This is a genomic window from Calothrix sp. UHCC 0171, from assembly GCF_034931845.1.
In the GTDB taxonomy this organism is placed as follows: domain Bacteria; phylum Cyanobacteriota; class Cyanobacteriia; order Cyanobacteriales; family Nostocaceae; genus Brunnivagina.
Map to the genome: position 1 here is coordinate 1 of NZ_JAYGHN010000007.1, position 52,372 is coordinate 52,372.

Here is a 52,372-nt window from a genome sequence, read left to right on the forward strand (position 1 = left end):
TTCCACTCTGCCAATTTCATTACGACTGAGAAATAATATCTCATCTAACATTTGTATCATCTGGTTAATGGCATTTTCGATGCGTTGAAAATATTGAAATTTCTTATCTTCAGTGATTTTTTCTTCGTGGTAGCGCAGTAAATCAAGTGAGCTCACAATCGTACTCATCGGTGTGCGAAATTCATGGGATACCATCGCCACAAAGCTGGATTTAAGTTCGTTTAATTCTTGCTCTTTGCGAAGTGCAGCACGAGTGCGTTCTTCACTTTCTTTTAACTGTACTAATATTTGCCCACGTTCCAATGCGTAACGAATAGAACGTAGTAATCTTTGAATTGTAACTGCATCTTTGACAAGATAATCTTGTGCCCCTTCTGCCATTGCCTGTAGTCCGGAATCTTCATCATCCAAACCAGTTAATACTACTACTGGTATATTGGGTTCTACATGACGAAATTCTCTGAGGGTATCGATTCCCGTGGAATCTGGTAAATGCAAGTCTAGCAAGATAATATCAAATGTTTGTTGTTTTTGGCTGGAAATATCCTCACCTGTAACATTTGATTCTCGACTACAAATTGCGATCGCTTCACTCAATCTATCTACATGTGTTATTTGCCATTCTTCTGAATTTGAACGCGCAAATCCCCTGAGTATAATATATGCATCTGTGAGACTATCTTCTACTAGTAAAATCCGAATTGTTCTTTTATTCATGAAAATTTTTTAGAAAGAGTTTACTATGATTTTTGAGTAGCAGAACAATAATCTCTATTCTCAAATCTTGGGGACTTAGAATATATTGAATCCTAGTACAGTGTGGTGTGAATAGGGCAAAGTAGACTGTGTCAGTTTCCGTTACGTCTAACTTTACGCTTCTTACTTCTGCCTTCTGGTACTAGTTTATGTAAAATTTGCAATGTTCGGAACCAAGTCGGTGAGATTAAATATTAAAATATCGTGGATATTCCTGTACTTTATACTCTGTAGATAGTCTGGATGAACTACTTACATAACTGCATACAGCCCTATTGATTATTGAGTTGGGTTAGCCACAGTCGTAAATTTTGGCGTTGCTGTCCTTTAATATATCGAGATGCTTCCGTTAAAACTGCGCGAGGGAAAATCTGTCGTAGTTGAGCCAGCATTTGCATATTTTCGCAATCGTTGATACATTCAACAACATAATGAATCGCTGCAAATGTTAGCCATTCTGGCGTTGCTTCGAGTTCGCAAATAGGGAGACGCGCATTTTCTGCTGGTATCATTACGACAATAAGCTTTGAATCTGTTAATCTGAAAGGAAAGAATAATGCTTAAAGAGATTATTTATACTGATATCAAATCTGGATAATTTAGTTATCATTAATTTCTCTCTGCGTTCCCGCTTCTCACAGTCTTCGCATCAACCTCAACGATAACTCTTTAAACGGATTTGATATAGCTTTCTATTAACATGATATCAATGCAAATTCTAGATGTGCAATTATATCGATTTTTAGAGGATACAATCAAATGCGATCGCCTTGATTAATGTTAGATTAATCTTGATTTATAAGTTAATGCATCGACTTTACTAAATCCGCAATGCGGGTGACTAACTCTATTGGCTCAACTGGTTTGGCAAGGTGTCCTTGAAAACCTGCATTAAGAGCTTGATTTTTATCTTCTTCGCCAGCAAATGCTGTTAATGCGAGGGCGGGTGTTTTTCCTCCCTGTTCTGATGATAGTGCCCTCACTTTACGAATGAGCATATACCCATCTTCTTGGGGCATGCCAATATCACTGATGAGAATATCTGGTTTACTTTGCTGAAGTGTATGCAGGGCTTGAGCAACATTTGCTGCAAGTATCACCTCTGCACCGGCTTCTTCAAGTACAGTGGCAATTAATTCTCGTGCATCGTTTTCATCTTCAACAAGGATGATTTTTAAGCCATCTAAAATACGTTGAGATTTAGTTGAGACTTCATGGGTAATTATGGCTTGTGGTGTAGAGTTGAAAATTTTTTGGCGGGTGGCTAAAACTGGTAATTCAACAGTAAATGTGGCTCCTTTACCTTCTCCGGGGCTAGTGGCGCTAACTGTTCCACCATGTAATTCCACAATGTGCCGCACTATTGCCAAGCCTAAACCTAATCCCCCAAAGGAACGGGTACTCGAACCATCTGCCTGACGAAATCGATCAAATACATAGGGTAAAAATTCTGGTTTTATACCTTGTCCTGTGTCGGCAATTTGGATTTGAATCTGGGAAGAAATTTTTTCGAGACTGATTTTTACTTGTCCATCTTTTGGGGTAAATTTAATGGCGTTGGAGATTAAATTCCAGATAACTTGTTGTAAACGATTTGCATCACCCCAAATTAATGCATCTGGTTGTAGTTGGGTAGTAATTTGAATTTGTTTAGCATCAACTGCTGGTTGAATTGTATCGATCGCAGACATGACTACAGATTTGACATTGACTTCTTCAACGTTGAGGCGAAATTTCCCACTAATGATTCTGGATACGTCTAAAATATCTTCAACTAGTTGCCCCAGTAATCGAGAATTGCGATCGATAGTTTCTAAGGCACGGGCTATTTTGGTGTCATCCAATTTGCGGGTTTGTAAAAGCTGTACCCAACCCAGGATTGCATTTAGAGGGGTTCGCAACTCGTGGGAAAGAGTGGCAAGAAATTCATCTTTGATCCGGTTAGCTTGTTGTAATTCCTCGGTGTGTTCTTGTAATTGACGCATGAGGCGATCGCGTTCCAGTGCGGTGGCGACTAAATCTGCTACTATTTGTAATAATGCTAATTCGTCTGATTGGAAACAGGTACGCGAACGGGTACAAAATGTTAATGTGCCAATTAATTGTTGTCCTGATAATAATGGATAACAAGCGTATGCTGTAACTCCCAAGTTCTTAACTAAGTCCGCTTTATTATCTGTTGATTCTTGAATTCTTTCGACAATGATTTGTTTTTTTTGTTGGGCAACTGTACCGCACAGTGCTTCTCCAACTTCGAGCCATTCGATTTTTTTTGCTGAGTCTTCACTAATACCAGCATATGCATGAAGTCGCAGGCGTTGATGATTATTTTCTCTGGTGTTCTCTAATAAATAATTAAAATAAATTTCAAGTTGTAATTGCTCAGAAAGTTGATTAAATATACTACTAATAAATTCCTTCGGCTGTGCTTGTACAAGTAAATTACTCGACATTTCATACAAAAAACTAAGTTGTCGATTACTTTTTTGTGTCGCATTGAAGGCATTAACTTGCGATCGCGCCATTGCGAATAAAATTAAACTCAGTGTCACCCCTGCTAACTGCATATAGGGTACGTAGCGACTGGTTAAATCTGTTTCTAATTCATGGCGAGAAGAAAAGACTATTGTCCAAGTTTTTCCGGCTACATTCAAATTTTTAGTAGTTTTAAATGTTGCTGTTTCCGGGGAAGTATGCCAATAATTATTCCAATAGTTATTTGCAAAGGAACTATGTAATAAGTTTTCGGGACTTATTTTTTGATCGTCATAGATATCTACATTAATTAAAGGGTTTTGCTGATGCTGCAAAATTCCTGCGAATAAATCATCTGCCCGGAATGGACTGTAAACAAAACCTAACAATGCATCTCTTCTTTCGGCAACAGTTTCTATCTTCTGATTTTGACGATATATCGGAACATAAATCAAAAAGCCAGCTTGTTTATGCTGTTCAATTTCTTGTAATAGGGTGACTCGCCCAGAAGCCGCAGGTAAACCACTATCCCGTGCGCGTTCCATTGCTGCACGACGAGTTGCTTCGCTAAACATATCGTAGCCGATCGCAGTTTGATTGCGTTGGTCTAAAGGCTCTAGATAAATAATCGTATGGTATTCATTTCGAGGTGTATTTGGGTGTAATGCAAAATTAGGAAATCCTTGTTTTTGCATCTCGTTGACTAATGACTGGACATCTTCAGGCTTGACTCGCATCGAAAAACCGATTCCTTGAACACCAGGATAGCTTTTCCGTAATTCTAAATGCTGAACATAAGCCTGAAAATCCTCGCGGGTGATTTGATGATTAGTTGCAAATAAACCGCTTGCACCATGCAATAAAGTTACATAGGTATGTAAACGATTTTGAATATCGCTTTGAGTCTGTTCCACTTCATTATTAAACCGCAACCTATCTTTTGTCCGAGATGCGATCGCCCCATAATATGAAAATAAACTGGTTAACAACAAGGTTCCGAGTAAAATTACATAAGGAAGCCAGCCACGTTTTGTTTGTGTAGGATTCAATGACAAAAGCAAATTTTTGTAAAGTTTATCCCCACGATTATTCATAATCTCAGAGTTCCATACTCGAAAATCTTTTGAGCTATAAATATAGGATAACAATTAATACATTACTTGTTAAAAATATCTGACGAAAATATAATTATTTTTTACTGAAAATGCAAAATCACATTCAATCAAATTAACTATACGGGTTTATTGATTCCCGGTTATATATCTAAGTTCTCTTTTCTGCTTAATTACTGGGTAATTAATCTACAAATTGCCATAATATGCGAGGAATATTTATTTGTACTGTAGCGCACAAGTTCCAATCCAGCTTGTTCTAATTCCTGGCGCAACTTGGGTATTTCAAACTTATGATGCCTCCAAATAGTAATATCATCGCCGGCGGCAAAATTAATACTTTTATCGATTCCCTGAATCCTAAAATCGATACTGTAATCATAGAGAAACTGGATATTTGCAACTACGCTATCTCTCCCAGAATCATACTTTCTTACCAGTTGGCAATCTGATGAGGAAATGCCAATTGCATCTTTAATCCATCGATATATATGCCCCGCATGATAATCGCAACCACCCCTAGCTTGACCATTCCATTGAGAGTTAGAACCGAGTTCATTCGTCAAAACTAAAATATCATTTGCCTGCATACTATTTTTAAAATTACTGAAAACCCTGGCGCGATGATGATGATTGCCGATAGTCACACCTAAATGTAAAATTATGTTTGTTATCTGATTATTTTCAGTTTGATCATCAGATTGATAACCTAGTAAATTTTGAGGAATACAACTATTTTCGATATCAATTATGCCGTTGAGATAATTAATTCTTGGGAACCACTTATGAAAGTTTTTCTGAGATACATCCAGTAATCCAGCACTGATATCTAAGGCAACATATTGATTCACTTTCCTTAACTTATCTAGCCGATGAATAAATCTTTTCACTGGATATGAATTTCCGGCACCAACATCAATAATATTAACCTTGTCAGCTATCTTACAAGCATCATTTAGATATTGAAAATTATCTTGTAAAAGCTCAATTTCTACATTGGAAGTTCGATACCATGTGGGAATAATATATTTTCGATAAAAATCATCCCAAATTTTCGCCCCTCTTCCCTTATAGGAAAACTTGAGAGGTATCTCTTGTCTGACTTTCAATGCATCAATAATCTCTAAAATTTCTACTTCTGAAAAAGTAGCATAAAAATCAGGACTTGGTGTCGCCCGGCGCGGAGAATTGGCAATATTCGCGGAAAATTTGACCATTTTCTGTTAATTTCTTTTTTGCCTGTGTGCCTCGTATAATATTAGTGCAGATGCGATCGCCACATTCAATGACTCAACTCCTGGGGCTAAAGGTATGCTGACAGATATATCTGCCATTGCCGCTAATTCTGCTGATAATCCTGCGCCTTCATTTCCCAGCAACAGCAAACTTGGTTGACACCAATCCACATCCCAATAAGTCAGGGTGGCGTTTGGCAAAGTTGCCGCAATTTGCATACCGGCATTTTTCGCCAGAAGGATTGTCGCTTTTAAATCTTCGCTTCTTGCCATTGGTAAACGAAACCATTGCCCAGCACTGGCTCGCAAAACTTTAGGATTGTCTAAATCGACACAACTCCCACTCACAACTAACCCCGATGCTCCCGCCGCCGCCGCCGTCCGAATCATTGTTCCTAAATTACCGGGGTCTTGAATTGTTTCCAATGCTAAGACTAAACCAGAAAATGGCACTGATTGGATACCGAGATTGTTTGCCTCTGGGGAGTGAATTCCTCGCCTTGCTGTTGCCACCACACCATCAGGCTGTACCGTGGTGGCGAGGGCATGTAAAACTTCTGTACTGACGATTTCCAGGCGATCGCATTTTTGAGTCAGTTGCTGCCATAATTGCAAATGCTTTGTTTGCCAATCTTGGGTACAAAACAACGTCTCCAAAGGATAATCTACTGCACAAGCTTCTTCCAGTAGATGTGTACCCTCCAATAAAAATAAATCCTGCTTGTGGCGTTCTTTAGCTGAATGCAGCTTGCGAACTTGCTTAACCAAAGGATTTTGTAAACTAGTCAGCATGACAAAGTTAGGAGTTGAAAATTGGGAGCTAGGAGTTAGCGGAGATATTTCCCACCCTTGACTCTTTGCTCCTAACTGAATTGTGAATGCGGAACCCGGGACTTGAACCCGGAAGCCTTGCGGCACATGAACCTGAATCATGCGCGTCTGCCAATTCCGCCAGTTCCGCTAGCGTTTTTTAAAATTGTCAATTACAATCAATCGATTACAATCAACAGTTTTTTATTGTTGCTAAATAATTTGTATTTGTCAAGGAAATAATCTATTGGCTATATTTTTGTGACAAAAGTGATGTATCTTTATGTTTTTACCCTTACTGTAACTTCTCACTACCTATTCTCCGAGATTGTGTAGTTCAAAATGTAGACAAATTCAGTCTTTACTGTAAAAATCAAAACCAACTTCCAACGCATAAATTTTTAATTGTTTTTTGGAGGGTAGGCTTATTAATCCTGTGAGCGGCTTACCAGATGTAAAGAATGCACCTGAAGCAGACTCCTCAGTCTTGCGGATATGGGGCGGTCATTCTCTGCGAGGTCATGTCAAGATAAGTGGGGCAAAAAATTCAGCATTAGTCCTTATGGCTGGTGCTTTACTTTGTTCTGAAGATTGTCGTATCCACAACGTGCCCATGCTCGCCGATGTGGAACGTATGGCTCAAGTTTTATCGGCTTTGGGTGTACGCATCGAACGTAATGGTGAGACTTTGGATATCAATGCCAAAGACTTTAGCACCTCGAAAGCTCCCTACGAACTTGTGACGCAGTTACGGGCAAGTTTTTTTGCGATCGGGGCGATATTAGCACGATTAGGAGTGGCGCAAATGCCTCTTCCTGGCGGTTGTGCTATTGGTGCAAGACCTGTAGATTTACATGTCCGAGGCTTGCAAGCAATGGGGGCAGAAGTTCAAATTGAGCATGGTATCTGTAATGCCTATGTTCCCGGTAGTAACCGTAGGCTCAAAGGCGCAAAAATCTATTTGGATTCCCCCAGTGTCGGTGCAACTGAAACCCTGATGATGGCGGCGACGCTAGCAGATGGTGAGACGGTGATTGAGAATGCAGCTCGTGAACCGGAAGTTGTTGATTTGGCAAATTTCTGCAACTCGATGGGAGCCAAAATCACGGGTGCAGGAACGAGTACCATTCATATTAAAGGGGTGAGTAAGCTACACTCAACCGATTATGAAGTAATTCCCGATCGCATTGAGGCTGGTACATTTTTAACCGCAGCTGCAATCACCCATTCGGAGTTATTATTATCTCCTGTAATTCCCGATCATTTACTCCCGGCAATTGCCAAACTGCAAGAAATGGGAGTGAATATCATTGAGGAAGCACCCAATTGCTTACGGGTAATGCCAGCAGAGGTTCTCAAGGCTGCGGACATTGAAACATTACCGCACCCAGGTTTCCCAACCGATATGCAAGCCCAATTCATGTCGCTATTAGCCATTGCTGACGGTGATAGTTTAATTAGCGAAACCGTATTTGAAAACCGCTTGCGCCATGCTTCAGAATTGAATCGCTTGGGGGCTGATATTCGTGTCAAAGGCAATATTGCTTTTGTGCGGGGAGTGCCGTTGTTATCTGGCGCACCAGTATTGGGAACCGACTTACGAGCGGCTGCGGCGTTGGTTGTGGCGGGATTAGCGGCGAGTGGCGAAACAACAATCAAAGGATTGCAGTTTTTAGATCGCGGTTACGATCGCCTTGATCTGAAGTTACAGCAACTTGGAGCTAAAATCGAACGCATTCGTGAAGTTGATGCTGATGCTGCGATCGCTAGTGCAGCCCATTAAACTCAGCAAATTAAGTCAAAATAGTTGATTTTGAGTAGAGATGTTACCTGTAACGTCTCTACATTTGTTTGATACATTCTGGAAATTGCCCACCTTTGGGAAATAGCAAGCGAGACGGTTGCACTAAGATGTTGCGTATTTAATTTGTATATGAGACGCGGGCAAGATGCCCGCACTACAATTATTTTGGGTTTTTGACTTATATGATTTAGCTGCACATCAGCTTACTTATTTTTACATGATTGCTAAGTGCTAAAGAAATCAGAACACTCTTTTTCAAATTGGTATTAGCTATACTAAATACTTAGTTAGATCAAAACGTAAGTTGCAAACCCCTTCCCCATGTCCTTTTTTAAGACTCAACTAATTGGTCTCAAAGCCGACTCGTTTCGCCATCCCCTCGATCTCGAAGCAACCCAGGCTTTAAAACAGATACCAGGTCTGGATATGGTGGTGCGAAACCTCCTGGGACCCGTTGCAGAACAAGTTTTTTATGTGGAAAATATTGCATCGAGCATATTGGTAGGAGAAAACCAATTACCAGAATTGCACAATTTGTTGCTCGAAGCTTGCAAAATCTTGGATATAGAACCTCCACAGCTTTACCTGCGCCAACATCCAGCACCTAATGCTTACACTTTTGCCATGCGGGGGAAACAGCCTTTTATTGTCGTGCATACTTCCCTGATTGAGATGCTCACACCTGAAGAAATTCAGGCTGTAATTGCCCACGAACTCGGACATCTCAAATGTGATCATAGCGTTTATCTAACCCCTGTTAATCTCCTAATCCTCGCGGCAGCGGCTGTCCCGACAATTGGTACTGTTCTTGCCCAATCAATTCAAGCACAGCTTTTAGAATGGGTACGGTGTGCCGAATTTACATGCGATCGCGCGGCATTACTTGCTACCCAAAACCCCAAAGCTGTTATGTCTGTATTAATGAAACTTGCTGGTGGTTCTCCTACCCTTGCCCCGAAACTCAACCTCGATGCTTTCATTGCTCAAGCCCGTGCTTATGACGATATCAGCAAAACCGAACTTGGCGAAACCGTCAAAGCCGCACGCACCGCACAACTAACTCACCCAGTCCCCGTACTCCGGGCACGGGAAATCGATCATTGGGCTTCCAGCACCGAATATCAAAAACTATTGCAAAAATATCCAAAGGTAGGTTATAATAGTGAAGTTGCACCCAAGGGCGGGTGGCGAAATTGGTAGACGCAGCAGACTCAAAATCTGCCACCGAAAGGTATGAGAGTTCGATTCTCTCCTCGCCCACTCAACTAAATTCATCAAAAACTAACAAGTTAAAATATCAACCTTACCTGCGGGTAGAGATGTAATAATGCTACCTCCCCATAACTGGAAATTACAGCACCTTGCCAGTAAATGAACTACATTCTCTAGGCTTAAAAACCACAAGATCAAGCCTTTTGACTTATCATTGCTCCTCCTTTTGTTTGTGTCTCGCAAATTCACATTAAGTTGACGTGAGTTCGATGAGTTATAAAGCCTGAAACCCTTACCCAATATTGTTTATGATAACCAATAGTTTCTAAAAACCTCTGAGCTTATTGAGAATAAAATCATTAACTTTGGATATTTCAATTATTGACTTTGTTCTCAACTAATGATTGAGGTGATTTTGAGGCTTGGCTTCCAAACCCTTTGATTCACAATGATTATAGTGTTTGAAATCCGTCGAACTGACGTTAAGTTGTAGTTCAGCAAGGAATAGGAAAGAGATAAAACCGCAAATGGGAGAGCAAAAACTGAATTATTGAGTGACTACTTGACTATTGTATTACGCTAAACTACAATAAGTAAGTGACTCCATAAACACAATACTAATTATGAGACTCAAAAGGTGGGAATCTCCTCGCAAAGAAGGGAGAAACGACAAAGGTAGAGGCGGCTCTGCAAGACAGCGACAATTGAAGAAGCAACGACAAATGTTACGCAAACGACTTCAAGAAGAAAGTAAAGCAGACAATCTCAATCAAACTAAAAACCAAAATAAGCAAAAGCAAAATAAAAATAACCAGCAAGGGGGAGAAGATTTTTCTTCCCCTTATTTTTTGCTTCAATTAGATTGTTTCCCCATTTCCCCGTCTCCGCGTCGATTTTATCACAGGTATTTAGGCGAACTTACTATGACTCAGCACTCCCAAATCCTCCACCCCCAGGAGTTTCAATAATAAAAACATCCCCAGCTTGCATTGTCACCGTTGCCGTACTGCCTAGACTCTCTTCACTACCATCGCGACGCTGAATATAGTTACGTCCAACTTTTCCCGGCTTTCCAGAATTTAATCCAAAAGGTGCGATCGCGCGATTTTCTGATAGGATATTAGCTGTCATCGTTTCTAAAAACTTAATCCGACGAACCACTCCATTCCCGCCACAAAATTTCCCTTTTCCCCCGCTATTAGGGCGCAAACTAAAACTTTCTACCATTACAGGATAACGAGTTTCTAAAACTTCAGGGTCGGTTAAGCGGGAATTTGTCATGTGAGTTTGCACCGCATCCGTACCATCAAAGTCAACTCCAGCACCAGAACCACCACAAATAGTCTCATAATATTGATATTTCTCATTGCCAAAGGTGAAATTATTCATGGTTCCCTGAGATGCAGCCATCACACCCAACGCACCATATAAAGCATCAACTATAGTTTGAGAGGTTTCCACATTACCTGCAACTACTGCTGCTGGAAAGGTTGGATTCAGCATACAACCAGGGGGAAGAATAATTTCTAAAGGTTTTAAACATCCCGCATTCAAAGGAATATTATCATTCACTAAAGTCCGAAATACATATAAAACAGCAGCTTGGGTGACTGCTTTCGGGGCATTAAAATTACTATTTAATTGCTGAGAAGTCCCTGTGAAATCAATAATAGCGCTACGTTTTTCACGATTAATTTTTACATTGACATGAATACTTCCACCGCTATCCATCTCATAAATAAAAGAGCCATTCTTTAAAACATCAATTGCTTTCCTCACTGCTTCTTCAGCATTATTCTGGACAAACTTCATGTAGGTTTGAACTGTTTGCAATCCATATTGAGTCACCATTCTCCGCAGTTCTTGAACACCTCTTTCATTGGCGGCAATTTGAGCTTTAAAATCAGCAATATTCTGGCTGGAATTACGTGCAGGATAGGGATGATTTGAGAGATGTTGCTGAACGGATTGTTCGAGAATATTTCCTGCTGCAACTAACAAAAAATTATCAAAAAGTATTCCTTCCTCTTCAATATTAGTGCTGTTGGGAGGCATAGAACCAGGGGTAATGCCGCCAATATCAGCTTGATGTCCGCGAGAAGCCACGTAAAAAATTGGAGATTTTTGAGATGCGAATTGATTATCTAAAAAAACAGGGGTAATGGCAGTAACATCAGGAAGGTGAGTGCCGCCGTTATAAGGGTTATTTGATAAATAGACATTTCCCGGTTCAATACTGTCACCTTTATCATTAATTAAACTCCGAACACTTTCACTCATCGAGCCTAAATGTACGGGAATATGTGGAGCATTGGCAACTAATAAACCGGAAGCATCAAAAATCGCACAGGAGAAATCTAGTCTTTCTTTAATATTTACGGAAGCTGCCGTATTTTGGAGAACAATTCCCATTTGTTCGGCAATAAATTGATAAAGATTTTTAAATATTTCTAAACGAACTGGATCAGGTTGAGATATTGTCTGCATATTAATTGAATATTTGTAATAATTAATGGTTTTTAATTCGTGATTTTTGAGATATTTATCAACTACAATAATGCAGCAATATCCATTATTGGTACTTGAAGCTAGCAAAATTATTCTACCTTGATTTCGTAGCACTAATCCTGACAAAAGTTATCAAAGTTTATACCAAAAACAGCAACCCCCTTCCCAAGGATTAATGGCTGACTGCATTGGATAATCTTGAACATCAGAAAACAAAGATTATTGACTCTCCAGAGGTAAATATTTAAGCTGTAAAGTATTTGGTACTAACAGATGCAGCCCCTTCATAGTTGTAAAATTGCTCTCGCTAGCATTAGGTAAATAAAAACTCCCAAAACATCGACAACAGAGGTAATAAAAGGAGCTGACATCAAGGCTGGGTCTAAACCGATCGCACCAAATAAAAAAGGTAAACCCGAACCAGAAATAGCTGCTAAAATTGTGATCGACAACAAACTGATGCCCACAGTAATCGCGATTGGCAAACTACCTTCCAAGAAATAAGCCCAGAAAATTACAGCGATGCCTAACATCACTCCTAATAATGCCCCTGTAATAGTTTCCCGCGTCACTACTTGCAAAGCTTTTTTGATACCAACTTCCTTGAGATTGAGACCTCGAATCACCACCGTTGAAGACTGCGCTCCCACATTTCCCCCAGCATCGATTAACAAGGGAATAAAGGCGGCTAAGGCAACAACTTGTTCTAAAACATTCTCCTGAGAACTGATTACAGCAGTCGTGCCAGTATTAGCAATTAAGAGAACAAAGAGCCAGACGACCCGTTTACGAGCTGCTGTCAAGACGTTACTTTGGAAATAGTTATCACCTCCAGATTCCACCCCACCTAGTTTATAAATATCTTCCGTAGTTTCTTGCTCTAAAACGTCCAGCACATCATCTACAGTCACAATCCCAACTAGACGCTGTTCTGTATCGACAACAGGTACAGCTACGAGGTCATAGCGTTGGATAATTTGCGCTACTTCTTCTTGGTCAGTACCTGTGTAAACAAATACTACTTCGCGGGTCATAATCTCACCCAGTCTTTGCTCTGGCTGGGCAATTACTAAATCTCTAAAGGAAAGAGTTCCCGTGAGGATGCGTTCTCTATCAGTCACGTAAAGGTAGTAAATGATTTCCGTGGTACTGGCAAAAAGGCGAATCCGCTCGATCGCTTGGCTAACTGTTACATCTTCCTTTACAGAAAGATATTCTGTAGTCATGAGCCGCCCAGCAGTACCCTCTTTGTAACCAAGAATTAGGGCTGTGGCTTCCCGTTCTGTTGGACTTAGTTGTTGTAATAGCTGTTGGACAACAACTGCGGGTAACTCGTCAAATAATCGCGCTCTGTCATCCGGCGACATCTTATCGACAATATCGAGAATTTCTTGATCTCTTAATTCTGCAATTAGCGATTGCTGAACATAGGAATCGAGATATTCATAGACTTCAATTGCTTCCTGTTTCGAGAGTAAGCGAAAAGCTATAGCCTGCACTGCTTTTGGCAAACCCTCAATCGCTTGAGCAATATCCGCAGGTTGCACAGGTGACAATAGGACTTTGGCTCCCTGGAAGTTCTCTTGTTGTAGCAGTGCCTCCAGTTGCGATCGCACTAATTCCACAAGTTCCTGTCGGGATACACCCAATTGCCATGATGAAGGTGGATTATCAGTCAAAAGACACCTCCTAGATGAAGATTTGCAGATCAGAATTACTAAAATACGCAGATACAACTATCTCTGCCCTATTCTCGTCAAAAAATGTGAGCAGAAAGTGACGGCAGCTATTAGGAATTAGATGAAAATAAGTAGTGCAAGCGTCTCGCTTGCTAAGTGGTAGTTGAAAATAAATGTTACATTTTTAAAATCCCAAACCATTGCAAATACTACACTCTGCCCATAATCGTCATGTGTAATTAATTTTCAATACCCACTTATTTCCCAAACGTGAGCGCAGATCGACTGAGCGCTGTACATCCGTCACAGTTATACATTTCCTGGGATGGAATCGCACTGATTACCTTTTATATCGGCGACATGTACATTATCTATCGTAATTGAAAGATATTCTCAGCCTGAGATATCATGCAGACCAGGTTTCCCGGAAATCAGCGTATAGTGTTAGCCCACCGTCAATAAACAGGGTTTGTCCAGTGATATATGCAGCTTCATCCGATGCTAAAAAAGCTACTGCTGCCGCCATTTCTTCCGCAGTCCCCGCACGACCCATGGGGATGTGACTTTCGACAACTGCTTTTTGTTGTGGGTCGTTTACCCAAGCTTCGTTGATGGGGGTGATAGTTGCTCCAGGGGCGATCGCATTCACGCGAATACCTCGGTTCGCGTATTCTAGTGCCAGAGTTTTGGTCATATTTTCCATCCCGCCTTTGCTGATGGAGTAACTAATATACATCGGTCGGGGAATAGTTTCATGAACGCTGGACATATTAATGATGATTCCCGGTCGATTTTGAGAGAGCAATTGTTTAATTGTTTCACGGGCACATAGGTAAGCACCTCGTAAATTGACCCCGATTACTCGGTCAAAGTCTTCGGTTTTAACGTCGTGGGATGGGCATTCGGTTTGAATTCCGGCATTATTAACCAGAATATCCAAACAACCGAATGTATCAACTACTGTGTTGATCATTTGTACAATGTCTTCTTCCTTAGAGATGTCGCCCTGTATCACTAGAGACTTAACACCACAATTTTCGATATTACCACAGGCTTGTTGCATTGCCATGTCTTCAGTATTTTCCGCATCTTCGGAACTTTTGCGGTAATTAATGGCAATGTTGCAACCTTCTTCAGCCAGACGAATGGCGATCGCTTGCCCAATACCTGAACTCGCACCTGTAATTAGGGCGTTTTTCCCTTTCAATCCTCTCATTCTATTTTCCCTCTATGAATGAATATTTATAAATACACTCTCAGAATTCAAATATTTTTCACTGATATCATGTTCGACTAATCACTTACAATTAAGTTAAAATTTCTCCACGTCTCCGCATCTCTAAGTCTCCATATCAGTCTTAATTAGAAGTATTCAACCTGACATAATCTGATTACCGATAAATAATTTTATGAATTTGGCTTGCTTCCTCTAGAACTTTTTCCATTTGCGAATTAGTAATACCTTTAATGTAGTTAATTTTGATTTCTTCTAACATATCAATCAGTAAAGATTGAAACTCCTGAATATTATGATTTTTTTGTAGCTCTGTCTCTAAGATATCGCAGAAGTTTGTCAGCAGACGAGAAGTGATTTGGGCACCAACAGAGTCTGATAAGATGTTGGCTAGGTTTTGATAAGCTGATTGGGAGAGGTCATGGGCAAACTTTTGTGTGAGTTGATTAGGTAAGTGATTTAGAGCCGGTATACTCTGTATTTGTTGGTAAAAGGGAGACTGATTTAGCTGACTAATAATGCTGTGATGTATCCAGGCTTCTATGTCAGGTTGAATTTTTGGTAAAACATCATGAATACTGACATTGACTAAACGTGTGGCGATCGCTTTAACTTCATTAGTTCCATTGATTTGAATATAAGGTTTGCGTGTTTCTGGATGAAATAACCAACGTGCTAACTCCCCTTTGCCAATTGCATCTTGAATTTGATCAATCACTTGAATACCTACCATCTCCGTGATTTCACCAGCAAAAGTGATTGCAAAATCATGATTAATTTGCGATTGTAATGGCTGAAGGTTAAGTAAATCAGCTTGGTAAAGACGAATGGTTACTGGAATGACTCGCAGCCAACGCCAGCAGGGAAGTAACAGAAATAAATCATACCATCGCCGCAGCATCGCTTCTAACCAAGTTAAATCGGGATTGCGGCGACTGAGATAAAAAGTACGTGCCAAAAATTCCAGGGCAAAAATAAGTATGAAAGGTAAGTCAATCAGCCAGAAGCGATTGATAAAATTGCCAAATTTACCAATATCACGATAGTAGTTACTATCAATTAGAGGTTTAGCTTGAGAATTAAAAAAGTTGATTTCAGATTGCCACCCGGCTTGAGATAAGTAAGCTTGACTCCAGAAGTTATTAAAGGCATCTCTGGCAGATGGTTGATTTGTCCGCAGGCGGATTTGATTTTTTATTTTGGCTAAAGTAGCACTTTTATTGGCAACACCAAAGGGATTATCCCCAATCATACGATTACTTAATAAACGAAGTTCATCAAGTAAACTTTCTGCTGGTGGTGACTGTAAACCAGTCTGTAATACTTGTTCCTCTAGTTTTGTCACTTTGTTAAGGTAATTTTGTGTTTCTATGTGAGGTTAAATACCCTTAATTGTGTCATAAAGCTGAGTGATATTTGGCATGTTTTGAAAATAGAAATCACGCCCATTTACATAACTAAAATCAAATAAAATTAAACAAAAGTTCAGCAAAATAATAATGGCAATTACTCGTTCAAACCAATAATTGCGATGAGATTTTTTTTTGATGCCTATCTTTGATGTCATGATTGCAAATTTGATCTAATTTATTCCATCTCAAAACTAATTAATTCTAAATGGCGAGGATTTTTCATTAGTTCTTTTGCTACTAATAAACCAGCGATAGTCCAGATTTGTTTCTTCCTAGCTTCCTTACCAATTAATCGACCATTCTTACCATCGTAGTATTCTGGCCATTCATCCTTAACTAAACGATTTTCGGCAATTTCAATAGCTTTTTCGGCAATCTCTGGACGATTTGTTTTTTGGGCTGCTGCTGTTAGTAACCAAAGTAAAACTGGCCAATTCCCACCATTATGATAAGACCAAGGAATATTTTTTGGGTCACAACCCGTAACAATTTGCCACGAAACACCCTCAAGGGCAGGAAAACAGATTTTCATTGGCATATATCCAATTAAATCCTGCCAGCGTTGCTCAATTAAATTCATAATACTTTCAGCTTCTTCCTCACTGGCTAAAGAGGTAATAATAGACATTAAATTACCCAAAGTAAAAAAACGAAAATCCATCCGTCCAGGACCCAAATTACCTGCGAGATAACCACCAGTTTCTGGCAACCACTCTGTTAACCAAGTGGGAATAGAATCAGGATAAATATTAAATCTGTTCGCTACCTCTTTGCCAAATTCCTCACCTTTATAGCGATAAATCTCATTTAATCTATTTAAATCAATCCAGTAATATTCACGCAGATGATAGGTGAGAGGTGCTAAACGTTGGTTGAGATTCTGAATACAGAAAGCACTATGATTATTGGGCAATAGTAGTTCCTTTGCGGCTCGTAAAGCAGCATAAAATAGCACCTGAATTTCTAAAGGATGTTCATAGACACCCATACGACGATCAATCATAAAAGCGCCATCGGGAACCAACATAGTTGGATACATCGCAAACCGATGAGCAAGGCACATTTCTAAAATTAGTTTGATTCCCTGTTGAAATTCGGGTTGTTGGGCAAAGGAGATATCCCCTGTGGCTTTTACATAAGCTCGAAGTAAAATAATCCACCACAAGCAAGAATCAACAGGTGGAACTCTTGCGATCGCATGTTCCCCAAAATCAGCAGTTAAATATTCTTTATCATCCTCTACAACTACTTTAAAACTAGCTGGCATGAGTCCTGGTCCCGGTTTAAAGGAGTCCATTTGTGGTTCATGACTCTGCAAACTGAGAGTTCCGGTCAAAAAATTGCGGACAATCTCGGTTTTCCCGTTAATCAAAAAAGCCAGTGCTGATAAGACAAAATCACGAATAAAACATTGGTCATAATTAAGTGCTTGTGACTCTATATCTAAAGCTGCGACTGTACCAATCGGGCAACCATGATAATTAATAATCGACTGTTCAAGTAAGACCCAAGCTTCTGTGATGACATCGTTTTTTGTTCTCATAGCAATCCATAATTAAGTGGTGAGGTGGAACTAATTACACAATCGTCTAAGTCAATGATTTCATATCTATACAAAGTCCTGTGGAATCATTTTCCAAAACTAGTATAAATCGATGAAGTTTTACCCTGTATATTTGCTTCTTTTGGAATTGGACGATATTGTAACCAGGCAAATAAAACCGCAGTGCTGAGAAAAATTAATGTGATAGTTGCCACTAATTGAAGCATGATACTGTAACGCATATAAAGATAAACCAAATGTATATTTGATGTTTAGATAATGAAGATTTTATTTGTGAGCAAACATGAGAATTATTAATTTTATATTCCCAAAATGTACAGATAACAACACTACGAATCATGTATAAGCATATGATTAATAAACCTATAAATTAAAGTTAAACAAGATTGTAATGTTCCATGTGAACGTGAGTGACAGGTACTTCTAAATCATGTAAAGCTCTCTCTACCTGATCCATCATTTTTGGTACAGCACAGATGAAGTAATTTCTTGTTGCTGGACGCTTAGGAATGTAGCGCTTGAGTAATTCGCGATCAACATATCCAGTTTCCCCTGACCAATCCTCCGGTGCGTCCCTGAGAACATGGATAACTTGTAGGTCTAATTTGTCTTTTAAAGCTTCAATTTATTCTCGGTAAGTTACATCTTCCCAAGTCTTATTTGCATAAATTAACAGCAGGGGACGCTCATCTTGACGTTCTGCCAAGGTAAGCAGCATACTTAGAATTGGCGTAATCCCGATACCTCCTGTAATAAAGACAAAGCCAGCAGTATTTTCATAGCGGTCTGTGGTAAAAACTCCATAGGGACCATCAAGGAAAGCTTTAGTACCAGGTTTGACATCTTTGATGGTGTTAGTAAAGTCCCCTAAAGCCTTAATGCCAAATTCGATGCGATCGCCATTTTCTGCACTCGAAGCAAAAGAAAATGGATGTTCCCGCATTCTAAAGGGTGAGATTTCCAAAGTTAACCAAGCAAATTGCCCTGGTTGGAAGTGAATTCCTTCATGTCCTCTAGGACGTAAAACTAAATTCCAGACATTACCCCGTTGAGGGATGCTTGCTTCTACTAAGTAAGGTTTTTTCTGCATAAAATAGGGTTTGACCAAGCGGACGTAAATCAATAACCATAACGCTGCTAGGGCAATACCAGTCCAGATAATTCCCTTCCAGAATAGTCCCAGATAATTACCCACACCTAAAACATGTCCTAAAGCAAATGCAATAATCGCAACTGCTAAAATGCCATGAGCTATCCGCCAAAGCTCGTAGGGAATATGAAGCTGTTTACGCCAAATGGAGGTGATAATAATCGCCATCAGCGCCAAAGTCGCTATCACTGCCATTCTTGCTCGCCAGGGTGCTTGCAAAAAATTTAATAGTTGCAGTGTTTCTGGCTTATGAATGAACAAAACTATCGGGTGAGTAAGGATGAAAAAGAATGCAACTATTGAAGTGTAGCGGTGAAACTGAAGAATTAGGTCAACACCATAGGATGCTTCGATGCGGTTAATGCGGGCAGTCAGGGCAAATTGCATAGCCATCATGGCTAAACCAATAAAACCCAAAGCCGCAGAAAATTCTAACCAAAAACTACGTTCTTCATTTGGTGTAGGTGGGTATAAAAGTAGTATAAATAGGGGTAACAGAATAATCACAAGATATGCGCCTATCCAAGATGCCACTATGACTACAGGATTTTTCATCAATAAACTTCTCATAGGTGCATCCCTCCTAGCTTTGTGGTGGCGATATAACTTGTAATTTCTCTTTTGTTTTGATACTCAGTGTGACGATTCTGAGATATGAGGTAATTACCCATGATTGGACTATCTTAATTAGGTATATTCACAATCTCAAAATTAAGAACTGATATTTTGTCTTTATGAGTGTTTTCAAAGGGAATATTTAGGTTTTATGAAGTAAGCGGTGCTATGAGTCTCAAGAGAATAGAATTAATGATTGCCAAAGCAATTGAACCTATTGCAGCACTCCAAAAGCCGTACCTTAAGCTAAAGCCAGGGACAATCACAGCAGATAAACCAAAGATAATTGCATTTAAAACAAAAAAGAATAAGCCCAACGTTAGGATAATGAGTGGCAGGGTAAAAAAGCTTAAAACAGGAAGTAAAAGCGCATTCAAAATCCCAAAGACTGCGGCAGTGATTAAAGCTTTACCAAAGTTATCTATTTCCACGCCTATCGGTAGTCGAGAAATAATCAAAAAGCTGATAGCTGTAACTAACCAAGTAATTATCAACCCAACCATAAGAAAAAACTCCTTGCCAGTAACATTTCGACTTCGTTCAAGCAGGTCGATATTTTTAAGTATTTGTAATAAATGTGAAGAGAAAGTGACTAATTGACTATGTTGTCGCCTGGTTCAGCTTGACAAGATGCAAGAGCGATCGCATTATTTCTCTTAAGTGAGGGCAAATCAGGCGATCGCTCTCACATTAAAAAAACAACTCTCTTATCCCCTCGCTGCCGATTTCCACAGCCAAAGCCGCTAGTAAAAACCCTAAAAGCTGAGTAATAATCACTTCACCTTCCGCACCAATCCACTTATCGATATTGCTAGCCAAGCGCATGATTAACCAAGTTACAAACATCGCTCCTAAAAGACCCAAAATCACGCTTACATGAGGACTAGGAGACTCTGACATTAATAACATTACAGTAGTTAAAGTTCCGGGACCAGCCAGTAAAGGTAAAGCTAGCGGAGTAATGGCGACATCACGTTCTCGCTCAATCACGGGTGTATCTAAATCGCCCCGTAGCATTTGTAGCGCAATTAACAGCAGTAACAAACCACCAGCCACCCGCAAGGAAGCAAAGCTGATATCTAAATAATTCAAAATAAACTTCCCAGCAAAAGCAAACAGCAACAACACACCTATTGCCACCACAATAGCTTTATCAATTACTCTATTTCTTTCTTCTGGTTCCATGCCTTTCGTCAATACCAAAAGTATGGGGATATTACCCACTGCATCAGCAAGTACAAAAACGGCAACAAAGGTTTTGATTAAAATTGGTATATCCACAGCAAACCAGATTATCAGGGCTTGTTAACAAAGTAACTCGAATTTGGGAAAGGAGAAAGGAAAAAGGGAAAGGGGTAAATGACAACCTAGAAATTGCAGCCGCCAACAAATAACCATTAACAATTAATAAGTAACTAATTTATGACTTTTTCGAGCGATGATAGTAGTTTAATAACCACCCTGCGTTATTCGACTGTTTGTTATTGAATCTATGAAGTCTTATTTAGCCGCCGCTATTCAAATGACAAGTGTGCCTGATGTGTCAAAAAACTTGGCACAGGCAGAGGAATTTATTGATTTGGCTGTAAATCAAGGTGCCCAGTTGGTGGGTTTGCCGGAAAATTTTGCGTTTATGGGTGAAGAAAATGAGAAACTCGCCCAGGCAAATAGTATCGCCCAGGAAACTGAGAAATTCCTGAAAACTATGGCGCAACGCTATCAAGTAACAATTCTTGGCGGTGGCTTTCCGGTTCCGGCTGAATCTGGCAAGGTTTACAATACTGCTTTACTAATTGACGCTAACGGGCAGGAACTGAGCCGTTACCATAAAGTCCATTTATTTGATGTTAACGTTCCTGATGGCAATACTTACCGAGAATCTAGCACTGTTATGGCAGGCAAGGAACTCCCAGAAATCTGTGTGACGGAAAAACTCGGAAATATTGGACTTTCGGTTTGTTATGATGTCCGTTTTCCGGAACTTTACCGGCATTTATCCGAAAAGGGAGCAGATATTTTGTTTGTACCTGCTGCTTTTACAGCATTTACCGGAAAAGATCACTGGCAAGTTTTATTGCAAGCCCGTGCGATTGAAAATACCTGTTATGTCATTGCCCCAGCACAAACGGGAATTAACTATGCCCGTCGCCAAACCCATGGACATGCGATGATTATTGACCCTTGGGGAGTAATTTTAGCTGATGCCGGAGAAAAACCGGGAATTGCGATCGCAGAAATTAACCCCTCCCGACTGGAACAAGTCCGTCGGCAAATGCCCAGCCTCCAACATCGGATGTTTATTTAAGGGCAAGGGAAAAAGGGGAAAAGGAAAATTATTAATTTCTCTTCCCCATTCCCCATTCCCCATTCCCCTATTAACCATTAATAATCCAGCAAATAACAAATTATTGAAAATAAAGAAAAACTTTATCGACATCTGCAATTTTTCTATTCAAAATAGAAGCGTTAAATCTAAATTGATTGCAGAAGGTAAGCCCACTTGAAGACTCGACTCATAGTCTTTTTTCTAACTGCAACTCAGTGCTTTTTAGTAGGTTGTAATCTACGAAATCCACCTCAAAGACGAGAGCCTCAAGACCCTTTCACTACAGAATCAGAGCCTCTCCCGAATACCGATCGCCGCAATAATGATCGCAATAACGACCGTAATAACGATCGCAATGATGATCGCAATAACGACCGTAATAGCGATAGCGATCGTAATCGAGAAGACAATTTTGACCGCGATAGAAGAAACCAAGAACGCGGTAGTGATAGAGAAAGAGACAGAGAACGCGATCGAGAATTTGATCGAGATAGAGGAGGTGAAAGAAGATACGAAAAAAAGCACGGTGTTCCAGGTTCAGACATCAACAGAGTACATGTGACAGCACATGAAATGGCGTTTCGCATGTCGCGATCGAGTGTCTCACCTGGAAAAGTTGATTTTCTCGTGACGAATACCAGTACAGTTTCCCACGAAATGACTGTGATTAAGACTGACCTTCCTGTTAATCAACTACCAGTAACTAACAAAGGTCAACTTGATCAACAAAGGGCTGGTAAGCTAGTTGGTGAAATTAACGCTGCCGAACTGAAAACAGGTGCAACTAAGTTACTCAGTCTTGATTTAACTCCTGGTAACTACCTGATTATTTCTAATTTACCCGGACAGTTTCAAGCTGGCATGATAACTCAATTCACTGTGAAGTAACTTGCAATTTTGGTTACTAAAACTAGTGTTTGAATAAAAGCTCGGTTTCTGTAGATGAAGTCACGAGTATCTTCGTACTTTTCCTCAGAAACTGGGTTTCCCTAGTCATAAGGTATTAATTACAAAAGAGACCAAATTAGCAAAAAACCGAGGAACTCAAATACTCCCCGGTTTAGTCATATCTATAGTATAAAGATTTAGCGATTTAGCTATTTTGGGTACGTCCAAAGGACGTGCCCCTTTTATTCGTGATCTGAGACACCTACACTTACAGACTAACTGATGTTGCAGTGTCAGCTTGCTGTTTCAGGTAATTATTGTTGATTTAATTACACTTTGGCAGCAGCCTTTGTCAAAGCAGTGAGTTCACCCTTGGCATATTTAGCAGCAAAGTCATCAAGGCTCAATTGCTTGATTTTGCTTCCATTACCAGCAGTTTCAAATTGTTGGTAGCGTTCAGCACAAACTTTCTGCATGTATTTGATGGAAGGCTTGAGGAAGTGACGGGGGTCAAACTCCTTAGGATTAGAAGCTAAGGCTTCACGCACAGCCGCAGTGATTGCCAAGCGGTTGTCAGTGTCAATATTTACCTTACGGACACCACACTTAATACCTTTTTGAATTTCTTCTACAGGTACGCCGTAGGTTTCAGGAATTGCACCACCATACTGGTTGATTATTGCAATCAAATCTTCTGGCACTGAGGAAGAACCGTGCATTACCAAGTGGGTGTTAGGTAAACGACGGTGAATTTCTTCAATCCGGCTGATTGCTAAGATTTCACCAGTTGGTTTGCGGGTGAATTTGTAAGCACCGTGACTGGTTCCAATTGCAACCGCTAAAGCGTCTACTTGAGTTTGTTCTACAAACTGTACAGCTTCATCAGGATCGGTCAAAAGTTGAGAATGGTCAAGTTTACCTTCAAAGCCATGTCCGTCTTCGGCTTCGCCCATACCAGTTTCCAAGGAACCCAAGCAACCGAGTTCACCTTCAACACTAACGCCCAAGGAGTGAGCAACTTTTACTACTTCACGGGTAACATTAACGTTGTACTCAAAGCTAGCAGGGGTTTTTGCATCTGCTTGTAGCGAACCATCCATCATGACGCTGGTGAAGCCATTCTTCATTGCTGAATAGCAAGTTGCAGGCTCATTACCATGGTCTTGGTGCATGGCAATGGGAAGATGAGGATAAGTTTCTGCCGCAGCCAAAATTAAGTGGCGCAGGAAGTTCTCACCAGCATACTTACGAGCGCCACGGGAAGCTTGTAAAATCACGGGGCTATCTGTTTCATGGGCAGCCTGAACAATTGCTTGAATCTGCTCCAAGTTGTTAACGTTGAAAGCTGGGATGCCATAACCGTTCTCAGCAGCGTGATCCAATAATAGCCGCATTGGTACGAGCGCCATAGATAGTCCTCCTAATATCGTTGTTCAGCTAATCGGTTTTAGACAAGCGTGTTTTTATTTACGCTAATCTCAATCTTAAGGTTTTTTTCAACTTATAGGAAATTATAACTAGTGATTGGTGCTTATGTTGAAAAAGTTTCAGTTTTGGATACTGGTGGTATGCGATGATTAGTTCTTTACTTGTCCCCATGCCCTTTTGAGGTCAGCACTCCGGTTGACATGCCTTGAGCGTTTTGATATGAGGCAGATGTCAGTTATGCAAGTTAATGATTATCTATAGTTAACTCGAAGCACTAGTTATTAACCGTTTATTGTTAACATTTCTTAGTTTTTTCAGTGTGAAACTAGTTTTTTCAAGGTAGAAATTTAAATATGGGTCGCCCGGGACTCGAACCCGGAACTAATCGGTTAAAAGCCGAGTACTCTACCATTGAGTTAGCGACCCTTGCCTTGAGTTGTTTTCAGCTTATTTTATTTCTAAGCTACTTTTGGCTTTTTGTTTAAGTTTGGTTGTTTTGCAACTTCGTTATTCTACCACAACCATCTATAGATTTGTAAAGGGGGTAGACTAGAAATTTCCTAGAAAAAATTGGCACTCAGTTTAATGGCAGTCTGATAGTTGTCTCCAGGCGCAATCATTGTGATTTTTTCGCCTGTATTGATGGAGTTACGGGGAGCGCTCCAAGGTTCAATGCAATAGAATTCTTTGCCCTTGAGAGTCCAAAATACCAGGGTTGAGAAGACATCTTCATATTCGAGGCAGAGTTTCAGATTGCGATCGCGATCGGTCACTGTTGCCGATTTCCCACTGAGTTGCTTGAATGCGACATCAATCTCGTCTGCTCCAAAATCAAAGTTACCACTAAAGGATTTGGTTTCTTTAGTTTTATGATCGAAGTATTCCTGTGAGGGGATATCAAAACTCAGTTTGCTTTTATCTCGCACGAGGAAGTAGGGATGAAAGCCAAAGGAACAAGGCATCGCCACATCGGATTTGTTTTGGTAGGTTTGGGAGATGTCTAGGATGTTTCCTTGCAATTTGTAGGTAAATATGACTTCAAAATCAAATGGATAAACCTGCTTTGTGGATTCGCCGCTTGCCAATCTCAAAGTCAAAGTTGCTGAATTCGCATTCGCTTCTTGTCCTATCACTTCCCAAGGTAAATCGCGGGCAAATCCATGTTGCTTGAGGGTATATGGCTTGCCGTTGTGAGTGTAGCTATTATCGGGTAAATTACCACAGATGGGGAATAACACTGGATTACCACCGCGTACACTCAATTCTGGATTGGCAAAGCGTTCTGTATCGAGATACATGATATCGCGCCCATTTACCTGCCATTTCGTAATAATTCCACCACGTTCCGGTACAACTTCTAGTACAGAAGCGCTACTTTCATTCTTGAGTACGTAGGTTTTGTACTGTCTTTGTTCCAGGGATATAGAATACATAGATTTTTATGATTTTCAGGAATTGGGTATTAATCATGATTTCCCCTCATTCCCATGCAAGGCATGGGAAGAGTCAAGGAATCAAAGCAAAGTGGGGAGACAAGTCAATCAAACAAATCAATCAAACCAGTCAATAATTTTTTCCCTTTTCCCTTCTCCCACCAATTTTATTGCTCATCCTCAGCAAAAATATAGCGATATAATTCGCTGGGATTTGGTTCAGGGCTACTTTCGGCAAATACGACCGATTCTTCAACTTCGGTTTGAATTTTCCGATCAATTGCCTTGAGTTCTTCCTCGGTAGCCAAGTTTCTCTCAATTAATTGATTTCGCAACTTCTTAATTGGATCACGAGCAAACCAAAATTCTTTTTCTTCTTTACTCCGCAACTCATCGGGATCTGCCAGGGAGTGTCCTCGGAAGCGATAGGTTAGTGCTTCAATGAGGGTAGGACCTTCACCAGCACGGGCACGACGCACGGCTTCTTTGGCAACTTCATAAACCGCGAGAACATCCATCCCATCTACTTCTACACCAACCATGTTAAAAACACTGGCTTTTTTGTAGATTTCAGGATCAGATGTCGCCCGTTCATGTGCCATTCCAATAGCCCATTTATTATTCTCGACCACAAAAAGTATGGGCAACTTCCATAATGCTGCCATATTTAGTGTCTCGAAAAATTGACCGTTGTTTGTGGCTCCGTCTCCAAAAAAGCAGGCTGTGACTTGGTCGGATGTTTGATCACCCATCACTTCGCGCCGATACTTACTTTGGAAAGCGGCACCAGCTGCTACAGGAATACCTTCAGCAATAAACGCATATCCACCCAAGACGCGATGTTCGGCTGAGAACATGTGCATTGAGCCACCACGTCCTTTACTGCATCCCGTTTCCTTGCCAAATAGTTCTGCCATGACTTCGCGGGCGGGAACACCAGCGCTGAGGGCATGAACATGGTCGCGGTAAGTGCTGCTGACATAATCTTCACCCGGTCGCATGGCTTTGATTACCCCACTGGATACGGCTTCTTGACCGTTGTAGAGGTGGACAAAGCCGAACATTTTGCCTCGATAGTACATTTCGGCACACTTGTCTTCAAACATGCGTCCGAGTACCATGTCTTCGTAAAGCAGCAAGCCTTCTTGTTTAGTGATTTTTGCGGAAGCTGCGTCAAAGGTTGGTAACGTGCGTTCTTGAACCATTATCTTTTGAGTATCCCCGTAGTAACACTGAAAGTTACCATAGCTGTTAATTAAGGAAGAATAGCCAGCGCTGATAGTAATTCAGAATTCAGGAGTCAGGACTTAGGAGCCAGAATTGCTGAAAATTGCGCTATGTTTTTGGCTATATACTGGCTATAGACTATCAATTAGAATAACTTGCTTTCTGCATATTCATTAACAATTTCAATCAATTCCCTAAGAAGTCTTTCATCATTGCCAAATTGGTAATTCAGTACAGGTCGTTAACAGAAACTTATGGCTGCAACAACTATGATCTAGCTCTAGGTAATTGTAACGATATTAACCTCATGATATAATTCTTTCGCTATATGGTAGCGCTAATTAACTTTTGTAGTATATAATTTTTCGCACATCAGGGGAAAGACTTGATTTAACTGGGTCTGAACGATTAATGTCGCGATCAGTTAAGTGGCTTGAAGCTGAAAATAGTTAAAGTTACTGCAAGTACAAGTTAAGCCAGATGTAAGTTTATTTACTGATGTCTTAATGTTGCCTTAAGGTCGGGTATAGCAAAAATCCGGTTCTATGAGGCTGAATTTAAAGCCGATGAGGTTAGTTTGAAAAGACAAGCTCTGACGAACAACCTTTGGTTCCGGTTTCGGTAAACACATAATTAATGTTTATGTCTATCTCTATTGTTGAGATGGTCTGGGTAAAAGAGTAAGTGCAATTTTTAATATACGCGGCATGGGGAAGTAGACTGTGCGAATTCCGCTAGATTACTACCGAATTTTAGGATTACCGTTGGCGGCAAGTGAAGAACAATTGCGGCAAGCTTATAGCGATCGCATTGTCCAACTGCCACGACGGGAATATTCTCACGCGGCGGTGGCATCTCGAAAACAATTAATAGAAGAAGCTTACGTGGTTTTATCAGATACGAAAGAGCGCAAAGCTTACGATAAATTATATTTAGCACATGCCTATACTCCTGACGCTGGCAAAGATGTAGCCGTAGCAGTCGAAAACAGAGTTGCTGCTAATGCTGAAAAGATTGATACTCGTGCCTTAAGTATTGAAGTTAATCAAGATGAGTTGGTGGGGGCTTTACTAATTCTTCAGGAATTAGGCGAGTACGAACAGGTACTCAAGTTGGGTCGCCCCTACTTAGTTAACAAACAGAATTCCTCACACCACAAGCTTGACAATTCCACATCTAACTCCACATCCAACATAGAACTGGATACAGCTTTAGAACGTCCCGACGTTGTCTTAACAGTCTCCCTTGCTTGCCTAGAACTCGGTCGTGAGCAATGGCAACAAGGTCATTATGAAAATGCCGCAATTTCCCTGGAAACCGGCGAAGAACTTTTAGCCCGTGAAGGTATGTTCCCCAGTGTGAGGGTAGAAATTCAAGCCGATTTAAATCGATTGCGACCCTATCGTATTCTCGAATTACTGGCGCTGCCGGAAGACAAAACATCCGAAAGACGGCAAGGGTTGCAATTATTACAAGAAATTCTCGAAGAACGCGGTGGTATTGATGGTTCTGGAAACGATCAATCAGGGTTGAGCATTGATGACTTTTTGCGCTTTGTGCAGCAACTACGTCATTACCTCACTGTTAATGAACAGTACAAATTATTTGAGGCAGAAAGTAAACGACCTTCATCTGTCGCAACCTATTTAGCAGTTTATGCTTGCATTGCACGGGGCTTTACCCAGCGTCAACCTGCTTTGATTCGCCAAGCCAAGCAAATGCTAATTCGCTTGGGTAAGCGTCAAGATGTGCATCTAGAACAATCATTGTGTGCTTTATTATTGGGGCAAACCGAAGAAGCAACACGGGCGTTAGAACTTAGTCAAGAATACGAAGTATTAGCCTTTATTCGGGAAACATCCCAAGATTCCCCCGACCTTTTACCAGGTTTGTGTTTATATGGGGAACGTTGGTTACAAAATGAAGTATTTCCCCACTTTCGTGATTTAGTCTCGCAATCTGCCTCCCTCAAAGATTACTTTGCAAATCCACAAGTCCAATCATACTTAGAAGCTTTGCCCGCAGGCGGCGAAAATGCGAGTGATGAGGGGAATGGAATCGATCGCCCACCAGTTAACCACGCAGCCAGTAATATAAATCCGAGCGATCGCCGTTATCATCGCCCCAATCATCCCCATAATATTAACTATCGACCAAATTATAATAGCCACCCATCGGAACTAGAACCTTCCCCAAATCCACCCAATCAAAATCGACGCGAATATTCAAGTTTTTCCCCCGAACACAGAACTCCTAGCAATAGTGCATCTCGCAATGGCTATGGCGCACCATCTGTCAAGGGAGTTGATGGTTATGGTGCGAGCGATCGCCGGGAATATGCCAATACCAATACATCGGCAACAAGACTCAAGCAACGCCAACGTTCCGGAAATACCACCCAAACCCCAAATCATCGAGAAACAGTGCGATCGCGACGCAAAACTCGCTCTTCCTCCTTCCCCGCACAATTACTACTGAAATTATTTGCTTCTATTGCTGGTATCTTCTTATTGTGGCTAATCATCAGTAACGCTTTTGGATGGTTAAAAAATATACTGATGCCAGCTCCGCCCTTACAAGGAGAACAACTGGCAATACAGATTAACGAGCCACCTCTGAAGATTCCCGAACCAGGTACTCAGGAAGCGTTTTCCCAACCGACATTAACAAAAGAGACGGCAACAGAAATTGTCCAAACCTGGCTAACAGCAAAATCTGCGGCTTTAGGAGCAGAACATGATATTGATAGTCTCAATGAAATTTTAACTGGTTCCGCTCTATCTGACTGGCGGGGAATAGTTCTACAAGTGAAGGCAGACAACCGCCATCGCCAGTATGAACATGCCATAGAGGATGTATCAATTAGAACTGATGCGAGTAATCTCGAACGTGCCTCAATTGAAGCATCTGTCCAAGAAAGAACCACTTATTATCAAAATAATCTGCTGAAGACAAGCGGTAAAACAGAAAAAGTCAGAGTTAGGTACGAATTGGCTCGTGTGGAAGGAAAATGGCGTATTCGCAATATCTCGCTTTTAAATACACTGGCAACACAATAACCTATTCATCGGAGACTTTTCAATACGGTTCGGTTCAACAAAAATGGCTTTTAGCAGTTAGCTGTTAACTATTGGCTTTTAGAATTGCGTATAGATGATTAATTCTGATTTTTACCCTTTTCCTCCCTAACTGAATCGTATTGGGAGAATTTTTTGATTGAGTATTACCCTTGTGTTGGCTCAATTGTCTCTAATATGGTTAATATTTAATTATCAGGGTAAACGAAAAAGTATTCGCTAATACTTAAACCCTTTTATTTTTGTGTGTATTGACAAATACACAATATGATTGACTTCAGTATTAATCCAATAAAAATTAATCATTAAATAAATTCTGTCTGATGTTTCATGGGCGACACTTTATTTCAAGCTTATACACCTCTAATTGTCTGGACAGGATTAGGGTTAATCATATTTAGATTTGTGCCTAAGTGGTTTCCGAAAATATTAGGTCGTTGTCTATACTGGGTCGGAATTCCAATAGAACTAATTGCTTTAGCTCGTCAGGGTAGTTCTTCAGAATATCAGCAGGTAATTAGTACCCCTTTTTTAGCACCTGTGATTACTATTGGTGCATTAACAATCGGCTTAATTGTATCTCTGTTGTTTTTGTGGTTATGGAAAAATTCAATTTCGTCACCAGCACTTAATAGTAGTAGCGAAGGTAGTTTTCTTCTGGCTGCTATTTTGGGAAATACAGGTTTTGTGGGGTTGGCGATCGCACCTGCTTTGGTTGATGCAAATGCTTTAAATTTAGCAGTATTATTCAGTGTTATCCACAATATTGTTGGTCCTTTTGGTGTGGGTGTTGCGATCGCTAGCTACTTTAGTTATTCCCGACAACACAATAAATGGTGGAAAATATTACTTGATATATTAATGGTTCCAGCATTGTGGGCATTTATAATTGCTAATTTAACTAAGCAAATCCAATTACCGGAAGTTGTGGAATTTAGTCTTCAGCAGTCAGTGGGTTTTGTTATTGCTTGTGCCTTTTTACTCACGGGCATTAGACTGTCCCAACTCCAAGGATGGAAGAGTTTAAAATTAGCTTTCTTACCCGCTATTTTGCGAGTGGTTGTTATCCCTCTAATTGTAGGCATTGCCACTACATTTATTTTTAATTTGCCGAATTCTTCGCGCTTGGCAATGGTATTGATGTCGGGAATGCCTTCTGCATTTGTGGGTTTAATTTTGGCAGAAGAATATAATTTAGACCGAGATTTAATTGCTAGTAGTATTTTAGTCTCAACAATATTATTACTCTTCGTATTACCTCTGTGGGTTCTAATATTTGGATAAGAGAGTGGTTCTAGTTCAGATGTTAGAAGTATTATTTTACTCAATGAAGATATACGAGTAAATACTAGGTTGTGCGATCGGATTGATAATTTTTATCTTTCCAGTTCAGTCCATAAATATTAAGGAATGTGAATTAAATAAAGTGCAAAAGTAGGGTGTTGTTAGCGCAGCGTAACGCACCATTTCATATTCGTTCAGAATTGCAAGTTATTAAATTCCTGTTCCTAACCATAAACATTAAGTTCTCACCTCACTCAAAATTTGAAAAGCCTTAATTTTGCATCATTCTAGCCTGATATTTGCTTCCAACTTAAATTATGTCAAGAAAACATAACAAACTGGGACTCATAAACCATCCCTTGAGTCCCGTAAATGCCATATTTGTCATGAAAACTTGACATAACGCTCCCCAAAAAACAAGTAAATTCGTCAAACCCTTAAAAATATACCCTCTGGCTACTTGCCCTTTGATGGGGGGTCTTGGTTAATATTCATTTACAGAAGGTTGATTTCGATCCCAAAGAAAAACGGATCGGCTAAAACTGACAAAATAAGTAGTACGTAGACCAAAGATAAGAAAACTTTAAATTTGAAGTTTCAGTAAATCTATAGATAGACAGGACAGAAGTCATTCCACACAAATGGCATTTGAATTGATCAAACATGAACCAGGGGAAAAATCACTTGGAAAGTAACTGGAGTCTAAGCTCATGTCACAAGAACGTCCGCCACTAGAAGAAATGACACTGCGCCAATTACGTAGGGTAGCTAGTGCTTATGGAGTCTCTCGCTACAGTCGAATGCGTAAATCGCAATTACTCGCAGCTATTCAAGAAGTTGAGCGCAGCAAGCTTTCGTTAAATTCACCCAATCAATCTCATTTACTGGAGGCTCAAGAAGTCGTGGAAGCAGCAAAATTCGAGTTAGGGCAAGTCGATCGCAATGCCGGAAATCTCTCTGATGTAGATGAATTTTTGGCAGATTTACCAGGCGGTTATGGTGAGAGCCGCATTGTCTTAATGCCACGCGATCCACAATGGGCTTATACCTATTGGGACGTGCCCGTCGAACATAAAGAAGAATTGCGTCGCAATGGTGGACAGCAATTAGCGCTGCGGATTTACGATGTTACTGATATCAACCTTGAATACCAAAGCCCCCACAGCATTCAGGAATATCCCTCTGATGAAATGGCACGTGAATGGTATTTGCCAATTCCTGTAAGTGATAGAGATTACGTTATTGATATTGGTTATCGCTGTGGTGATGGTCGTTGGTTAGTCTTGGCTCGTTCTGCCCGCGTCCATATTCCTCCTGTTTACCCTAGTGACTGGATTGAAGATGTCTTCATCACAGTTAACTTTGAGGATGACCTACGTGGTCAAACTTTATACGAACTCGTTCCACCTGCGAAGAAATTTGCGGCGACTGGCTCTGCGAACGGAAATGCAATTTACGAACAAATTTTTGGCATGGCAGAATCAGCAGAAGCTATGCGCGTAGCTGGTTCGTTGTTTGGTTCAATGCAGCATGTTCCAGGTTCGATGGCTCCCGAACAAGCTATTAGCTCCTACGTCTTCCCCTCTGGTGTGGGCATGTGGGCAGTTCCTACCACATCTGGTTTAAATATGTCTGGTGTGGGAATGTCTGGTGCTGGTTTCTCTGGGGATGTACCCATGCGTCCACGCAAATTCTGGTTAATTGCGGATGCTGAGTTAATTGTTTATGGTGCAACTGAACCTGATGCCACTGTAACTATTGGTGGTCGTCCGATTAAACTAAATCCAGATGGTACATTCCGCTTCCAAATGTCCTTCCAAGATGGTTTGATTGATTACCCAATTATGGCAGTTGCCGCAGATGGCGAGCAAAACCGTTCCATTCACATGAAATTTACCCGCGAAACACCTTCTCGGAATACCAATACTAAGGATGAAGCTGTTTTAGAATGGCTTTCGTAATTTTAGCTTGATGAATGACTCGCATTCAAGCTGACATTTAAAGCCGACATTTAAATCAATAAGATTAATATCCTCGATTCTTAGAAATCGGGGATACTTTTTGATTTTTGATGATGTTTGAGTAGTATCGATACAAAAGACAGGGTTGAACTACCAATTCTTCAGTTTATCTCTACTCTACCCTACAGGAAAGAGACAAAATACTTTTAACTGGAGTGAGTATTCCGAATTATAAACGCTTCTCCTAGAGCTTCTACAACTGTTTTCATAGTCCTAATATCCGTCAGCATCCAGGGGTGAATTAGTGCTGGCACTATTACCTCGCGTCCAAATGACATTTGTGAGCTTGTCGCGGGAACTATCATTAAATCATAGGGTGTCCAAATCGAGGTAAAGTTTATCTGCCTCAAGATGTTGACATCAGCATTTAAATCCTTGAGAAACAAACTATCGGGACGCATTTGCACGCAACCAGGACGTTGGGATGCATAAGCCATGACTGTACCATAGTGGGGAGAGGAAATAGTAATAAATCTCTGTACCCGCTTAATTCCTCCGAGTCGCTGAATATAATAGCGACTGACTATTCCCCCCATACTAAAAGCAATAATATCGATCGCTTGTTCTTCTGGGAAGTTAATAGCAATGTACTTGCCAAGTTGCTGTGCTAGTTTATCTAGCCCTACATCACCATTATTGGGAACCAAATCCAACGTGTGTACTAACCATCCCTGATTTCTCAAGAAAGTCGCCATTTTGTCAAACACGGCTCCGGTATCATTTATTCCATGCACTAATACAAGTTGATTCTGATTTGTCTGATTATGAAGTTTAGGCTTTTCTATCTCCATGATTTTACGAATCAAATAATGTAAAATATTTTACTTGAGATAGTTGCGATCGCGTCATTCATCTCAATATTCATCTCGATTGAGAAAAATAGCAAAACTTGTCAGAGATAAAGCTGATTTTGACAATTTTTCGTTTCTCCTGTCCCCCTACGTTGGATTGCTGATTTCGCCACCATCATTGGAACTACAGGAGAGATTAAGTAAATTTTTGTAAACATATATGATACAAAACATTGCTTTAAACAGAGTAAAATCTCATAATATCTATATAGAGTGTCACATATCTTTAGATGCTACTTATCTGGTATATTTTGGGTATTGACTTTCTGAGTCAAGTGTCATTTTGTTGTTGGAGTGGAAACATCTAAAAATAAGTAGATTGTGAAAAGCATAACATAGAAACAAAAGTGATTAAATCTCGAAAAATAAGCAGAAAATAGGTCATTGACTTAATTTTTATGACCTAATTTTTATGGGGATAAAGACAAAATTATTTACATGAAATTTTGTCGTTTGTAAAGTGCTAGCTAAACTAAAATTTACAGCACTAGTTAACTATTCAAAAGGGTAAAATATTACCTATTTTGCCTAGGTTCCATTCAATCATTATTCAGAGCAAGGGAGAGATAGTAATCATGTTTGGATTTATCAAAAATTTAGCTAAAAAAAGCGACAATAATTTCTATTTAGAGCTTAAGGATAATGAAGAGAAGAAGCCTTCCCAGGAAGCAAAATCTGCTCCAGAGGAAAAACCTGCTCAACCCGTAGCTGTACAACCTACACCTGCGACAGTACCTACCGCCACTTCTAACGGTAAGCCCACCAAAAAAGAAGATGCAGCTCCAGCAAAATCTGCGAAAGTCAAAGCCGCAAAAGGTGCAAAAGGCGCAAAAGCTGCACAGGTAGAGAAAAAAGTGGAAGTTGTCAAACCGATGGATCCCGCAGAACTAGCAGCCGCAGCAGTAGCGAGAAAGCCAGAAAAATCTGGTGATAACAACTTTGCAACTAAGTATCTTCTTACTCCTAGCACGAATGGTCGCCGCCGTCCAGGTGCGAATATGAATGCGTTCTTGGAAATGGCGCGTACAGTGAAGACACCTGTTCAGAAGTAGCAGTATCTCAATACCCGACACCCTAATCACAATTTTTCGTCAATACTAATCCACTATATAAATGAAATGCTGGGTCCCAGTTACTTGCTTCTCTGCGAAACAGATGGGTGTGAGGTTGGATATGACTCAGCATTTCGTTTTGGTCTAATATTGTTTCGGCAAAGGATGTAAAATCAGACCAGATTTTCACCTGTGGTAGTTGTTGATTAAGCCAATGAGTTAAGTTATTCCAGTTAATCCTGAGAGTGTTGCTATTGGCTGTAGTTGTAAAGTCGATTCCTTGTTTGAATTGATAACTACTATCATGAAAGCGGAGGATACATTTACGTTTGGGTAGGTGTAAATCGCAAAATTGTGTATAGTCTTGTGTTTTGGTTTTGCGATCGATTTTGAGACGGTTACTGAGGTTGACTACTTCTTCAAAAATCGGTAACAATCCTTGAACACGTGCTTTGACTTCCGAAGGCGCAAATGTTAAAGAACCAAGTTGTTCAGATTGGTTGGTGCAAACTATGGTGATGGGTGAATCAATTTCTGGATTAATTTCTGGATTAATTTCTGGATTAATTTCTGGATTAATTTCTGGATTAATTTCTGGATTAATTTCTTGCAAATACTTAACTTGAAAAACTTGGATTTGTTGTATTGCAGTTAAAGTTGACCAAAAACAAGGTATTTTATTTTGCTGAAGTTGTTCACCGTAAAATTTCAGTTCTCCAATGGCACCAGTGCGGTATAAACGCCAGCCACGACTAGGTAGTAATAGTCTGGCATTATAAGGTTCAATCTGCATAATTTTAGCGAACTTTTGAGCCGCCTCAGTTTTAAGTTCGTTGCTAATAGCTTCTAAGATTAATATCCCCGGCTCATTGGCATTTTCATCGGATGTCGCTTGGGAAATAGCACGTTGGCGTTCTGCTTCCGTGATTTCCCGGAGTCTTTGTAATCCTTGTCTAGCTTGAGAGAGGATTTTGCTGTTAGTGGTGTTGCGTAACAATTTCCGATAGATTTTTTCGGCATCTTCCCATTTTCCCGATAGTTCTTGGATTTTGGCTGCATACAGCTTTACCATTGGGTCATCGGGTGTTTCTTTTAACAATTGCTTAAGTAATTTTTTGGCGGTTTTATAGTCTTTTTGTTCAAAGGCAGCAGCAACCTGTTCTAGCATAGGTGATTAGTTTATTTATTAAAAAGATAAGTCACGCAGAGGCGCAGAGAGATATATCTTTTATACTTCACATGCTGCGGAGATTAGGGACAATGCCACAATTGGGGCGGTAATGGCGCGGAGGATGCGTTTTCCCAGAGATACTGGTTGATATCCGCCTGTAATTGCTAGTTCAAGCTCTGCTTCTGTCCAACCTCCTTCGGGACCGATCGCTATTATTATTTGATCATTAGTTATTATTCCTGGCTTCTGTAAGTAACTCAGCAAGTGTGAATGATTGCCGCGTCCTTCGCAAATGTATTTTTGTGTGCTAGGAAATGATGATAATGCGCTGTAGAAGCTCATGGGTTCGAGAATTGTGGGAATCATGGTGCGTTCCGATTGTTCTGCGGCTTCTATGGCTATTTTGCGCCAGCGCTCTAATTTTTGTGGACTGGGTTTGAGAAGAGTGCGATCGCTCAACATTGGCACAATATTTGTTACTCCTAACTCAGTACAAGCCCGGATAACATCATCAAATCCATTTCCTTTGGGTAAGGCTAGTAATAAACTTACAGCTATAGGTAATTCGGTGTTGACATCAAGAAGTTCTATAACTATCCCAGATTCACCCTGTAATTGAGTTAACCACCAGTTTCCAGTACCATCAATTGCAATAAACTTATCTCCATCATGCGATCGTAATACTCGGACTAAATAATGTAACTGTTCGGGTGTGAGGGATATTTTCTGTTCTTGAAGTTGTTCGGGGGAAATGACAATGCGTTGCAATTGCGCCATTATAGTTCTTTATTTAGCTGAAACAGCCAGAAGCCTCTTTATTCCTTCTAGCTTGAAAGAGTCATTAGTCATTTATTATTCCCCGCGTCCCCGCGTCCCCGTCTCTCCGTGTCCGCCTTTGATGCTTGGCGATGAAATTTTTTCATTGGGACTGCCTTCTGCCTTCACGTACTAGCATTTTTTACTTATAACTAACGACTTGAATATTCAGCATGGCAAAATTAATAAAGCGCCAAAACCTTTATATAGCAAGGTCTGACGCTCTACAGAATTTATAGATGATTACTATCACTAGGGTATTTAACTTGCTTACCCCATCTTATTAATTTTATAATCTCTGATTTTTTAATCTAACAAATATTTTTTAATTATTTCTTTAGATTTAGTCTTCTCAAGGTTTACTAATCTTTGTTAATTCTTGTAAAGCGTTGTTTCTTGGGGTTGATTGTAGCTCCTAAAATCTCCGAAATCCAGACTTCAAAATTACGAATGGGGTGCGATCGCATTGCCACGTCAGTATGTACAATGGGTTCTACAAGGATTGTAAACATATCTAAGCGATTGCCAGCCAGGACATCAGTGAATAATCTGTCACCAACCATGCCAACTTGATTTGCTGGTAAATTCATTTGTTCCACAGCTGCACGGATTTTACGACGCGATGGTTTGGCGGCACCAAGGTAGTAGGGTAAATCCAAAGAACGAGCAATATTACCAATTCTGACTTCACTGATATTATTGCTAACCAGCCACAGGGAAACAACTTCGCGCATCTGCTTTACCCAGTCTTGGAGTTCGGATGAAGCATCAGCCGCATTAAAAGGCACTAACGTTTCATCAACATCCAGCACCAATCCTTTAAGTTCGTATTGTTGGACAATATCGGGAGTCAGATTCAATATCGAAGCTTCTAAAATCAAGTCGGGTTGTAAAAGTTCGTTCCAGTTCATAAATAATGGCGAATTGGGAATTAGATCAAGTATCAGATGTTGAAACTTGGCATAGATACTAGTACAGTACGGCGTAAATAAGGCAACCCTTAATTTGAAGGAAAAAGCTTATATCTCAACATTTTGAGCCTTCTACCTCCTGCCTTCTTACTTCTGCCTTCTTGTACTAGTTATTTGTGAGTAACGACTTCCACTACAAGTTGCTAGGGAAAGATAATATCAGGACAAAGCAGAAAATACCAATGCCCAATTTCACCATACCAGTCGGAAGCAGTGAAAATTACCAAAAATAAAGGCAGCAAGCTAACTAAAATAACTGCTGCCACCTTTTTTCTTTCATGACCTAATTGATAGTAGTTAGTGGTTAATAGGCATTGTAGAAGAAATTGAAAGCAGGAGCCTGGGAAACTTCTTCTTTTTCCCGTATTTCCCCATTCCTGTTTTCCTCCACCATATAACCATTAACTCATAATCTATTCCACCTCATTAAACAACTGTTCTTCTAGAAGTGGCTGGACTTTGCGAAACTCCTCTGGAGAAAGTAGTTCTGGTTGACCTGATTTGGTAAACCGTGCAAAGAAGAGTAAAGGGTCTAAAGGCGTATAAATTGCGTATTCTTGCTCCTCGTGATAGAAAGTTGCAAGCAATTGCAATTGTTCGGGTTCTAAATCTGCGTCTTCGTCTTCAATTTCTAAAGTGAAGAGTTCAGATTCTTCTACAGGTGGTAGTTCTCCTCCCACCGTCAGAGCGTATGCAGTATTTTTGAGCGCCAAATTTTGTTCTGAGAGTACAGCTTGTGCGGTGGGGAAAATTTCTTCGATGGTGGTGTCATCTTCTACCAAAATAGCTTCTTCTTCCTCATCGTCACCTTGCCAAGCAAAGATTTCCACTGGAGAATCTACAGGAAGAAGGAGAACGTACTCTTGCCCTTCCACCGAGAGTGAATGCTCTACATAACATTCAAGCGATCGCCCTTGGTCATCTGTTAAAGTGATGGAACCAGCTTGAGCTTTATCATTGTCTTCGGGAAATTGTGAGGAATACATAGCCGACATATACGAGTATATTAACTACCAGCAACTGCAAAAACTGCTTAACTGTTTTATTAACAGGCAATGTCAATTAAATCGAAGTCTAGCTGGCTATTAAACTTCAGAATATCATGCCAAGTCGGTTGGTGGTTATTGGTTATTGGTTATTGATGATTAGTTATTGTTTGCTGGGCATTGGCGATGTTCGAGCAAGTGTTGGTATTAATAATTACCTTCTTTTTTGCTCACTGCCTCTTTTGCATTCAGCATTAACCATTTACCGATTAACCCTTCTGGCATCAAGCCATTGCTGTAAAATCAATGCTGCTGCTTTACGATCAATCAATCCTTTATTACGTGATGGCGAACGATTCTCGCTAATTAACATTTGTTCTGCTTGAAATGAGGTTAACCGCTCATCAACATATTCGATTGGTAATTTGAGAATTTTGGCGATGCGGTTGGCAAATTTTTGTACGTGTTTGGCTTGAAAGCCCAACGAACCATCCATGTTGTAAGGTAAACCCACAACTAAGACACTTACCTCCCGTTCGTTGATCAATTGACGTAATTGCTCGATATCCTCCTCAAAGCGAGCGCGTTCAATTGTAGTTATACCAGTTGCAATTAATCCCGTGCGATCGCATCCGGCAACACCAATCCGCTTACGTCCAACATCCAAACCTAATGCGGAAATGTATTTAGATGGAGATTGGGAATAAAATGGGGTGACATGGGGAGAGGATGGGGTGAGTGAATACTCCGCCTTTTCTCCCTGCCTCTGTTTGTCCCTAATATCATCCACGTGGTTGCTCCTGATCAACATCAGATTCAACTTGACCTGATGCTTCTACGCTACCGTGATTACGGAAAAATGCAACGGAATCTTTAGAGGTATTATTTTTAACATTATTATGTAATCTTCTGTCGGGGAGCGATCGCTTTCCTTGTTGTCCCCAAGACATACCTCCAGGTATAGGTTTGCGTGCGGGTTGTAACCCTTGCAAAACTTCTGGAAGTTGAATCCCTTCTAAGGAAACAAACTTAGACTCGCGTACTTTATGCCACACCGAGCGCGACATAATCAAGGTATGCTCGATCCGACTTGCCCCTATTTGCTCTAAATATTCTTCCCCTTCTGGTAAATAATCGGCAGAAGCCAAACGTAAACTTTGCTGGGGAAAATCTTGGGCAATCCGGGCTAGCTGTGATAGCAATTCGGGATACAACCACGTATAAGCCGGATGAATCGTCAATGTTGCGACATGAGGCTCTTTCCCTTGGCGATCGAGTTTAATCTGAAAGTAACCAATGGCAGCTTTACGCTGTGGCTCAAATACATAACCGCTTACTACCTCGGTTTTATTCAGCCACTGTTTGACTGCATCTGCTAAACCCTCAAATAAACCTGTTTTAAAGTCGCAGGTTTGACGATCAAATACTTGTCTCACCAAAGGGGGCATCGATGCCGTATCTAATTGATATAACAATTGAGCATCAGCATTACTCACTGGCAACAAATTTGGCAAATCTGGCTCTGATTGTGCCAAATCTGCCAATAATTCCGGCATGATATCCCAGTAAGTAATTTCCGCAAGACGCTGGAATCCATTACGACGATACAAAGCCAGGGCATCAGTATCGTTAATATTAACTTCAAGTATCCAAGTGCGTGCTTCTAAAATTGACTCAAAGCAATGACGTAGTAACTGCGAACCAATTCCTAACCTGTCGCAACCGCGTTCTAGTAATACTTGATCTACACGCCAAGTGCTGCGAGTCCGGTTGAAAGGCGAAACTTGCACCATTCCTCGCAATACCCGTCCCTGTTCGGCTACGTAGGCAAAGAAACGATACTTTAAGGGGTTGGGGAACCAACTCAAAAATTTCAGCAATCCATACCAGCGTCGCAACCATTGCATCTGCTTCATCCCATCGCTCTCTCCCTGGGGAGTGAGGGCTGCGAATGATTCATTTGTTAAACGCTCAATACCGTCTAAATCGCGATATTGTGCAGGTCGAATAACCACGCTCAGATTTTGAGATATTAGTGAATTCATTTTCATTCGAGCCGCCATTCAGCTATTAGGTGACAGAGAATAGTGGACAGTGTTGCAATCATAATCTTAATTTAATAGCTGTTAACGTGATCTTCCTCCCTAAAAAATTGGCAAAGGAGACACGCCCAGCAACAGAACCAAAAAGGTAATTTTAATAACTCAAAAATAATCAAAAAGCAGACCAAACGTGAACAACTTTGTGTTGACCAGATTGGGTCTGCCCCCATTGTATTTTAAATTTCGTAAAATTTTATATATATCTCATAGCATCTGCCGAGAAATCTGCTTTTCCAAGGTTGCTTGCGTTTCTTGTAACAATTGTTCTCGACTATCGGCAATTGTTGGGTTCGTAGGTTTGAAGGATGGAACCAGATTGCGGGCTTGTAGTGTCATATGAAACTGTAGATGGGCAACATAGTCGCTAAAATCCTCACGTACAGCGTCTTTACCCTTATGGAAATTTGATTCCGTCGCCACTGTATTCTCCTTAATTAATTAATCTTTAGCAGTTGATTAACATCATCAAAACTTATCATACTGACTTGCTGATGTTCTGTTTTTGCAATGAACCGTAACGCTGAGGTGATTTTATTAATAATTCTTAACATTTTACTGAGAGATATCTATTGACAAATGAGCATCCGGTTGTATTTGAGTGATGATTTTCATTCACAATGAATGATTGAGAATGGTTTCAACTTCGGCGTTTAGCCATTGTTTAAACATATGATTGAGAATTTCTTGATAGCGTTGCGGAGTTAACTCTGCTGCAATTAGTTCCTCAACCCAAAATAAATGATATCCTTGCTCAGTTCTCAGTGGTCCAATTAATTGTTTGGGAGATGTATTAAACACTATGGACGCAATATCTGCCTCCAGTGCCCAACGGTAGATTGCACCTTCATAGCCGCATTTCTGCCTCCGCTTCTCGTCAATATCATAAGTATGTGCAGCAGCATAAAAGCTCACTTCGCCTTCTTCGATTTGAAAGTAAAGTTCTTGAGCAAGTTTGTCGTTGGCTAGAACCATTTGGTATAAGACAATTTGTTCAAATTCCAAACGATTTTGGATAAAAAATTTCTCTACTTCCTTGCCAAACATCTTCTCGGCAACCTTTTGCGCTAGCAAGCGATTGCGAATCCCAATTTCCCATTCTTCGGGAGTCGCTCTTTGTTCGTTAAGCCACAGTAGCGTATCGGCTGCTTTCTCCAGGCGTAATTCTCGACGCTGTCTATCTGCTTCTGCTTGAATTTCATCGGTACTAATAGTTATTTCTTGCTCTTGGGCGACACGTGCGATCGCTCGTTGCCATAAAATCGAATTGTATACTTCCTTGAGTCTCATTTCTTGCTTGAGGAAGCTAATAACCTCTTCGGATTCAATAACAATTTGAGGATCATCGTTCATTGTCACAATTTGATTATATTTACTGCACCCATGCTGCTTGTCTCAAAGAGAAGAGCAAAGATTACTTGTTACTACAGTAAATTATACATTCGGTTTTTGAGTAGTCCTTGTTACTTAAAAATCGACATAAAAAACTGGAAGCCATGAGAGTTTATAGCTTCCAGTCTTATTTAATGATTTCCAAGTCTAGAAAAATTTGTTCATCGAAGAATTTTCTAGGGGAAAATTATGATAGTTATAGGGTTAGAGAGAAACTCAATAATAGTTATTTTCACAAACACAAAATAGTTTCAGTATCGCTTTTTATTTTTACTTATTGAGTAAAAATAACCACCATTCGCGATGATATTTTGTTTTTTGCTTGGGAGCAATTTAACTATCCTTTCCTCTTTCTGACCCAATGATTAAATGATAACTGTTATTATTTCAATATATTAACTCCTCATTATTTATAAATTTGACACTCGCTTGCTTTCCTTACATACAATGTATAAAAAATAAATACTAATCGTTTGCCAATTTGGCACTTAATTTGCAAAGAAAAAATAAATTAATATTGCTAAGGATTATGGATTAAAGAAGGTGCAAAAGTCTGGTGCTGTTAGCTTAGCGTAACGCACCATTCTCGATTAAATCGGAAATGCAGGTTATTAAATTTAAATTCTCATTCCTAAGTAGAATATAACAGTCAGTTTTTTTCCAACTCTCTGCTGATAAATATCTGATTATTTAAGTGTGTCATATATCTCCAGCTGATTAGATAAGCCAGAGATATACAATAAACGCTCCTGAAATATCCTAATTGAAATCACACAATTTCACGCCAATATATTGATCAGATTCTGACTGTAAATCCGATTTTATCTGCTGAGTTTCACTAATTTGTGCTGATAACCATTCATCAAGATTGCCACCGTGAATCTCCCTTTTTTGTTTCCCAACTACCTCTAAATAAGCTAAATCTTTAATTTTGCTCAAACAACTAGGAGATAAATTCGCATCAGAACGCTTTTCATGAGCAGACTTATTCATACGAGAGTTATCATTACTCTGCTGCTGGGATTTGTCACCAGAAGAATTTTCTTTGAGGAGGCGATTATAAGTACGATAGGGAATATAATGTAAAGGATTATACCCAGCAAAACGTAACATTAATACACAAGCCCAAGAATATTTACCGGCTAAAATTGCCTCAACTACCCGATCTATTTGTTCGGGATTCATTGCTTTATCAAATTTGCTACTAATGCCGGAATTTTCTTTGTTCATGGTTCTATCAAGTTTAGGTGAAGTAATGAATGGATTAAATGCTATTGGTTGTTAGGAATTGAACATTGGTGATTAGAGATTGGACATTGGCTATTAGCCAAGTTATGTTTAATCCGATTCTGAATTGTGCTAATTGTGGTGCGAGTTTGGGTTAGCTGAATTTGTAGTTGTGTGATGTCTTTTGCTAATTGATGTACTTCTTGCTGGATTTCTTGCTGGATTTTTTGTTGCAGTTGTAAGTGAGTCAAACGATTTTGGGTCACTTTTGGCAATAAAATGTGCCATGTTTGATTAGTTTTATCGGTTTCTGGTGCTGTCGATGTCAAGGCTGATTTGACCTGTGTGAGCGATCGCGGAGTGTTGATTGCATCAGCTAGATTGGTTTGCAGCATCAATGCTTTAATTCGATTTAATTTGTTGTGAATCTCAGTCAAATGCTGGTTTTGAACGTCAATTTTCTGGGTTAGTTGGGAATAGTGGGGATGGGAATAACTATATTTAAGTTGTGCCTCTGTAATCTTGATGCTTTGTGGCATAACTCCTGTTTGCTGTACTTTTTCTGAGTCGATGGGTACAAGCTTTCCCCTAATTTGATTAATTTCTTCTATACTTCCATTCCACACCCAAGTAATAACCATGACTAGAAAAAGAATACTACTCAACAGTAACAAGTAAGCAACAGAGGAGGGGGCTTGATTGAGCATTATTTGCAATGATGCCGACAAGTTGTTGTTGGTATTAACAGTTGCAACTGAGTTATTTACTGACCTTGATGACATAACTACTGGTGTAACTATATTACCACCTTGAATGTCCATAGTTCCAGGCACTAACTCAGGATAGGTACTCAAATCCTTCAGGCTTATTCCTGAGTCTTCTACGCTAATATCGGTGACTGGAATCGACATGAATACGACACCTTTGAGTGTTTTGCCGGAGGTTTCAACTGCATTTGACCTGATGATTATTTTCATGAACTGACCCTTGTTAGGAAACCTAACTGTTTTCATCCAAGCTTTTGACGATGGAATCAGAATTTAGTAATTCTTCTAACCTTCACTTGGCTTGGTTGTACCTGCTATAAGCATTGCGTCCCTGTACCTTGCGTTCATTTCCTACTTATCGGTAGATGCAGTTTTCCCTCGTCAACTTCCTCCTCGATTCGTTAATTAAATTACTCTTCAAGAACAGATACTGTAAAAATTGATACGAATATTCTTTAAAAAACTAAGTGTTTATTCATTAATTTTTACTTAGTCAATCAAATATTCATTTCTCATTTTCGATACACAAATTGGTAATTTTACGTTTTTTGGTTTCGATTGTCATCTGCCAAATTGGCATTTCCATGAGTCAAATTTACTCAACTACTTGATGATTCACTTAAGTAATGTGCAACTTTTATTTTTGTCACCCTGTAATTATTAGCTAGGGGGTTTTACCCCTCATTAACATTGACTTTCAGTATTTTGTTCTAGTAGACTACCCCCAGAAAATTGTAGCACTTAATTCCTTTATAAATCATTGATAAAGAAATAATTTTTGGTAGGATTTTGATATTTTTATAGAAATATAAATATTGAGAATGCTTTTTAAATTTTGTGAATTTATTTTTGCTTTGCATAGACTTAATGCTTGCTACACAAGAGTTTTATGTTTTTACTGTCAATGCAAAATTCCGGTAAAACTATTATGCTTTTTGGATTAAATTTCATTAACTGCTGTAGATAAAAAGTTGTTTTCGATACTGTTTAACGGAATAAAAAATCTATTTAGAAAAGTATCGAAATAGTAATATGGCAACATGCAGTCCAATCAGAAAATGAAAAATTAAGTATCAGCTTTAGAGATACTTAACAGCAAGAAAATATAAAAAATATATGAATTTATTGTAGTTTCATGGGTATCAACAAATGCAAAAGAAGCATGAGTGAATTTGGTTGTTGTCATAATTACGAGATTGGGTGATGTTGCTGGATTAAATGTGAATATAGCTTGTTCTCGGCGATTAAATATTTATGAGTGCCTTGTGCAAGTATGATACCTCGGTCGAAAAGGAAAATCCGATCGCAATCTTGAAGCAGGTTGGCTCGATGGGTAACGATGAAAGTAGTTGCAGTCAGCCGCGACAGGTGTTGTTGAATTTGGCTTTCAGTATCCACATCCAGGTGACTTGTGGCTTCATCCAAGATGAGAATTGGGGGATGGCGAATTAAGGCACGAGCGATCGCAATTTGCTGTTTTTGTCCCCCTGAGAGCATTCTTCCTCTAGCACCAATGGGAGTGCTGTAACCTAGTGGTAGCGCCTGAATAAAGTTATCTGCGGCTGCGAGTTTTGCAGATGCGATCGCATTTTCTAGGGAAAATTCCGAATTGAATAGGGTGATATTTTCCCAAATTGTTCCGGAAAACAAAAAGCTTTCCTGCGGTACTATTCCTAGTTGTGCCCGTAGAGACTGGGGTGAAACCTCAGCAATATCGTAGCCATCGATGTAAATCTTTCCGGAAGTGGGCTGATATAAACCAGCAAGTAAATTCACCAGTGTTGTTTTTCCAGCACCACTAGTACCGACAATGCCAATTGTTTGTCCAGATGGAATACGGAAGGAAATATTTTGCAATGTGTCTCGTTTGTCGGAGCCATAGCAGAAAGTCACATTTTCAAACTGGACTTCACCGCGAATCTTCGGCAATACCTCTAACTGTTGCTGGAGGTTACTTTCGGGTGGGGTTTCCAAGACATCATTCAGTCTTTCCATGGAAACTATTACTTCTTGGTATTCGCTTCGTAACTCCAATAACGCCAACACTGGATTAGAAATACTACTAGCCAGCATATTAAAGGCGACAAACTGCCCGACGGAAAGTTGCTCTTGCATTACAAACATGGCTGCACACCACAATAAAACAGTAGTACCGAGATGATTGATGGTGTTACTAACTAGCTGGAGGTTATTTGCTAGTCGTTGTCCCTGGAATTTAGCTTTGATTGCATTTGCAAAACGCTCTTCCCAATGCCATCGCACCCATCGTTCCGCCGCCGCCGCTTTGATTGTGGCGATACCTGTGATCATTTCCACTATGGCTGTATTTTGTGCTGCTGTTTGTTGGGCAATTTCACGGGAAATACCCTCTCTAGCTGGACTTGTAGTTAAGGAAAAGAGAGCAACAGGTACTGTTAAGCCAATGGTAAGTAAAGCTAATTGCAGGTTATAACAAGCGATCGCTCCAAAACAAGCAATTGCCATGAGTGCATCCACAGAAACGATGACGGCACGGCGAGTCAAAAATGATTGAATTTTGCGGTTTTCTTCAACGCGAGTGATGATATCTCCGACTTGGCGTGAGGTAAAAAATTGTAACGGTAATTCTAGGGTGTGGCGAATAAAATGACCTAGCAAGTTCATGTCAAGATGATTTGAGAGGTAATCCAGTAGATATTGGCGCACAGCCCGCACCAACAAGCGCCAAACTCCAAACAGCAAAAATCCCAAGGCAAAGAGATTCAGTTTTAGATAATTCTGGGCTGTGATGACTTGATCGATAACTATCCAAGCAATGAGAGGCATTATCAACCAAAATATTTGCAGTATCACCGAAGCCAAGGTTATCTGTGCAAGTAAACGTCGGTAATGCCAGAATGTTTGCCACACAGTCTGTAGGGAAATCTTTTCATTCTTGATTTGTTGTAACCTTGCGGTTGGTGTCATTATCAGGGCATATCCAGTCCAATTGGCTGTAAACTCATCCCGGTGTAAAATACGTTTGCCAATTGCGGGATCGGAAATTGTGATGCGATCGCTCCTAATTTGCCAAACTACAACATAATGAATTCCTTGCCAATGGGCAATCCAAGGGTGAGTTTGCGATTCTAATATACTCAAAGAAGCCCGTACTCCCGCCGCTTCATAACCCAAAGCTATTGCTGCATCCACTAATGCTGGTAATGTTGCCCCTGTGCGATTAGTCCGGGCTAAATTTCTTAATGTATTTATGCTAATTCTTTTACCCCAATACAAACACACCATTGCTAAACAGGTGGCACCACAGTCTGAAGAACTCTGCTGGCGAATGAAAGGATAGCGACGGGCTGGGAAGGTAGGGACTTGTAATCTTTCTGCGTCTCCACTGGGAACAGATGTCTCTGTGTCTTTAGTTCTACGTACTTCAGCCTCTCTAGATTTAGTCTCCTGAGTCTCACCATCTCTGCATACTTCACCCTCTGGGTATGCAACCATCTGGGGGTTAGACCCCCTGTACTGTTTTGGGACTGAGAGTGTAGTCCTTGGGATATCTCTTTTAATCTGATTGGGGAAAGAGGGGATGAGTTGACAATGTTCAGCAGGTAAATAATAGACAAGCAAATCTGTTTCCACACTCCAAACTGGCGGTATTACCGTAGGATATCCCCAGCTTTCACCAATTTGAGGAACTGCGGCTTCGCTGCTACTAGTGCAGACACTACCGTGCTTTAACCAAAACCTGCCTTGATTTCCCAGAGCAAATTCCTGTAACGATTCACCGGCTTTAATTTCTGTTTTGATGAAATGTGGCAATATATTTTGTAACTTCTGGCTGCTGTATAAATGCAACTCAGTCATTGTTTTGAAAAATATTAACCTTTGGCGGAATTCTACTATTTGCTCGAAATCGGATTGGAGATTTGGTATTTGCTGTAACCAATTGTGCAAATGAGATAATCCAATTTCAACAATACTACCTTTAGAGGCTGCGATCGCTCGATAAGAAAAAGCACTAGAATCAAATAACTTATCTCCACCAAAGCTTTCCCCAGGTGAAAGTAACTGCGTCGATACCTCACGCCCTAAGCGCATATTGTACCCCAACAACCTGACTCGACCCTGACAAACTACGCTCAGGATATTAGTGTCATTATCTGTGACATCGTGATTGTGAGTTAAATCATCACCTAATTCAAACTTGCGTGTCTTCCCCACCTGACTCAAATCCGATGCGAGGTTCGTATCTCCTGCGGCTGCTTTCAACAATTGATGAATAGCCGCAAGTGGAGTAAGGGAAAGCTCAATCTCACTAAATTGATGCTCTCCCTGAACTTGTAACAACGGAGAGAAGTTCATGGTTCAGTTTCTGATGTCTGGGTATTTTTGTTGGAATCGAAGAGTACAAAATATTCAGTATTAGCTTACAGTCATCGGCTCACATTCCTGGATTTCCCTAGCCACTCTTCGGATTGTGAAAGTTTTAATTGAAACATTGTGTTAGCCAAACCCAAATTTTTAGTTCATCAGATGCACTTAATCAATTTGTAATCTATTTTGAGACAATTTTAAATTGGCTGGTAAAAAATCTTTTCGCCCTTTATGAAAATTTTACTTATCTTTCCAGTATTCTCTATCTCCTAAATACCAAGCCAAAGTATATTAAAACACATTTATCTAGAAGAATAAATCTTATTTAACAAGGCTTTTAGATATTAATTACATACCTCAATGTCAAAAAATATTACTATATCACTAATATTCTTCGTCAAAATAAAAATTACCAGAAAGATTTAGATAATCATCAACATGAAGTTTGGCAAAAATCATTATGGCTTGTTTTAGTAGGTAAAGTTAGTGTTGCTAATAAGCTGTTGATAAATGCTTAGGAGTTGCCAACAACCCAGTTCAGCATTGTGAAATTGCATAGGAGAAACTTGGCTAGGAATAATATCTTCGCCAAAACTTCGGAATGCAATACACAAATTATTTTGATATCTTGCAACTTTATCTATTAAACTCGTCATCAATCCGGAGACTAGTTGTGACTTTGTCAGGGAATAATGACAAGAGAGGGGAAATTTGTCATTCGTAATTCCCTACCCAGTACAGTCTGCGTAGGCGTAAGCTTATACCCAGACTTGATTTCAGCAACTTCGCCTACTGCATTTTCCATCATTACTTGGCAGTGATGACTAAATAAATCCCCCAAATCGCCATTGCCCGCAAGTATGTACTTGCACGGAAAGTACCGACGGCTGTGATGGCTTCGGGGGTGCGGAATTGCAAGCCGTTTTCGTAAACTTGCTTGACAACACTCTCAGTTAATCTCCAAGCTTCTGTCTCCATCCCCATCTGTAGCAAAAATGCGGCGAAACCAAAATTTATGCCTGTCCAAACCTCTAATGGGTGCGTTGCTTTCGGGTTTTCGGGGGAACCATCGGGACGTAACCCATTGGCAGCGCCAAACTTACCAGCGTTGAATTTGAGAAAACATGCTTCGTAAACGGTTTGCACAGCAGAATTAGCACACTCTGGGGGAACAATATCAGCAAGACCCAATAATCGGGTGTAAAATTGACCACATAATTGATCTGTCATGACGACATCAGAACCGCTTTCGCTGTCAAGTTTGTAATATTTGCCATTCCAGAGTTTATCTTGATAAACAGGGAGTGACTGCGACAACCAAGTTTGAAAGCGATTTACTTGGTTATCAATAGCATCAGTATCCATAGTTGTCTGGGATACCTTGAGAATAGAACCGATCGCGATCGCTGCCTGTAAAGCTGCCAGCCACAAGCCGCCACAGTAAGCACTCACTCCTTGTAAACGCCAATCATCAAAGGTTTGATCGGGTGCCCCTGAGTTTTCAGGTATACCATCGTTATCCTTGTCAAAGCCTTGCAAATAATCGAGGGTTTGGACGATCGCATCCCAACATTCCGCTAAAAAATCATAATCGTTACCACCAGTCAAAATAAAATCACGGTATACCTGCAAGACAAAATCGCTACCTAAGTCTTTCCAAAGATTGCAATCTTGGTAAGCAGTATAATTTGTCTTTTCCCAAACATGCTCATTGGGCGCACCTAAATCGTGGGGAGTTGCTCCCGCAGCTTTGCGAACAGCCAGGTGGCTCTCTGCCCCAATTGTGTAATAATATCCAATCACACGCAGGCGATCGTCACTGGCGGGAATTGCCCTGGCAAAAGCCCGGATTACAGCCTTTTCCAGTTCTGGAAATAGCATCAACAACCCAAAGGAACCGTACAAACGCACATCTAAACTTTCATACCAACGATAATCCAAGCATTCCAGCACTGCAAACTGTCCGTAGGGGTCTTTTTCTGTAGCAGCACTCCACAAAGTGCCCCCTGCCGTGAGGTCGTACAATTCATTAAATAAAGCCATCTTGAACCAGTCTGGCAAATCCTGGCGATTGAGAATTGGTTGTTGCCAAGCTGTGATTTGTTGTTGCCACTGCTGATACTCATCTAGCGCCATGGAAGCTAAAGCAAAGGCGCTATTTTCTCCCCGTCCCCAAAAATCAGTGTAGCGACGGTAATATTTCACTCCCTCAGCAAATTCGGTGATGGGAAAATTCCAAGCGAGGACAAAGGGAATTTCCAGCCTTTCCCCAGGTTGTAAAGTAAAACGTACAGCTAAAGCTGTAGCCACCTGTTCCTCTGGATTCGCTGGAGTCGTATCTAAAATATTGGCTAGGGAACCATCAAGAGCAAAACTGTCCCAAATCTCATTACCTGTGCCCGCCGGATTCCAACGTGTATGATGGAATACTTCAACCTGGGGATGTTTGCGCGTGGCAATACACCATTCACCCTCGCCTTCTTCCTGGGGTGTGACGATTCCCGACTGCGCCATCAAGCTAGCAATTTTCTCAGCATTTTCAACTATATAATTATAATTATCTTTACTTTCATGCAGACGCGGTTGATATTCGTAAACGGGACTACCATCATCGCGAATTTTTACCTCCGGGGATTTGGAAGCATTAGTAAACCAGCCCACCATATTTTGCCAGGTAAGGAGAATGCTGAGGGTAATAGGTGCATTTGTGGGGTTGTGGGCTTTCCAGACAAATACTGCCACCGGATAGCTACTTTCTTGGTAATTATTTGCCCAAATGGGAGAAAACTGCTCACAAGTGAGTTGAGTTTGCCACACATTTTCATAGACAAACCAACTGCGGGGATATAAAGCATGGTAGGTTCCCGTAGTTGAGGTATTAGGAGAAGACGGGGAGAGATGATTGGCGACATCTTCACTAGCTGGATACCATTTCCAAGTTGCCAGAGTTCCATCTACGGGTGCTGCGGTGGATAATGCGTAAGCTTGCGAAGAATTGGTACTATTTTGGCTATTTGTGGACTCAAAAACACTAAATTGACAGCCGGGGATATTTTGAAACACATGTTCCCCACCATCAATATGCCAGAAATTAAAATCCCCACGATGCGATCGCCCGATACAACCTGCACCAAAACCACCCAAAGGCATACCGTGCCAGGGTCCATCATCAATATTACTGGGGTAGCGAACGGTGTAGGGTTTTTCCCAGCCTAAACCAATTGGACGTTTCCAAGCACAGGTAGGAATTGCAGAGAAGGGCTGATTCGTCATGAACTCAATTTTACCGCGATCAATTTACGCTCTTGAAGTTAACGCATTGGTGTGATTTTTCTCAAGTCGTGGAAATCAAAGTTTTAGTATGACAGTGATTAGGCTAATTAATTCAATCCAAGTATTTGCGATCGCCCAAAATAATAGCTCTAACCTGCTATGCATGGTTT

General features: G+C 40.4%; 40 protein-coding genes, 3 tRNA genes and 1 pseudogene. 10 read left to right on the plus strand and 34 right to left on the minus strand.

Annotated elements, in window-relative coordinates; translation table 11 throughout:
* From VB733_RS07405 to VB733_RS07430, 6 genes are all read right to left on the minus strand, one after another.
* Nucleotides 1–717, minus strand: a 717-nt coding sequence (locus tag VB733_RS07405; protein ID WP_323339446.1) for a response regulator, incomplete at its 3' end; no start/stop codon positions are given.
* Between the two features lie 311 nt (nucleotides 718–1,028).
* Complete coding sequence (locus VB733_RS07410; RefSeq protein WP_323339447.1) at nucleotides 1,029–1,268, minus strand: hypothetical protein; 240 nt, start codon at nucleotides 1,266–1,268, stop codon at nucleotides 1,029–1,031.
* A 291-nt stretch (nucleotides 1,269–1,559) separates the two neighbouring features.
* Nucleotides 1,560–4,325, minus strand: coding sequence for a CHASE domain-containing protein (locus VB733_RS07415; RefSeq protein WP_323339448.1), 2,766 nt, complete (start codon nucleotides 4,323–4,325; stop codon nucleotides 1,560–1,562).
* Between the two features lie 191 nt (nucleotides 4,326–4,516).
* Nucleotides 4,517–5,560, minus strand: coding sequence for an L-histidine N(alpha)-methyltransferase (locus VB733_RS07420; protein ID WP_323339449.1), 1,044 nt, complete (start codon nucleotides 5,558–5,560; stop codon nucleotides 4,517–4,519).
* Nucleotides 5,561–5,566: 6 nt separating this feature from the next.
* The gene (locus VB733_RS07425; RefSeq protein WP_323339450.1) at nucleotides 5,567–6,370 is read right to left on the minus strand and encodes an RNA methyltransferase; all 804 of its coding nucleotides are present in this window, start codon (nucleotides 6,368–6,370) and stop codon (nucleotides 5,567–5,569) included.
* 87 nt (nucleotides 6,371–6,457) lie between these two features.
* Nucleotides 6,458–6,539, minus strand: a tRNA-Leu gene (locus VB733_RS07430).
* A 261-nt stretch (nucleotides 6,540–6,800) separates the two neighbouring features.
* On the opposite strand from VB733_RS07430, the gene murA reads away from it, so the two are divergent.
* The 4 genes from murA (at nucleotide 6,801) to VB733_RS07450 (ending at nucleotide 10,372) form a co-directional block, all read left to right on the plus strand.
* Nucleotides 6,801–8,171, plus strand: a complete 1,371-nt coding sequence (murA, locus tag VB733_RS07435) for a UDP-N-acetylglucosamine 1-carboxyvinyltransferase (RefSeq protein WP_323339451.1) — start codon at nucleotides 6,801–6,803, stop codon at nucleotides 8,169–8,171.
* 342 nt (nucleotides 8,172–8,513) lie between these two features.
* Nucleotides 8,514–9,392, plus strand: coding sequence for a M48 family metallopeptidase (locus VB733_RS07440; RefSeq protein WP_323339452.1), 879 nt, complete (start codon nucleotides 8,514–8,516; stop codon nucleotides 9,390–9,392).
* A tRNA-Leu gene (locus VB733_RS07445) sits at nucleotides 9,371–9,452 on the plus strand. The genes VB733_RS07440 and VB733_RS07445 overlap by 22 nt, the downstream gene beginning before the upstream one ends.
* 575 nt (nucleotides 9,453–10,027) lie before the next feature.
* The gene (locus VB733_RS07450; protein WP_323339453.1) at nucleotides 10,028–10,372 is read left to right on the plus strand and encodes a hypothetical protein; all 345 of its coding nucleotides are present in this window, start codon (nucleotides 10,028–10,030) and stop codon (nucleotides 10,370–10,372) included.
* Here the strand turns inward: VB733_RS07450 and VB733_RS07455 are convergent.
* From VB733_RS07455 to VB733_RS07495, 9 genes and pseudogenes are all read right to left on the minus strand, one after another.
* Nucleotides 10,326–11,891 (minus strand): hydantoinase B/oxoprolinase family protein, encoded by a 1,566-nt coding sequence (locus tag VB733_RS07455; RefSeq protein ID WP_323339607.1) that lies wholly within the window; start codon nucleotides 11,889–11,891, stop codon nucleotides 10,326–10,328. The genes VB733_RS07450 and VB733_RS07455 overlap by 47 nt on opposite strands.
* A gap of 305 nt (nucleotides 11,892–12,196) precedes the next feature.
* On the minus strand, nucleotides 12,197–13,591 hold the full coding sequence (mgtE, locus tag VB733_RS07460; protein WP_323339454.1) for a magnesium transporter: 1,395 nt from the start codon (nucleotides 13,589–13,591) through the stop codon (nucleotides 12,197–12,199).
* 406 nt (nucleotides 13,592–13,997) lie between these two features.
* Nucleotides 13,998–14,807 carry a glucose 1-dehydrogenase gene (locus VB733_RS07465; protein WP_323339455.1) on the minus strand — a complete coding sequence of 270 codons (810 nt, stop codon included), beginning with the start codon at nucleotides 14,805–14,807 and terminating at the stop codon, nucleotides 13,998–14,000.
* Between the two features lie 175 nt (nucleotides 14,808–14,982).
* Nucleotides 14,983–16,170 (minus strand): hypothetical protein, encoded by a 1,188-nt coding sequence (locus VB733_RS07470; RefSeq protein WP_323339456.1) that lies wholly within the window; start codon nucleotides 16,168–16,170, stop codon nucleotides 14,983–14,985.
* A 242-nt stretch (nucleotides 16,171–16,412) separates the two neighbouring features.
* Nucleotides 16,413–17,780: a glycoside hydrolase 100 family protein gene (locus VB733_RS07475; protein WP_323339457.1), complete on the minus strand. Its 1,368-nt coding sequence runs from the start codon at nucleotides 17,778–17,780 to the stop codon at nucleotides 16,413–16,415.
* An 86-nt stretch (nucleotides 17,781–17,866) separates the two neighbouring features.
* Nucleotides 17,867–18,022 (minus strand): hypothetical protein, encoded by a 156-nt coding sequence (locus tag VB733_RS07480; protein ID WP_323339458.1) that lies wholly within the window; start codon nucleotides 18,020–18,022, stop codon nucleotides 17,867–17,869.
* 155 nt (nucleotides 18,023–18,177) lie between these two features.
* Nucleotides 18,178–19,521: pseudogene (locus VB733_RS07485) on the minus strand (ferric reductase-like transmembrane domain-containing protein).
* Between the two features lie 194 nt (nucleotides 19,522–19,715).
* Nucleotides 19,716–20,069 (minus strand): phage holin family protein, encoded by a 354-nt coding sequence (locus tag VB733_RS07490; RefSeq protein WP_323339459.1) that lies wholly within the window; start codon nucleotides 20,067–20,069, stop codon nucleotides 19,716–19,718.
* Between the two features lie 187 nt (nucleotides 20,070–20,256).
* On the minus strand, nucleotides 20,257–20,847 hold the full coding sequence (locus VB733_RS07495; protein WP_323339460.1) for a MarC family protein: 591 nt from the start codon (nucleotides 20,845–20,847) through the stop codon (nucleotides 20,257–20,259).
* 211 nt (nucleotides 20,848–21,058) lie between these two features.
* Between VB733_RS07495 and VB733_RS07500 the strand changes: the two genes are divergently transcribed.
* Nucleotides 21,059–21,871, plus strand: coding sequence for a carbon-nitrogen hydrolase family protein (locus VB733_RS07500; RefSeq protein WP_323339461.1), 813 nt, complete (start codon nucleotides 21,059–21,061; stop codon nucleotides 21,869–21,871).
* A gap of 195 nt (nucleotides 21,872–22,066) precedes the next feature.
* Entirely contained in the window at nucleotides 22,067–22,780 is a 714-nt protein-coding gene (locus tag VB733_RS07505) for a hypothetical protein (RefSeq protein WP_323339462.1), read from the plus strand.
* Between the two features lie 329 nt (nucleotides 22,781–23,109).
* Here the strand turns inward: VB733_RS07505 and fba are convergent, their stop codons facing one another.
* The 4 genes from fba to pdhA form a co-directional block, all read right to left on the minus strand.
* Nucleotides 23,110–24,189 (minus strand): class II fructose-bisphosphate aldolase, encoded by a 1,080-nt coding sequence (gene fba, locus VB733_RS07510; protein WP_096609183.1) that lies wholly within the window; start codon nucleotides 24,187–24,189, stop codon nucleotides 23,110–23,112.
* Between the two features lie 373 nt (nucleotides 24,190–24,562).
* Nucleotides 24,563–24,634: transfer RNA gene (locus VB733_RS07515), tRNA-Lys, on the minus strand.
* Between the two features lie 134 nt (nucleotides 24,635–24,768).
* Nucleotides 24,769–25,641, minus strand: coding sequence for an aldose epimerase (locus VB733_RS07520; protein WP_323339463.1), 873 nt, complete (start codon nucleotides 25,639–25,641; stop codon nucleotides 24,769–24,771).
* A gap of 167 nt (nucleotides 25,642–25,808) precedes the next feature.
* Nucleotides 25,809–26,846 carry a pyruvate dehydrogenase (acetyl-transferring) E1 component subunit alpha gene (pdhA, locus tag VB733_RS07525; RefSeq protein ID WP_096609185.1) on the minus strand — a complete coding sequence of 346 codons (1,038 nt, stop codon included), beginning with the start codon at nucleotides 26,844–26,846 and terminating at the stop codon, nucleotides 25,809–25,811.
* Between the two features lie 744 nt (nucleotides 26,847–27,590).
* On the opposite strand from pdhA, the gene VB733_RS07530 reads away from it, so the two are divergent.
* The 3 genes from VB733_RS07530 to VB733_RS07540 all read left to right on the plus strand — a co-directional run bounded on the left by VB733_RS07530 (nucleotide 27,591) and on the right by VB733_RS07540 (nucleotide 33,190).
* Complete coding sequence (locus tag VB733_RS07530; RefSeq protein ID WP_323339464.1) at nucleotides 27,591–29,927, plus strand: IMS domain-containing protein; 2,337 nt, start codon at nucleotides 27,591–27,593, stop codon at nucleotides 29,925–29,927.
* A 348-nt stretch (nucleotides 29,928–30,275) separates the two neighbouring features.
* A complete protein-coding gene (locus tag VB733_RS07535; RefSeq protein ID WP_323339465.1) occupies nucleotides 30,276–31,229 on the plus strand; it encodes an AEC family transporter in 954 nt (317 codons plus the stop codon).
* A gap of 710 nt (nucleotides 31,230–31,939) precedes the next feature.
* Nucleotides 31,940–33,190 carry a DUF4912 domain-containing protein gene (locus VB733_RS07540; protein WP_323339466.1) on the plus strand — a complete coding sequence of 417 codons (1,251 nt, stop codon included), beginning with the start codon at nucleotides 31,940–31,942 and terminating at the stop codon, nucleotides 33,188–33,190.
* Between the two features lie 206 nt (nucleotides 33,191–33,396).
* On the opposite strand, the gene VB733_RS07545 is transcribed toward VB733_RS07540, so the two are convergent.
* Complete coding sequence (locus tag VB733_RS07545) at nucleotides 33,397–34,041, minus strand: triacylglycerol lipase (RefSeq protein WP_323339467.1); 645 nt, start codon at nucleotides 34,039–34,041, stop codon at nucleotides 33,397–33,399.
* A 635-nt stretch (nucleotides 34,042–34,676) separates the two neighbouring features.
* Here VB733_RS07545 and VB733_RS07550 point away from each other — a divergent pair.
* Nucleotides 34,677–35,153 carry a hypothetical protein gene (locus tag VB733_RS07550; RefSeq protein WP_323339468.1) on the plus strand — a complete coding sequence of 159 codons (477 nt, stop codon included), beginning with the start codon at nucleotides 34,677–34,679 and terminating at the stop codon, nucleotides 35,151–35,153.
* Between the two features lie 22 nt (nucleotides 35,154–35,175).
* On the opposite strand, the gene VB733_RS07555 is transcribed toward VB733_RS07550, so the two are convergent.
* The 14 genes from VB733_RS07555 to VB733_RS07620 form a co-directional block, all read right to left on the minus strand.
* Nucleotides 35,176–36,321: a tetratricopeptide repeat protein gene (locus VB733_RS07555; protein WP_323339469.1), complete on the minus strand. Its 1,146-nt coding sequence runs from the start codon at nucleotides 36,319–36,321 to the stop codon at nucleotides 35,176–35,178.
* 60 nt (nucleotides 36,322–36,381) lie between these two features.
* A complete protein-coding gene (locus tag VB733_RS07560; protein WP_323339470.1) occupies nucleotides 36,382–37,101 on the minus strand; it encodes a 16S rRNA (uracil(1498)-N(3))-methyltransferase in 720 nt (239 codons plus the stop codon).
* Nucleotides 37,102–37,502: 401 nt separating this feature from the next.
* Nucleotides 37,503–38,051 carry a YqeG family HAD IIIA-type phosphatase gene (locus tag VB733_RS07565; RefSeq protein ID WP_323339471.1) on the minus strand — a complete coding sequence of 183 codons (549 nt, stop codon included), beginning with the start codon at nucleotides 38,049–38,051 and terminating at the stop codon, nucleotides 37,503–37,505.
* 203 nt (nucleotides 38,052–38,254) lie between these two features.
* A complete protein-coding gene (locus tag VB733_RS07570; protein ID WP_323339472.1) occupies nucleotides 38,255–38,377 on the minus strand; it encodes a hypothetical protein in 123 nt (40 codons plus the stop codon).
* Nucleotides 38,378–38,524: 147 nt separating this feature from the next.
* Nucleotides 38,525–39,097 carry a DUF3727 domain-containing protein gene (locus VB733_RS07575; RefSeq protein WP_096614596.1) on the minus strand — a complete coding sequence of 191 codons (573 nt, stop codon included), beginning with the start codon at nucleotides 39,095–39,097 and terminating at the stop codon, nucleotides 38,525–38,527.
* Nucleotides 39,098–39,359: 262 nt separating this feature from the next.
* Nucleotides 39,360–39,779 (minus strand): Holliday junction resolvase RuvX, encoded by a 420-nt coding sequence (ruvX, locus tag VB733_RS07580; protein WP_323339608.1) that lies wholly within the window; start codon nucleotides 39,777–39,779, stop codon nucleotides 39,360–39,362.
* A gap of 100 nt (nucleotides 39,780–39,879) precedes the next feature.
* On the minus strand, nucleotides 39,880–41,160 hold the full coding sequence (locus VB733_RS07585) for a GNAT family N-acetyltransferase (RefSeq protein ID WP_323339473.1): 1,281 nt from the start codon (nucleotides 41,158–41,160) through the stop codon (nucleotides 39,880–39,882).
* 243 nt (nucleotides 41,161–41,403) lie between these two features.
* The gene (locus VB733_RS07590; RefSeq protein ID WP_323339474.1) at nucleotides 41,404–41,619 is read right to left on the minus strand and encodes a hypothetical protein; all 216 of its coding nucleotides are present in this window, start codon (nucleotides 41,617–41,619) and stop codon (nucleotides 41,404–41,406) included.
* 192 nt (nucleotides 41,620–41,811) lie between these two features.
* Complete coding sequence (locus VB733_RS07595) at nucleotides 41,812–42,549, minus strand: peptidylprolyl isomerase (protein WP_323339475.1); 738 nt, start codon at nucleotides 42,547–42,549, stop codon at nucleotides 41,812–41,814.
* 798 nt (nucleotides 42,550–43,347) lie between these two features.
* On the minus strand, nucleotides 43,348–43,818 hold the full coding sequence (locus tag VB733_RS07600) for a HetP family heterocyst commitment protein (RefSeq protein ID WP_323339476.1): 471 nt from the start codon (nucleotides 43,816–43,818) through the stop codon (nucleotides 43,348–43,350).
* 41 nt (nucleotides 43,819–43,859) lie between these two features.
* Nucleotides 43,860–44,792 (minus strand): hypothetical protein, encoded by a 933-nt coding sequence (locus VB733_RS07605; protein WP_323339477.1) that lies wholly within the window; start codon nucleotides 44,790–44,792, stop codon nucleotides 43,860–43,862.
* A 978-nt stretch (nucleotides 44,793–45,770) separates the two neighbouring features.
* Nucleotides 45,771–48,917: a peptidase domain-containing ABC transporter gene (locus VB733_RS07610; RefSeq protein WP_323339478.1), complete on the minus strand. Its 3,147-nt coding sequence runs from the start codon at nucleotides 48,915–48,917 to the stop codon at nucleotides 45,771–45,773.
* A 482-nt stretch (nucleotides 48,918–49,399) separates the two neighbouring features.
* Complete coding sequence (locus VB733_RS07615; protein WP_323339479.1) at nucleotides 49,400–49,585, minus strand: hypothetical protein; 186 nt, start codon at nucleotides 49,583–49,585, stop codon at nucleotides 49,400–49,402.
* A 151-nt stretch (nucleotides 49,586–49,736) separates the two neighbouring features.
* Nucleotides 49,737–52,202 (minus strand): GH116 family glycosyl hydrolase, encoded by a 2,466-nt coding sequence (locus VB733_RS07620; RefSeq protein ID WP_323339480.1) that lies wholly within the window; start codon nucleotides 52,200–52,202, stop codon nucleotides 49,737–49,739.
* Nucleotides 52,203–52,372 lie beyond the last annotated feature (170 nt).

Excerpts from the sequence above, each read along its gene's own strand:
- VB733_RS07410 (WP_323339447.1), bottom strand. The coding sequence starts at position 1,268 with ATGATACCAGCAGAAAATGCGCGTCTCCCTATTTGCGAACTCGAAGCA.
- VB733_RS07415 (WP_323339448.1), bottom strand. The coding sequence starts at position 4,325 with ATGAATAATCGTGGGGATAAACTTTACAAAAATTTGCTTTTGTCATTG.
- VB733_RS07420 (WP_323339449.1), bottom strand. The coding sequence starts at position 5,560 with ATGGTCAAATTTTCCGCGAATATTGCCAATTCTCCGCGCCGGGCGACA.
- VB733_RS07425 (WP_323339450.1), bottom strand. The coding sequence starts at position 6,370 with ATGCTGACTAGTTTACAAAATCCTTTGGTTAAGCAAGTTCGCAAGCTG.
- VB733_RS07440 (WP_323339452.1), top strand. The coding sequence starts at position 8,514 with ATGTCCTTTTTTAAGACTCAACTAATTGGTCTCAAAGCCGACTCGTTT.
- VB733_RS07450 (WP_323339453.1), top strand. The coding sequence starts at position 10,028 with ATGAGACTCAAAAGGTGGGAATCTCCTCGCAAAGAAGGGAGAAACGAC.
- VB733_RS07455 (WP_323339607.1), bottom strand. The coding sequence starts at position 11,891 with ATGCAGACAATATCTCAACCTGATCCAGTTCGTTTAGAAATATTTAAA.
- VB733_RS07465 (WP_323339455.1), bottom strand. The coding sequence starts at position 14,807 with ATGAGAGGATTGAAAGGGAAAAACGCCCTAATTACAGGTGCGAGTTCA.
- VB733_RS07475 (WP_323339457.1), bottom strand. The coding sequence starts at position 17,780 with ATGAGAACAAAAAACGATGTCATCACAGAAGCTTGGGTCTTACTTGAA.
- VB733_RS07480 (WP_323339458.1), bottom strand. The coding sequence starts at position 18,022 with ATGCGTTACAGTATCATGCTTCAATTAGTGGCAACTATCACATTAATT.
- VB733_RS07490 (WP_323339459.1), bottom strand. The coding sequence starts at position 20,069 with ATGGTTGGGTTGATAATTACTTGGTTAGTTACAGCTATCAGCTTTTTG.
- VB733_RS07500 (WP_323339461.1), top strand. The coding sequence starts at position 21,059 with ATGAAGTCTTATTTAGCCGCCGCTATTCAAATGACAAGTGTGCCTGAT.
- fba (WP_096609183.1), bottom strand. The coding sequence starts at position 24,189 with ATGGCGCTCGTACCAATGCGGCTATTATTGGATCACGCTGCTGAGAAC.
- VB733_RS07520 (WP_323339463.1), bottom strand. The coding sequence starts at position 25,641 with ATGTATTCTATATCCCTGGAACAAAGACAGTACAAAACCTACGTACTC.
- pdhA (WP_096609185.1), bottom strand. The coding sequence starts at position 26,846 with ATGGTTCAAGAACGCACGTTACCAACCTTTGACGCAGCTTCCGCAAAA.
- VB733_RS07535 (WP_323339465.1), top strand. The coding sequence starts at position 30,276 with ATGGGCGACACTTTATTTCAAGCTTATACACCTCTAATTGTCTGGACA.
- VB733_RS07540 (WP_323339466.1), top strand. The coding sequence starts at position 31,940 with ATGTCACAAGAACGTCCGCCACTAGAAGAAATGACACTGCGCCAATTA.
- VB733_RS07545 (WP_323339467.1), bottom strand. The coding sequence starts at position 34,041 with ATGGAGATAGAAAAGCCTAAACTTCATAATCAGACAAATCAGAATCAA.
- VB733_RS07550 (WP_323339468.1), top strand. The coding sequence starts at position 34,677 with ATGTTTGGATTTATCAAAAATTTAGCTAAAAAAAGCGACAATAATTTC.
- VB733_RS07555 (WP_323339469.1), bottom strand. The coding sequence starts at position 36,321 with ATGCTAGAACAGGTTGCTGCTGCCTTTGAACAAAAAGACTATAAAACC.
- VB733_RS07560 (WP_323339470.1), bottom strand. The coding sequence starts at position 37,101 with ATGGCGCAATTGCAACGCATTGTCATTTCCCCCGAACAACTTCAAGAA.
- VB733_RS07565 (WP_323339471.1), bottom strand. The coding sequence starts at position 38,051 with ATGAACTGGAACGAACTTTTACAACCCGACTTGATTTTAGAAGCTTCG.
- VB733_RS07575 (WP_096614596.1), bottom strand. The coding sequence starts at position 39,097 with ATGTATTCCTCACAATTTCCCGAAGACAATGATAAAGCTCAAGCTGGT.
- VB733_RS07585 (WP_323339473.1), bottom strand. The coding sequence starts at position 41,160 with ATGGCGGCTCGAATGAAAATGAATTCACTAATATCTCAAAATCTGAGC.
- VB733_RS07595 (WP_323339475.1), bottom strand. The coding sequence starts at position 42,549 with ATGAACGATGATCCTCAAATTGTTATTGAATCCGAAGAGGTTATTAGC.
- VB733_RS07600 (WP_323339476.1), bottom strand. The coding sequence starts at position 43,818 with ATGAACAAAGAAAATTCCGGCATTAGTAGCAAATTTGATAAAGCAATG.
- VB733_RS07605 (WP_323339477.1), bottom strand. The coding sequence starts at position 44,792 with ATGAAAATAATCATCAGGTCAAATGCAGTTGAAACCTCCGGCAAAACA.
- VB733_RS07610 (WP_323339478.1), bottom strand. The coding sequence starts at position 48,917 with ATGAACTTCTCTCCGTTGTTACAAGTTCAGGGAGAGCATCAATTTAGT.
- VB733_RS07615 (WP_323339479.1), bottom strand. The coding sequence starts at position 49,585 with ATGACGAGTTTAATAGATAAAGTTGCAAGATATCAAAATAATTTGTGT.
- VB733_RS07620 (WP_323339480.1), bottom strand. The coding sequence starts at position 52,202 with ATGACGAATCAGCCCTTCTCTGCAATTCCTACCTGTGCTTGGAAACGT.